51 protein-coding genes (1 of these 51 only partly in view) are annotated in these 56028 nt (G+C 71.3%); 25 read left to right on the top strand and 26 right to left on the bottom strand.

Going from position 1 to position 56028, the window contains the following annotated elements:
• Positions 1–16 carry the beginning of an endonuclease NucS gene (nucS, locus tag ACFYZE_RS09875; protein ID WP_388990690.1) on the bottom strand. It extends 656 nt beyond the left edge of the window, so 16 of the gene's 672 nt are visible here — the first part of the coding sequence; it begins with the start codon at positions 14–16; the stop codon falls past the left edge of the window.
• Positions 17–297: 281 nt separating this feature from the next.
• Here nucS and ACFYZE_RS09870 point away from each other — a divergent pair, with 281 nt between their 5' ends.
• Complete coding sequence (locus ACFYZE_RS09870; RefSeq protein ID WP_263232122.1) at positions 298–690, top strand: SCO5389 family protein; 393 nt, start codon at positions 298–300, stop codon at positions 688–690.
• A gap of 121 nt (positions 691–811) precedes the next feature.
• Here the strand turns inward: ACFYZE_RS09870 and ACFYZE_RS09865 are convergent, their stop codons facing one another.
• Entirely contained in the window at positions 812–1840 is a 1029-nt protein-coding gene (locus ACFYZE_RS09865; protein WP_388990688.1) for an LLM class flavin-dependent oxidoreductase, read from the bottom strand.
• A gap of 221 nt (positions 1841–2061) precedes the next feature.
• Between ACFYZE_RS09865 and ACFYZE_RS09860 the strand changes: the two genes are divergently transcribed.
• Positions 2062–2391, top strand: a complete 330-nt coding sequence (locus ACFYZE_RS09860; RefSeq protein WP_388990686.1) for an ATP/GTP-binding protein — start codon at positions 2062–2064, stop codon at positions 2389–2391.
• Between the two features lie 17 nt (positions 2392–2408).
• Here ACFYZE_RS09860 and ACFYZE_RS09855 read toward each other — a convergent pair whose 3' ends face one another.
• The 7 genes from ACFYZE_RS09855 to mce all read right to left on the bottom strand — a co-directional run bounded on the left by ACFYZE_RS09855 (position 2409) and on the right by mce (position 12093).
• Positions 2409–3278 (bottom strand): ABC transporter permease subunit, encoded by an 870-nt coding sequence (locus ACFYZE_RS09855; RefSeq protein WP_388990684.1) that lies wholly within the window; start codon positions 3276–3278, stop codon positions 2409–2411.
• Positions 3275–4513, bottom strand: coding sequence for an ABC transporter ATP-binding protein (locus ACFYZE_RS09850; protein ID WP_388990682.1), 1239 nt, complete (start codon positions 4511–4513; stop codon positions 3275–3277). Before ACFYZE_RS09850 ends, ACFYZE_RS09855 begins: the two co-directional genes overlap by 4 nt.
• A gap of 112 nt (positions 4514–4625) precedes the next feature.
• Positions 4626–5414 carry an ABC transporter permease subunit gene (locus ACFYZE_RS09845; RefSeq protein ID WP_388990680.1) on the bottom strand — a complete coding sequence of 263 codons (789 nt, stop codon included), beginning with the start codon at positions 5412–5414 and terminating at the stop codon, positions 4626–4628.
• 2 nt (positions 5415–5416) lie between these two features.
• The gene (locus ACFYZE_RS09840; RefSeq protein WP_388990678.1) at positions 5417–6367 is read right to left on the bottom strand and encodes an ABC transporter ATP-binding protein; all 951 of its coding nucleotides are present in this window, start codon (positions 6365–6367) and stop codon (positions 5417–5419) included.
• Between the two features lie 86 nt (positions 6368–6453).
• Complete coding sequence (locus tag ACFYZE_RS09835; protein WP_103838626.1) at positions 6454–7389, bottom strand: cellulose-binding protein; 936 nt, start codon at positions 7387–7389, stop codon at positions 6454–6456.
• 181 nt (positions 7390–7570) lie between these two features.
• The gene (gene scy / locus ACFYZE_RS09830) at positions 7571–11419 is read right to left on the bottom strand and encodes a polarized growth protein Scy (RefSeq protein ID WP_388990676.1); all 3849 of its coding nucleotides are present in this window, start codon (positions 11417–11419) and stop codon (positions 7571–7573) included.
• 233 nt (positions 11420–11652) lie between these two features.
• Entirely contained in the window at positions 11653–12093 is a 441-nt protein-coding gene (gene mce, locus ACFYZE_RS09825; protein ID WP_388990674.1) for a methylmalonyl-CoA epimerase, read from the bottom strand.
• A 148-nt stretch (positions 12094–12241) separates the two neighbouring features.
• Here mce and ACFYZE_RS09820 point away from each other — a divergent pair, with 148 nt between their 5' ends.
• From ACFYZE_RS09820 to ACFYZE_RS09810, 3 genes are all read left to right on the top strand, one after another.
• A complete protein-coding gene (locus ACFYZE_RS09820) occupies positions 12242–13444 on the top strand; it encodes an acetyl-CoA C-acetyltransferase (protein ID WP_388990672.1) in 1203 nt (400 codons plus the stop codon).
• Positions 13445–13491: 47 nt separating this feature from the next.
• Positions 13492–14448: a methylmalonyl Co-A mutase-associated GTPase MeaB gene (gene meaB, locus ACFYZE_RS09815; protein WP_103838630.1), complete on the top strand. Its 957-nt coding sequence runs from the start codon at positions 13492–13494 to the stop codon at positions 14446–14448.
• A gap of 221 nt (positions 14449–14669) precedes the next feature.
• The gene (locus tag ACFYZE_RS09810; RefSeq protein WP_388990670.1) at positions 14670–15962 is read left to right on the top strand and encodes an MFS transporter; all 1293 of its coding nucleotides are present in this window, start codon (positions 14670–14672) and stop codon (positions 15960–15962) included.
• A gap of 34 nt (positions 15963–15996) precedes the next feature.
• On the opposite strand, the gene ACFYZE_RS09805 is transcribed toward ACFYZE_RS09810, so the two are convergent.
• The 4 genes from ACFYZE_RS09805 to ACFYZE_RS09790 form a co-directional block, all read right to left on the bottom strand.
• Entirely contained in the window at positions 15997–16473 is a 477-nt protein-coding gene (locus tag ACFYZE_RS09805) for a MarR family winged helix-turn-helix transcriptional regulator (RefSeq protein ID WP_388990668.1), read from the bottom strand.
• Between the two features lie 92 nt (positions 16474–16565).
• Entirely contained in the window at positions 16566–17360 is a 795-nt protein-coding gene (locus tag ACFYZE_RS09800; protein ID WP_388990666.1) for an AIM24 family protein, read from the bottom strand.
• Positions 17357–18007, bottom strand: coding sequence for an AIM24 family protein (locus ACFYZE_RS09795; RefSeq protein WP_388990664.1), 651 nt, complete (start codon positions 18005–18007; stop codon positions 17357–17359). Before ACFYZE_RS09795 ends, ACFYZE_RS09800 begins: the two co-directional genes overlap by 4 nt.
• 1 nt (position 18008) lies before the next feature.
• Positions 18009–18641 (bottom strand): AIM24 family protein, encoded by a 633-nt coding sequence (locus ACFYZE_RS09790; protein WP_388991438.1) that lies wholly within the window; start codon positions 18639–18641, stop codon positions 18009–18011.
• Between the two features lie 265 nt (positions 18642–18906).
• Between ACFYZE_RS09790 and ACFYZE_RS09785 the strand changes: the two genes are divergently transcribed.
• The 5 genes from ACFYZE_RS09785 to ACFYZE_RS09765 all read left to right on the top strand — a co-directional run bounded on the left by ACFYZE_RS09785 (position 18907) and on the right by ACFYZE_RS09765 (position 21819).
• Positions 18907–19251, top strand: coding sequence for a DUF3817 domain-containing protein (locus ACFYZE_RS09785; protein WP_388990662.1), 345 nt, complete (start codon positions 18907–18909; stop codon positions 19249–19251).
• Positions 19248–19544 (top strand): MTH1187 family thiamine-binding protein, encoded by a 297-nt coding sequence (locus ACFYZE_RS09780; RefSeq protein ID WP_388990660.1) that lies wholly within the window; start codon positions 19248–19250, stop codon positions 19542–19544. Before ACFYZE_RS09785 ends, ACFYZE_RS09780 begins: the two co-directional genes overlap by 4 nt.
• A 162-nt stretch (positions 19545–19706) precedes the next feature.
• Positions 19707–20459 (top strand): hypothetical protein, encoded by a 753-nt coding sequence (locus tag ACFYZE_RS09775; RefSeq protein WP_388990658.1) that lies wholly within the window; start codon positions 19707–19709, stop codon positions 20457–20459.
• Positions 20456–21136, top strand: a complete 681-nt coding sequence (locus ACFYZE_RS09770; RefSeq protein ID WP_388990656.1) for a DUF4166 domain-containing protein — start codon at positions 20456–20458, stop codon at positions 21134–21136. Before ACFYZE_RS09775 ends, ACFYZE_RS09770 begins: the two co-directional genes overlap by 4 nt.
• Positions 21133–21819 (top strand): TetR/AcrR family transcriptional regulator, encoded by a 687-nt coding sequence (locus ACFYZE_RS09765; RefSeq protein ID WP_388990655.1) that lies wholly within the window; start codon positions 21133–21135, stop codon positions 21817–21819. The genes ACFYZE_RS09770 and ACFYZE_RS09765 overlap by 4 nt, the downstream gene beginning before the upstream one ends.
• Here the strand turns inward: ACFYZE_RS09765 and ACFYZE_RS09760 are convergent.
• A complete protein-coding gene (locus ACFYZE_RS09760; RefSeq protein ID WP_388990653.1) occupies positions 21791–22222 on the bottom strand; it encodes an SRPBCC family protein in 432 nt (143 codons plus the stop codon). The genes ACFYZE_RS09765 and ACFYZE_RS09760 overlap by 29 nt on opposite strands.
• Before the next feature lie 127 nt (positions 22223–22349).
• Here ACFYZE_RS09760 and ACFYZE_RS09755 point away from each other — a divergent pair, with 127 nt between their 5' ends.
• The 3 genes from ACFYZE_RS09755 (at position 22350) to ACFYZE_RS09745 (ending at position 25038) form a co-directional block, all read left to right on the top strand.
• Positions 22350–22859, top strand: a complete 510-nt coding sequence (locus ACFYZE_RS09755) for a MarR family winged helix-turn-helix transcriptional regulator (RefSeq protein ID WP_388990651.1) — start codon at positions 22350–22352, stop codon at positions 22857–22859.
• 65 nt (positions 22860–22924) lie between these two features.
• A complete protein-coding gene (locus ACFYZE_RS09750; protein WP_103838639.1) occupies positions 22925–23263 on the top strand; it encodes a DUF3817 domain-containing protein in 339 nt (112 codons plus the stop codon).
• A gap of 74 nt (positions 23264–23337) precedes the next feature.
• Positions 23338–25038, top strand: coding sequence for a methylmalonyl-CoA mutase (locus ACFYZE_RS09745; RefSeq protein ID WP_388990649.1), 1701 nt, complete (start codon positions 23338–23340; stop codon positions 25036–25038).
• A gap of 46 nt (positions 25039–25084) precedes the next feature.
• On the opposite strand, the gene ACFYZE_RS09740 is transcribed toward ACFYZE_RS09745, so the two are convergent.
• Positions 25085–25807 (bottom strand): TetR/AcrR family transcriptional regulator, encoded by a 723-nt coding sequence (locus ACFYZE_RS09740; protein WP_388990647.1) that lies wholly within the window; start codon positions 25805–25807, stop codon positions 25085–25087.
• A 279-nt stretch (positions 25808–26086) separates the two neighbouring features.
• On the opposite strand from ACFYZE_RS09740, the gene ACFYZE_RS09735 reads away from it, so the two are divergent.
• The 4 genes from ACFYZE_RS09735 to ACFYZE_RS09720 all read left to right on the top strand — a co-directional run bounded on the left by ACFYZE_RS09735 (position 26087) and on the right by ACFYZE_RS09720 (position 30327).
• A complete protein-coding gene (locus ACFYZE_RS09735) occupies positions 26087–27061 on the top strand; it encodes a tetratricopeptide repeat protein (protein ID WP_388990645.1) in 975 nt (324 codons plus the stop codon).
• Positions 27062–27681: 620 nt separating this feature from the next.
• Complete coding sequence (locus tag ACFYZE_RS09730) at positions 27682–28338, top strand: DUF6230 family protein (RefSeq protein ID WP_388990643.1); 657 nt, start codon at positions 27682–27684, stop codon at positions 28336–28338.
• Positions 28339–28466: 128 nt separating this feature from the next.
• Positions 28467–29003: a DUF6114 domain-containing protein gene (locus ACFYZE_RS09725; protein ID WP_388990641.1), complete on the top strand. Its 537-nt coding sequence runs from the start codon at positions 28467–28469 to the stop codon at positions 29001–29003.
• Entirely contained in the window at positions 28993–30327 is a 1335-nt protein-coding gene (locus ACFYZE_RS09720; protein ID WP_388990639.1) for a hypothetical protein, read from the top strand. The genes ACFYZE_RS09725 and ACFYZE_RS09720 overlap by 11 nt, the downstream gene beginning before the upstream one ends.
• 78 nt (positions 30328–30405) lie before the next feature.
• On the opposite strand, the gene pyk is transcribed toward ACFYZE_RS09720, so the two are convergent.
• The 3 genes from pyk to pta all read right to left on the bottom strand — a co-directional run bounded on the left by pyk (position 30406) and on the right by pta (position 35296).
• The gene (gene pyk / locus ACFYZE_RS09715; protein ID WP_388990637.1) at positions 30406–31836 is read right to left on the bottom strand and encodes a pyruvate kinase; all 1431 of its coding nucleotides are present in this window, start codon (positions 31834–31836) and stop codon (positions 30406–30408) included.
• A gap of 98 nt (positions 31837–31934) precedes the next feature.
• The gene (locus ACFYZE_RS09710) at positions 31935–33131 is read right to left on the bottom strand and encodes an acetate kinase (RefSeq protein ID WP_388991436.1); all 1197 of its coding nucleotides are present in this window, start codon (positions 33129–33131) and stop codon (positions 31935–31937) included.
• Positions 33132–33205: 74 nt separating this feature from the next.
• Positions 33206–35296, bottom strand: coding sequence for a phosphate acetyltransferase (pta, locus tag ACFYZE_RS09705; protein ID WP_388990635.1), 2091 nt, complete (start codon positions 35294–35296; stop codon positions 33206–33208).
• A gap of 253 nt (positions 35297–35549) precedes the next feature.
• Between pta and ACFYZE_RS09700 the strand changes: the two genes are divergently transcribed.
• On the top strand, positions 35550–36575 hold the full coding sequence (locus ACFYZE_RS09700) for an ATP-dependent 6-phosphofructokinase (RefSeq protein ID WP_388990633.1): 1026 nt from the start codon (positions 35550–35552) through the stop codon (positions 36573–36575).
• A gap of 16 nt (positions 36576–36591) precedes the next feature.
• Here the strand turns inward: ACFYZE_RS09700 and ACFYZE_RS09695 are convergent, their stop codons facing one another.
• From ACFYZE_RS09695 to ACFYZE_RS09685, 3 genes are read right to left on the bottom strand one after another with little or no spacing between them, the layout of a single operon-like run.
• Positions 36592–37356 (bottom strand): helix-turn-helix domain-containing protein, encoded by a 765-nt coding sequence (locus tag ACFYZE_RS09695; protein ID WP_388990631.1) that lies wholly within the window; start codon positions 37354–37356, stop codon positions 36592–36594.
• Positions 37357–37405: 49 nt separating this feature from the next.
• Positions 37406–38098 carry a response regulator gene (locus ACFYZE_RS09690; protein ID WP_388990629.1) on the bottom strand — a complete coding sequence of 231 codons (693 nt, stop codon included), beginning with the start codon at positions 38096–38098 and terminating at the stop codon, positions 37406–37408.
• Positions 38099–38135: 37 nt separating this feature from the next.
• A complete protein-coding gene (locus ACFYZE_RS09685; RefSeq protein ID WP_388990627.1) occupies positions 38136–39803 on the bottom strand; it encodes an ATP-binding protein in 1668 nt (555 codons plus the stop codon).
• A 230-nt stretch (positions 39804–40033) separates the two neighbouring features.
• Between ACFYZE_RS09685 and ACFYZE_RS09680 the strand changes: the two genes are divergently transcribed.
• The gene (locus tag ACFYZE_RS09680; protein WP_388990625.1) at positions 40034–41425 is read left to right on the top strand and encodes a cation:dicarboxylate symporter family transporter; all 1392 of its coding nucleotides are present in this window, start codon (positions 40034–40036) and stop codon (positions 41423–41425) included.
• Positions 41426–41579: 154 nt separating this feature from the next.
• Here the strand turns inward: ACFYZE_RS09680 and ACFYZE_RS09675 are convergent, their stop codons facing one another.
• A complete protein-coding gene (locus tag ACFYZE_RS09675) occupies positions 41580–42197 on the bottom strand; it encodes a TetR/AcrR family transcriptional regulator (RefSeq protein WP_388990624.1) in 618 nt (205 codons plus the stop codon).
• A 164-nt stretch (positions 42198–42361) separates the two neighbouring features.
• Between ACFYZE_RS09675 and ACFYZE_RS09670 the strand changes: the two genes are divergently transcribed.
• Both ACFYZE_RS09670 and ACFYZE_RS09665 read left to right on the top strand, forming a co-directional pair.
• The gene (locus ACFYZE_RS09670) at positions 42362–44053 is read left to right on the top strand and encodes an MFS transporter (RefSeq protein ID WP_388990622.1); all 1692 of its coding nucleotides are present in this window, start codon (positions 42362–42364) and stop codon (positions 44051–44053) included.
• 105 nt (positions 44054–44158) lie between these two features.
• The gene (locus ACFYZE_RS09665; RefSeq protein ID WP_388990620.1) at positions 44159–44929 is read left to right on the top strand and encodes a DUF2127 domain-containing protein; all 771 of its coding nucleotides are present in this window, start codon (positions 44159–44161) and stop codon (positions 44927–44929) included.
• A 52-nt stretch (positions 44930–44981) separates the two neighbouring features.
• On the opposite strand, the gene ACFYZE_RS09660 is transcribed toward ACFYZE_RS09665, so the two are convergent.
• Positions 44982–46133 carry a serine hydrolase domain-containing protein gene (locus ACFYZE_RS09660; protein ID WP_388990618.1) on the bottom strand — a complete coding sequence of 384 codons (1152 nt, stop codon included), beginning with the start codon at positions 46131–46133 and terminating at the stop codon, positions 44982–44984.
• Between the two features lie 180 nt (positions 46134–46313).
• On the opposite strand from ACFYZE_RS09660, the gene ACFYZE_RS09655 reads away from it, so the two are divergent.
• The 4 genes from ACFYZE_RS09655 to ACFYZE_RS09640 all read left to right on the top strand — a co-directional run bounded on the left by ACFYZE_RS09655 (position 46314) and on the right by ACFYZE_RS09640 (position 50990).
• Complete coding sequence (locus tag ACFYZE_RS09655) at positions 46314–46742, top strand: MerR family transcriptional regulator (protein ID WP_388990616.1); 429 nt, start codon at positions 46314–46316, stop codon at positions 46740–46742.
• Entirely contained in the window at positions 46739–47071 is a 333-nt protein-coding gene (locus ACFYZE_RS09650) for a thioredoxin domain-containing protein (RefSeq protein ID WP_366023459.1), read from the top strand. The genes ACFYZE_RS09655 and ACFYZE_RS09650 overlap by 4 nt, the downstream gene beginning before the upstream one ends.
• Positions 47072–47210: 139 nt before the next feature.
• Complete coding sequence (locus ACFYZE_RS09645; protein WP_388990614.1) at positions 47211–49526, top strand: HelD family protein; 2316 nt, start codon at positions 47211–47213, stop codon at positions 49524–49526.
• 54 nt (positions 49527–49580) lie between these two features.
• Positions 49581–50990, top strand: coding sequence for a cytochrome (locus ACFYZE_RS09640; protein ID WP_388990612.1), 1410 nt, complete (start codon positions 49581–49583; stop codon positions 50988–50990).
• A 324-nt stretch (positions 50991–51314) separates the two neighbouring features.
• Here the strand turns inward: ACFYZE_RS09640 and glgB are convergent, their stop codons facing one another.
• The 3 genes from glgB to ACFYZE_RS09625 all read right to left on the bottom strand — a co-directional run.
• Entirely contained in the window at positions 51315–54125 is a 2811-nt protein-coding gene (gene glgB / locus ACFYZE_RS09635; protein ID WP_388990610.1) for a 1,4-alpha-glucan branching enzyme, read from the bottom strand.
• A 31-nt stretch (positions 54126–54156) separates the two neighbouring features.
• Positions 54157–55557 (bottom strand): maltokinase, encoded by a 1401-nt coding sequence (locus ACFYZE_RS09630; protein ID WP_388990608.1) that lies wholly within the window; start codon positions 55555–55557, stop codon positions 54157–54159.
• A gap of 87 nt (positions 55558–55644) precedes the next feature.
• Positions 55645–56028: alpha-glucosidase C-terminal domain-containing protein (locus tag ACFYZE_RS09625; RefSeq protein WP_388990606.1), on the bottom strand; the 384-nt coding region annotated here is incomplete at its 5' end.

The raw sequence follows: 56028 nt of genomic DNA, 5'->3' as shown, positions 1-56028 counted from the left end.
CAATGACGAGACGCATGGTCGCCAACGCTACTCGACGCCCCCGTCCGCACGCGATTCGACCTTGAGCGAGCCGGTCCCAGGGGCTCCTCCGTTTTTCCCGAGATGCCCCCGTTCGGCATTGGCTGGTTGTGTGCCCAGTGGGATTTCGCTGTGTTCGCATTTTCCTGGTGCCGCCATCGGCGGTTGCCTACCGTAGTGAACGGGAGGTCGCGGGGTGTGTACTCAGCGTGTTCGATATCGCGAACTCCCTTACCTGTCCATCAACCCCTGTTGTCTCGGGGTGCGAGAGGAGAACCCATGTCGCTCGACGTCTCACCGGCCCTACTCGAACAGGCCGAGCGAGGCGAGGTCGACGAAGCGGACTTCGTCGACTGCGTCCGGACCTCCCTGCCCTACGCGTGGGAGATGATCAGCTCCCTGGTGGCCCAGCTGAAGGTGGACGGCGGTGACTTCGCCGACAACCAGACGCCCCCGCCGGACGAGCAGGCACGTGGACAGCTGCTGCGCGCGCTCGCGAGCGACGCGATACGCGGCGCGTTGCAGCGGCACTTCGGAGTGCGCCTGGCGTTCCAGAACTGCCACCGAGTGGCGGTGTTCCCGCTGGACTCCTCGGTGGACGACACGCTGGCCCGCTTCACCTCGGTCCGCAGTCAGCTCCTCAACCAGTCACCGGAGCTGCGCGACTGCTGAGACCCGCAGAGTCGTACGGCTTGCCGCTCCGTACGCGGGAAGTGCGTCGGGTTCGGAGCGGCAAGCTCCCGCGTGTGTGGCAAAGCGGCAAGCTCCCGCATCCTTGACCCGCCCGGTGGGTTCAGCGGAGGTGGGGGAGTACCTCGGCGCCCAGCCTGCGGACGTTCTCCACCGTCGCCGCAAGGTCGCCGGAGCCCTCGACGAGCAGCGCGAAGCGTGTGATGCCGGTCCGCTCGGAGGTCGCCGCGAGCCGGTCGGCGCACAGTCGCGGGGTGCCCACCGGGTGCAGCCCGCAGAGCAGTTCGGTGTACGCGAGCGGGTCCCGCATTGCGCGGGCCCGCCCGTCCACCGTCACATGCGCGTCGAGCCCCTGTTTCAGCCAGCCTGGCATCGCCTTCGTCAACGCCTCGACGGCGTCGGTTCGCCGGTCGGCGATCTGGCAGACACCGGCCGAGACATGGGCGGCGCCGGCGATCGCGTCGCCGTCGACTCCGGCCGCCTGCGCGTGACTTCGCCACAGGGCGACCATGTCCGCCTTCTCCTCGTCCCCCACGTGCATGCCGAGCAGCATCGGCAGACCCCGCTCGGCCGCCAGCCGTACGCTCGCCGGCGAGGTGCAGGCGACGACGACCTCCGGGCCCTCGGTGTCCGTGAGCGACTCCGACGGGCGCGGGACGACCGGGACCTCACGGAAGGTGAATCGTTCCCCCGCGGCGGCGACGGACGGTTCGCGCAGCCAGCGCACCAGCAGATCGAGTGATTCCGGGAACCCCGTCTCGTACGCCTTCAGCCCCGCGCCGAACACCTCCAGGTCCACCCACGGTCCGCCGCGCCCCACGCCGAGCGAGAACCGCCCGCCGGAGGTGATGTGCAGCAGTGCGGCCTGCTCGCCGAGTGCGACCGGGTGCGCGGTGGGCAGGACGCTGACCGCCGTGCCGACCCGGATCCGGCGGGTGCGGCCCAGCAGGAGGGCCGCGAGCGTGATCGCCGACGGGCAGGTCCCGTACGGCACGAAGTGGTGCTCGGCCAGCCACACCGCGTCCAGGCCCGCCTCCTCGGCGGCCTCGGCCGACCGCACCGCGCGGTGCAGCGCCTCCCCCTGGCCCTGTCCCGGAAACTGGGCCGCCAGTACAAAACTTCCAACGCGCATCGCACTTCCTGCTTTCCTGGCTCCGACGCGGAGCTCCCCCACGGGGCATAACTGCCTGACATGTGCCCAAGTCACGGGTTGGTGGAGAGATTTGCGGATTGTCTGCCGAATGGGCCGATGGGAGGGGGGACCCGTGCAGTCGATGAGGGACGCGTACCCCTGTCGGCGCCGCGTACGCTGGACAGGACCCGTGCTTCCTGTATAGCCCTGTGAGGTGTCCCGTGTCCCCGCGTCGCAACCGACCCAAGGGCCCAGGCTCGTCCGGCCGGAGCGCGGACGAGGACAGGGAGCGTTACGGCGGCTGGCAGTCCACCGAGAGCTGGCAGGGCGAGGAGTGGAACGTGCGCCATGTGGCGGGCGCGAGCGCCGAGGGCAAGACCTACCGGTGCCCCGGCTGCGACCAGGTGATCTCCTCCGGCGTCCCGCACGTGGTCGCCTGGCCCGAGTTCGCGGGGGTGGACGATCGCCGGCACTGGCACAAGTCCTGCTGGAACGCGAAGGACCGCCGCACCACGCGGGTGCAGCGGTCCCGTAACGCGCCGAAGTACTGAGGCCCGAGGCCCGGGGTCTACACGTCCCGCCGCTCCAGCAGCAGCCAGGCGCCGGCGAAGGCGACGGCCGCGAGGCCGAGGACGATCCACACCGGCTCCCAGCCCGTGGGGCCGGAGCCGCCCAGGGAGTCCCCGTACAGGGCGCTGAGCTGGCTCGGGATCGAGTACTCCAGCAGGAACCTCTGCAGGTCCCGCATCGACTCCGAGAACAGGAACATCGCGATGACCAGCGGGGCGAGCACCAGGCCGATCATGATGGTGATGGCACCCGCCGAGTGCCGGATGACGGAGCCCACGAACAGCGAGAGCAGGCCGAGCAGCGCCACGTACAGGCCGATGCCGACCGTTCCCTTCAGCCATTCCATGCCGGTGGGCTGCGCCAGGCCGTAGCTCTTCAGCATGGCGGTCTGGAGGATGCCGACGAGCAGTGCGGACACCGTCGTGATCACGAACGCCACGGCGAAGAAGACGATCGCCTTCGCCAGCAGCACCCTGGTCCGGCTCGGGCACGCGGTCATGGTCGTCCGGATCATCCCGGTGCCGTACTCGGAGGCGGTGGTCAGCACGCCGAGCGTGATGATGCAGATGCTGCCGGTCAGGACTCCGCCGATCCCGAGGCCCAGCGGTGAGTTGCCCTCGAGGCGGGCATCCGACGCGGCGGCGATGGCGGCGAACAGCGTCCCGATGCCGATCATGAGGACCAGGAAGACGCCCAGCGTCCACATCGTGGAGCGCACCGACCTGATCTTCGTCCACTCCGAGGCGATGGCGTGTCCGAGGTGGGTGCGCACGACCGGGATCGGCGAGGTGTAGGAGGGGTACGCGGATCCGGGCGCCGCCTGCCAGGTGGGCGCGGCCTGCGGCATGGAGGGCTGGGGCGTGCTCATCGGGCGTCCTCGGACTTGGTCGGGTCGGCAGCGGCGGTGGCGTCGGCGGCGGGCGCCTGTGCGGGCGGGGTGGCGGGGGCCGGTGCCTGGTCCTGGGGCGCCGGCTGCGCATAGGGGTTCGGCTGCTGCCCGGCAGGCGGTGCGGCCGGGGCGGTGTACGGCCCCGTGGGCGGCTGCCCGGGCTGTCCCGGCAGGGAGAACGGCTGCCCGCCCTGCTGCGGCGGCGGGGCGTACCAGCCCGGCTGGCCCTGGCCCGGCACCGGGACCGGCGGCTGGACGCCGGGCGGCAGCGGCTGCATCAGGCCCGCCTTCTGGTCGATGCTCGAGCGGTAGTCGACGGCTCCCTGCGTCATCCGCATGTACGCCTCCTCCAGCGAGGCCTGGTGCGGCGACAGTTCCCACAGGCGTACGTCGGTGTCGTGCGCGATGTCGCTGATGCGGGGCAGCGGCAGCCCGGTGACCCGCAGCGCGCCGTCCTGCTCGGGCAGCACGTGCCCGCCCGCCTCGGTGAGCGCGGCCGTGAGCTTCTCTCGCTGCTGCGGCTCGGTGTCGGGGGTGCGGACGCGGGCGAAGTCGGCGGAGTTGGCGGAGATGAAGTCCTTGACGCTCATGTCGGCGAGCAGCTGACCGCGCCCGATCACGATCAGGTGGTCGGCGGTGAGTGCCATCTCGCTCATCAGGTGCGAGGAGACGAAGACCGTACGGCCCTCGGCCGCGAGGGACTTCATCAGGTTGCGGACCCACAGGATGCCCTCGGGGTCGAGGCCGTTGACCGGTTCGTCGAACAGCAGCACCTGAGGGTCGCCGAGAAGCGCGGCGGCGATGCCGAGCCGCTGGCCCATGCCGAGCGAGAAGCCCTTGGACCGCTTCCCGGCCACCTCCTGCAGGCCCACGACGGCCAGTACCTCGTCCACGCGGCGGGCCGGGATGCCGGAGAGCTGGGCGAGGGACAGCAGGTGGTTGCGGGCGGCCCGGCCGCCGTGCACGGCCTTGGCGTCGAGCAGGGCGCCGACATGGCGGGGCGCGTTCGGCAGTTTGCGGTACGGGTGGCCGCCGATCGTCACCGTCCCCGAGGTCGGGTTGTCCAGGCCGAGGATCATCCGCATCGTCGTCGACTTGCCCGAGCCGTTCGGCCCGAGGAAGCCGGTGACGGCTCCCGGCCGCACCTGGAAGGAGAGGTTGTACACAGCGGTCTTGTCGCCGTAGCGCTTGGTCAGGCCGACTGCCTCGATCATGCTCCGCACCCATCGCAAGGTTCAGCACAGCGGGGCGCACGCCCCCCGTAAGGGTTAGGAGGATATCGGGGCGCTGACGGTTCCGCCCAAGGGCGGGTAAAACCACCCGCGGTCAGGCGTCGCGCCGTTTCAGCAGGACGTAGCCGCCGGCGAGGGCCGCGATCACCCACAGTGCCATGATCCCGAGACCGCCCCAGGGCCCGTACGGGGTGTCGTCGCCGGCTGTGGGTACGACCTGCAGGATTCTGCTGCCGGCCTGGTCCGGCAGGAAGCGGCCGATCTTCTTCGTCGCGGAGACATGGCCCAGGATGTTCGAGATCAGGAAGAAGAACGGCATCAGGATCCCGAGGGACAGCATCGGTGAGCGCAGCATCGTGGCGACGCCCATCGAGAACACCGCGATGAGCGTCATGTACAGCCCCGCGCCGATGACCGCGCGCAGCACCCCGGGGTCGCCGATCGACGCCCGGTGCGGGCCGAGCATCGCCTGGCCGAGGAAGAAGGCGGCGAAACCGGTGACCAGGCCGACGGCGAGGGCGAGCGCGGTCGCCACCGCGATCTTTCCGGACAGGAAGGTGCCACGCTGGGGGACCGCCGCCAGCGAGGTGCGGATCATGCCGGTGCTGTACTCGTTGGACACGACCAGCACCCCGAACACGATCATCGCGAGCTGACCGAGGCTCATCCCGGCGAAGCTGATGAACGTCGGGTCGAAGGCGAGCCGCTCCCGCGGGCTCATGCTGTCGAACTCGTTGCGCGTCAGCGCCGAGATCAGCATCCCGAGGGCGACGGTGACGACCAGCGCGACGGACAGCGTCCACAGCGTGGACGCCACCGACCGGATCTTGGTCCACTCGGACCTGAGGACCTGTACGCGGACCTGGACCTCGGTGGCCGCCATGGTCAGGCTCCCTTCTTCCAGCCGGCGCCCCACTCCCCGGCGGGCGCGTCCGCGCGGGCGTGGTACTCCACCGACGCGGCCGTCAGTTGCATGAACGCCTCCTCCAACGACGCCTGCTGGATGCTCAGCTCGTGCAGCACGATGTGGTGCCGAGCCGCCAGTTCGCCGATCAGCTCCGCCTTGCCGCCGTCCACCTCAAGCGCCCCGCTGCCCGTCTCGACCACCGTGACGCCCGCCTCGTGCAGGACGTCGAGCAGCCGCTCGCGCTGCGGGGAACGAATGCGCACATAAGTGCGCGAGTTGCGCCGGATGAAGTCGGCCATGGAGGTGTCGGCGAGCAGCCGGCCCTGGCCGATGACCACCAGATGGTCGGCGGTCAGCGCCATCTCGCTCATCAGGTGACTGGAGACGAACACCGTCCGTCCCTGCGCCGCCAGCGATTTCATCAGGGTCCGGATCCAGTGGATGCCCTCGGGGTCGAGACCGTTGACCGGCTCGTCGAACATCAGGATCCGCGGATCGCCGAGCAGCGCCGCCGCGATGCCGAGCCGCTGGGCCATGCCGAGCGAGAAGCCCTTGGCCTTCTTGCGGGCCACCGACGTCAGCCCCACGGTGTCCAGGACCTCGTGCACCCGGGAGGTGGGGATGCCGTTGCTCTGCGCCAGGCACAGCAGATGGTTCCAGGCGCTGCGCCCGCCGTGCACGGCCTTCGCGTCGAGCAGGGCGCCGATGGCCCGCAGGGGGTTCTTGAGCTGGTCGTAGTGCCTGCCGTCGATACGGACGTCCCCGGCGGTGGGGTGGTCGAGCCCGAGCACCATCCGCATGGTGGTGGACTTTCCGGCGCCGTTCGGACCGAGGAAGCCCGTGACGACACCCGGTCTGACGGTGAACGTGAGGCCGTCGACCGCCACTTTGTCGCCGTACCGCTTGGTCAGCCCCTCGAGCTCGATCATGCGGCCCACGCTAAAACGGCGCAAAGCCCCCCGCCACTTGAGTGGCGGAGGGCTTTGCGGATGTTCAGACGCCGTACGTCCCGGTGTTACCGGGACTGCTGCGCCGGGACCCCGCGCGAGATCGGCTCGTCCTCGGCCGGCGTGCCGGTCGCGGCGACCGCGGCGCCCGTGAGCGTCGCCAGCATCTCGCGGACGTTGGTGAGCTGGGCGTTGATGGAGTCGCGACGGTTCGTCAGCGCCGCGAGCTCGCGCTCGGATTCGGAGCGGATGCGGTCGGCCTTGGCGTTCGCGTCCGCGACGATGTCCTCGGCCTGGCGCTGGGCCGTCTCCACCGTCTGGCGGGCGCGGCGATCGGCGTCCGTGCGGAGCTTCTCCGCCTCCAGGCGAAGCTGCTCGGCGCGGTGCTCGATCTCCGCGAGGCGCTTCTCCGCCTTGGCCTGACGGGAGGCCAGGTCGCGCTCGGACTGCTCACGCCGCTTGGCGAGGTTCGTCTCGAAGTCGGCGGCGGCCTGAGCGGCCTTGGCGCGGGTCTCCTCGAAGAGGGCGTCCGCCTCCTCGCGCTTGGACTGGGCGTCCTTCTGCGCCTCGGCGCGCAGCTGGGCCGCGTCGCTCTTGGCCTTCTCGACGATCCGGAGGCCCTCGTCCTCCGCCTTCGCCTTGCGGTCCGCGGCGAACGACTCCGCGTCGTTGCGCACCTGCTGGGCGGCCGACTCGGCGAGTTCGCGGTGCTGCTCGGCGGCGCGACGGGCCTCCTCGCGCAGGTCCTTGGCCTCTTCCTCGGCGAGGCGGAGGATCTTCTCGACGCGCGCGCCGAGACCCGCGTAGGACGGCTCCGCGTCGCTGACGGCGGCCTGGGCGTTCTGCGTCTCGAGGTGGAGCTCCTCGATGCGCTTCTCCAGGGCGGTGATGCGGGCGAGAGCGCTGTCACGGTCGGAGACGAGCTTGGAGATTCGTTCGTCCACCTGAGCGCGGTCGTACCCACGCCGCACAAGCTCGAAGCCGTAGGGGGAAGTGTCGCTCATGGGGTTCCTGTCGAATGAGACCGGTGAGGTGATAGGGGAATCCTAGGGCGCAAAGCGGCGTGTCATCGAGCGGATGCGTGTTTGATCTGGAGAATGACACTCCTTTTGGGTGGCTGAGCTGCCGGGGGGCTTGCCAGGACCTGTACGAAGCGCCCCGGCAAGCATAGAACGGGGTTTCTGGCTAGCCTTCTGACGCCTTGCCACCCGAACGAGGTGCACCCACGGTGGCACCCGCCTTGACACCCGAGTCCTTGCCGGCGGACGGCGCCTCGAAGGACTCGAGCGCCTCCAGGACGTCCTGGACACGGGAGATCTCCGCGTTGATGTCCTCCCGCCGGCGCACCAGGATCTCCAGCTCCCGCTTGCCCTCCTCGACGGCCTTGCGGGCCTCGCGGATCGCCTCGGCCTTGATCTGCTCGGCCTCGGCGACCAGCGTGGCCTTCTTCTGCTCGGCCTCCTTCAGCAGCCCCTCGGCCTTCTTGACGGCGGCGATACGGACCTTGCCCGCCTCCGAGTTGGCCTCCGACAGCAGCTCCTTCGCCTGCGCCTTGGCCTTCTCCAGCTGCTCCTCGGCGGCCTTGACCAGGGCGTCGCACCGCTCGCCCGCCGATTTCATCGCCTCGGCCGACTCGCGCCGCGCCCGCTCGTGCAGCTCCTCGATCTCGGCGGTGATGCGCTCGCGCAGCTCCTCCGCGCGCTCCCGGATCTGGGTGGCGTCCCGGCGTGCGCCGACGAGGAGTTCGTCCGCGTCCGCCCGGGCCCGCTCCACCAGCGTGTTGCCCTCGACCGTCGCCTCGGCGACCAGACGGTCGGCCTCCGTGCGGGCGGCACCCACCATCGTGTCGGCCTGCGCCTCGGCGTCCGCCGTCGTCTTGCGGGCCGTCTGCTGGGCCTCCGTGAGGAGCTTGTCGGCTTCGGCGGCGGTCTCCGTGATGAGCTTGTCCACCTGCTCGGCCGCCTCGGAACGCCGCTTGTTGGCGTCCTTGCGGGCCTCGTCCAGGGTGCGCTCGGCCTCCTCGCGCGCCGCCGTCGTGATCCGCTCGGCCTCCGCCTCCGCGTCGGCCTTGACCCGCTCCGACTCGGTGCGGATCCGCTCGGCGTGCGCCTGCGCGGAGCCGACCGTCTCGGCGGCCTCGGCGCGCAGCCGCTCCGCCTCGTCGGTGGCGTCCGCGAGCAGTTTGTCCGCCTTGGCCACGGACTCCGCGCGCACCCGCTCGGCCTCGGCGGCGGTCTCCGTGGTGAGCCGCTCGGCCTCCGCGCGTGCCTCGGTGATGAGGGTGTCCGCCTGTGTGGCCGCGTCCGACCGGATCCGGTTGGCGTCCTCGCGCGCCTCCGCACGGGTGCGCGCCGCCGCCTGGTCGGCCTCGGCGAGCGTGTCCGACGCCTCGGTCCGCACGCGCTGTGCGTGCTCGGCGGCGTCCGTACGGAGCCGCTCCGCCTCGGCGATCGCGTCCGAGACCGTCCGCTCCGCCAGCGACTTGGCGGCCTCCGACTCCTCGGCGGCCTCCCGCCGGATGCGGTTCGCGTCCTCGGTGGCACGCTCGCGCTCCGCGTAGGCGTCGGAGCGGACCCGGTCGGCCTCCTCCTGCGCCTCGGTGCGCGTACGCTCCGCCGCGTGCTCGGCGGCCGAGCGCAGGCCGGTGATCTCCTCCTGCGCCTGCTCGTGCAGCCCGGCCACGGAGTCCCGCACCTGCTGGGCGTGCTGTTCGGCCGCCGACACCATCTCGGTGGCGCGCCGGTCGGCCTCCTCCACCAGCCGTACGGCCTCGGTCTGGGCCTCCTCGACCCGGGCGCGCGCGACTGCCAGCAGCTCCTCGCTCTGCTGCCGGGCGCGCTCGCGCTCCTGGTCGGCCTCCTGGCGGGCGGAGCCAAGGAGTTCCTCGGCCTCCCGGCGGCGCCGGACGGCCTCCTCCTGGGCGGCGGCCAGCGTCTCGGAGGCCTCCGTGCTCAGCCGCTCGGCCGCGGCCTGCGCCTCCGCGCGGACCCGGTCGGCGGTGTCCTGCGCCTCCGACTTCAGCCGCTCGGCCTCGGCCGCCGCCTCCGAGCGCAGGCGGACGGCGATGGCCTCGCCCTCCGCGCGCGAGGCCGACGCGTCCGAGGCGGCCTCGGTGCGCAGCCGCTCGGCCTCGGCCTCGGCCTGCGCCTGGAGCGTACGAATGCGCTCGGAGGCCTCCGTGCGCAGCCGGTCAGTCTCCTCCGCTGCCTCCCGGCGGATCCGCTCCGCCTCCGCACGGGCGTCGGAGAGGGCCTGCTCGGCCGAGGCGAGCCGCTGCTCGGCCTCCGACTGCAGGCGGGCCAGTTCCTCGGCGGCCTCCGCGCGGCGGGCCTCCACGGCCCGCTCGCTCTCCTCGCGCAGGGTGCGCGCGACCTTCTCGGCCTCCTCCTTGATCGCGTCCGCCAGCTCGACGGCCTCGGCGCGCTGGGTCTCGGCCTCCTTGCGGGTGCGCTCCAGGGCCTCCTCGGCCTGGCGGCGCAGCATCGAGGCGCGTTCGATCGCCTCGGTGCGGACCTTCTCGCTGTCGGCGGTGGCGGTGGTGCGCAGCTCGTCCGCGTCGGCCTTCGCCTTGGCGAGCAGCTCCTCGGCGGTCCTGGCCGCCTCCTCGATCTGCTGGACGGCCTCGCGGCGCGCCTCGGCGCGGATCTTCTCGCCCTCGGCCACCGCCTCGGCGCGCAGCTGCTCGGCCTCGCCGCGCAGCCGGCGGGCCTCCTCCTGCAGCTCGACCGTCTTGGCGCGGTACTCCTTGGTGTCGTCCTTGGCGGCGCCCTTGAGCTGCTCGGCGATGTCGTGCGCCTCGGCGCGCAGCCGGTCCGCCTCGGCCTCGGCCTCCTTGCGGATCCGGTCGGCCTCCTCGGCGGCGGCCTTGGTGGTCGCCGCGGCGTCCTGGGACGCCTTGTTGAGGACCTCCTCGGCCGTACGGGCCGCCTTGCCGAGCTGGGAGGCGGTCTCCTCGGCCGTGATCGTGCGGGCCTTCTCGGCGGCCTCCGCGACGATCTTCTCGGCCTCGGCGCGCGCGTCCGCGACGACCTGCTCGGCCTCGGCCTTGGTGGCCTCGGCCTCCTTGGTGGCCTCGCTGACCAGCCGGGCGACCTGCTCCTTGGCGGTACGGGTGCGCTGCTCGCCCTCCGTCTCGGCGCTCGAAAGGGCCTTGGCGGCGGCCTCCTTGGCCTCCGCGACGACCTTGTCGGCCTGGGCGCGGGCCTCGCGCAGCGCGGCCTCCGCCTCGGCCATCCGCTGCTCGGCGGCCCGGCTCAGCTCGGACGCCTGCCGGCGGGCGGCCTCCGACTCGGTGGCGGAGCTGGAGCGCAGCTGCTCGGCGTGGTCGGTGGCCTCCTGGGCCTGGGTGGAGGCGGCGTTCAGCAGCCGCTCGGCGTCCGCGCGGGCGCGGCGCAGGATCTGGTCCGCCTCCGCACGGGCGGACTCGGCGTCGTTCTGCAGCCGCTGCCGGGCCTCGGCGACCAGCCGCTCGGCCTCGACGCGGGCGGCGGCGAGGGCCTGCTCGGCCTCGGCGCGGGACTCCTCGACCAGGCGGCGGGCCTGGGCCTCGGAGCGGGCGCGCAGCTGCTCCGCCCAGGCCACGTTCTCGTTGACGTGCGACTCGACGGTCGCCCGGCGCTCGGCCAGCTCCTGGTCGAGCTGCTGGCGGCGGGCGACCGCCTCCGCGTGCAGCTCCGCCTGGAGGCGGGCGGCCTGCTCGGCGTGCTCCTGGAGGATGCGCTGGGTCTGTGCGCGGGCCTGGCTCAGCTCGCGCTCGGCCTCAGCCCGCAGCTGGTCCGCCTGCATCTGGGCGGTGCGCAGCATCTGCTCGGCCTGGTAGCCGATGTCGGCCCCGTCGTACGCGGGACGGGACATGAGGGTGCGGCGCGCCTCGTGCAGCTTGGCGCGCAGCACCTCGACCTGGTAGCCGAGGTCCTCGGCGTGCTGGATCGCCTTTTCCCGCTCGGTCTTCAGCCGCTCCATCTCGGCCTCGAACCGAGAGAGGTGGTCGACGTCAGCCGCCGGCTCTCGCTCCTGGCGTTCGTAGCCCCGCACTGCGCGGTCCCATCCGTCCCCTGGTCGCAAGTCTCTCCAAACGAGCTCCGTCCATCCGCCGAACGGGGCCCCCGGGGAATGGTGTCAGATCAACGGCGGAGCATGGGCTGCTGCCCCGGCGCTCGTCCCCCGAAACCCGGACCCCGGCACGTCCCGCCGGTGTCACGGCGGGACCCGGTCGCCCTGGTGGAGCGGCGACCGCCCCCAACCCTACCGGCCCCTATGTACGGGAGTCAGTGCTCAGGTGTCTCAACGGCCGCCGATGTGACCAGTTCTGTGAGAACGCCGTGGCAGTCCTTGGGGTGCAGGAAGGTGATCCGCGAGCCCATGGAGCCGCGCCGCGGCTCGTCGTACAGCACCCGCACGCCCTTGTCCTTGATCTCGGCGGAGTCACCGTCCACGTCCGCCGTGCCGAAGGCGATGTGGTGCACGCCCTCGCCGTTCTTCGCGAGCCACTTGGCGACGGTGGAGTCCTCGCGGATGGGTTCCAGCAACTGCAGGTAGGAGGCCCCGCCGTCGTCCGTGTTGTTGATCTTGAGCATGGCCTCGCGGACACCCTGTTCCTCGTTGACCTCGGTGTGGAACACGGAGAATCCGTACGTCGAGGTGTAGAACTCGACGGTCTTCTCGAGGTCGAAACAGGCGATTCCGATGTGGTCGATTCGCGTCAGCATGGAATCAGTGCAGCGCTCCCGCGGTGGTTACGCAACGTGCGCGCGATCACACTGACAGCCCGGTGACGGTTTGCCCTACCGCTCAGTACATTCGAAGTAAACCCTCGTTCACTCCTCGGCTGTGCAGGCCGGAAGGGGATCGCAGCTCATGTCTGGAACGAACAGCACGACCAGCGTCATCGTCGCGGGTGCGCGCACCCCGATGGGGCGGCTGCTCGGCTCGCTGAAGTCCTTCTCCGGAGCCGACCTCGGCGGCTTCGCGATCAAGGCCGCCCTCGACCGTGCGGGGATCGGTGGCGACCAGGTGCAGTACGTCATCATGGGCCAGGTGCTCCAGGCCGGGGCCGGGCAGATCCCGGCACGTCAGGCCGCGGTCAAGGCGGGCATCCCGATGAGCGTCCCGGCCCTGACGATCAACAAGGTGTGTCTGTCGGGCCTCGACGCGATCGCGCTCGCGGACCAGCTGATCCGTGCGGGTGAGTTCGACGTGATCGTCGCGGGCGGCCAGGAGTCCATGACCAACGCCCCCCACCTGCTGCCGAAGTCCCGGGAGGGCTTCAAGTACGGCGCGGTCCAGATGCTGGACGCGATGGCGTACGACGGGCTGACCGACTCCTTCGAGGGCATCGCCATGGGCGAGTCCACCGAGAAGCACAACACCCGCCTCGGCATCGGCCGCCAGGAGCAGGACGAGATCGCCGCCCTGTCCCACCAGCGGGCCGCCGCCGCCCAGAAGAACGGCGTCTTCGAGGCGGAGATCACTCCGGTGGAGATCCCGCAGCGCAAGGGCGAGCCGGTCGTCTTCGCCAAGGACGAGGGCATCCGCGGCGACACGACGGTGGAGTCGCTCGGCAAGCTGCGGCCGGCGTTCAGCAGGGACGGCACGATCACGGCCGGTTCCTCCTCGCAGATCTCGGACGGTGCGGCGGCCGTGGTCGTGATGAGCAAGGCCAAGGCGCAGGAGCTGGGCCTGGACTGGATCGCGGAGATCGGGGCCCACGGCAATGTGGCGGGACCGGACAACTCCCTGCAGTCGCAGCCGTCGAACGCGATCCTGCACGCCCTGAAGAAGGAGGGCCTGGAGGTCGCCGACCTCGACCTGATCGAGATCAACGAGGCCTTCGCGGCGGTCGCCGTGCAGTCAATGAAGGACCTTGGCGTTTCCACCGAAAAGGTGAATGTCAATGGCGGTGCCATTGCCCTGGGTCACCCGATCGGGATGTCCGGCGCCCGGCTCGTCCTGCACCTCGCCCTGGAGCTGAAGCGGCGCGGTGGCGGCGTGGGCGCGGCGGCGCTGTGCGGGGGCGGCGGCCAGGGTGACGCGCTGATCGTGCGGGTACCCAAGGCCTGAGCACCCTCGAACCGACCTCTTTGCGTGAACACGTGAACGGAGCTGTGATGCAGGACGTCTCCTCGCTGGTGGCCCAGGCCAGGGAAGGCCGGCCGCGGGCCGTGGCCCGGCTGATCTCCCTGGTGGAGGGGGCGTCCCCGCAGCTCAGGGAGGTCATGGCGGCGCTGGCCCCGCTGACGGGCAACGCATACGTGGTGGGCCTCACGGGCTCGCCGGGCGTCGGCAAGTCCACCTCCACGTCGGCGCTCGTGACCGCGTACCGCAAGCAGGGCAAGCGGGTCGGCGTGCTCGCCGTCGACCCGTCCTCGCCCTTCTCCGGCGGCGCGCTGCTCGGCGACCGGGTGCGGATGTCGGAGCACGCGTCCGACCCCGGCGTCTACATCCGCTCGATGGCCACGCGCGGTCACCTGGGCGGCCTGGCCTGGGCGGCTCCGCAGGCGATCCGGGTCCTGGACGCGGCGGGCTGCGACGTGATCCTGGTGGAGACGGTCGGCGTCGGCCAGTCGGAGGTCGAGATCGCCTCCCAGGCGGACACCTCGGTCGTTCTGCTGGCTCCCGGCATGGGCGACGGCATCCAGGCGGCGAAGGCGGGCATCCTCGAGATCGGTGACGTGTACGTCGTCAACAAGGCCGACCGGGACGGCGCGGACGCCACCGCGCGTGAGCTGAACCACATGCTGGGCCTGGGCGAGTCGCGGGCTCCCGGCGACTGGCGTCCGCCGATCGTGAAGACGGTCGCGGCCCGTGCCGAGGGCGTCGACGAGGTCGTGGAGGCGCTGGAGAAGCACCGGGCGTGGATGGAGGAGCGGGGCGTCCTGGCGGAGCGCCGGCTCTCCCGCGCGGCCCACGAGGTCGAGACGATCGCCGTGACGGCCCTGAGGGAACGCATCGGCGACCTCCACGGCGACCGCCGCCTGAGCGCCCTGGCGGAACGGATCGTGGCGGGGGAGCTGGACCCCTATCGGGCGGCGGACGAACTGGTGGCCGGTCTGACGCAGGGCTGACGAAGAGCGGACGGTCGGGCGCGGGCCTGACGGAAAAGTGCGTGGTCGACGCCCCGGTGCGTTGGTAGCGTGATCCACATGTTCCTCCTCTTGGCCTAGGGCTCGCCCAGGACCGCGATCGACGAGCAGCAGTGGCTGTGGTCGTCGCGGCACTCCGGCGTCCGCCCCATCGCCTCCAGCCGAGGAACCTCCGCGTGTCCGCGCCTTCTTCCGTTTCTTGCGTGCGGCCCTCCTATGCCGCCGTCCTCCGTGTCCCGCACGTCCGCCGTACCTTCGCCGCCGCCCTGGTCGCGCGACTGTCGTACGGGACGGTCTCCCTCTCCCTGATGCTCGCCGTGACCCGGGCGACCGGGTCGTACGCCGTGGCAGGCATGGTCATGGCGCTGTTCGGGGCCACGACCGTCCTGCTGTCGCCGCTGCGGGCGGCGTTCGTCGACCGGTACGGGCCACGGCGGGCGCTCGTGCCGATGGCCCTGCTGCACGCGGCGTTCCTGTGCCTGCTGGCCGCGACGACCTGGCGGCCCGGTGTGCCGGCGCTGCTGCCGGCCGCCCTGGCCACCGCCGCCGGGGCGTTTCCACCACCGCTCGGGCCCACCGTACGGGCCGTGTGGGGTGGCCTCTTCGACGACCGGCGGCTGGTGCAGCGGGCGTACGGGTTGGACTCCGTGGTCGAGGAGCTGGCGTTCGTATCGGGCCCGCTGTTGGTCGGTGCGGTGGTCCGGTACGCGCCACCGGCGGCCGGGGTGGCCCTGAGCGCGCTGCTGCTGACGGCCGGGACGATCGCCTTCGTCACCTCCCCGGCGGTGACCGGAGTACGGCCGCCCGCGGGGAAGCCGCCGCGCCCGTCAGGGCGGCTGCGGGGTGCCCGCGCTCTGGTGCAGCCGGTGCTCGTGGCCGGAGGCGTGGGACTGGCCGTGGGCGCGCTGGACCTCCTGGTCATGGCCTTCGCCGAGCAGCGCCGGTACGGCGACGACGTGGTGGCCTGGGTGCTCGCGGCGCTGTCCGCGGGCAGCGCGGTCGGAGGGCTGCTGTACGGGGCGATCGAGTGGCGGGGGAGCGCACGGGTGCGTCTGCCGCTGCCGGCGGCGGGTCTGGGCCTGGCCATGGCGGCGGCCGGGCTCGCTCCGGGCATCGGCGTCCTGACCGTGACCGTGGTCTGCGCGGGCCTGTGCATCGCCCCGGCCCTGACGACGTCGTACCTGGTCGCTGACGAGTCGGCCATGCCGGGCTTCCGCACTCAGGCGGGTGCCTGGGTGAACATGGCCGTGAACGGCGGCATCTCGGCCGGCTCGGCAGCGGTAGGCGGGTTGTTGGGGCACCTGCCGCTGGGGTGGTGCTTCGCGGTGCCGGGGGCGGTCGCAGTGGCTGCTGCGGGCTTGGCCGGATGCCTGGGGCCCACGGACGGAAAACGTCACGGTGGCCGTGCCCGCGCCCGAAGGGGCGCGGGAGGTGGCATCACGCGGCTCCGCCGCAGGGGCGCGACCAGCCGCAGCGGGCCCGCAGACGAGCACTGACCCGTGCCCCCTGCGGCTCGGCCCCCGGCGTCCGCTACGGCTTGCCCCGCTGTCCGCGCAGATGTTCCGCGATGGGTCGCAGGGACTTGTGGAGGTGTTCCAGGTCGTCCGGGGGCAGCAGGTCGATGAAGTGCCGCCGCACGGACGCCACATGGTGTGGCGCGACCTTCTTCATCGTCTCCATGCCGTGGTCCGTCAGGACCGCGTACAGACCCCGGCGGTCGGACTCGCAGTTCTCCCGGCGGACCAGGTCCGCGTTCTCCATACGGGTGATCTGGTGCGAGAGGCGGCTCTTGGACTGGAGGGTGGCGGCCGCGAGGTCGCTCATCCGCATTCGCATGCCCTCCGACTCCGAGAGGTTCACCAGGATCTCGTAGTCGTTCATCGTCAGGCCGAACGGCTGCAGATCCCTTTCCAGCTGGTAGGTCAGCAGCTTGTTGACCTCCAGGTGGGTGCGCCAGGCGCACTGTTCCGCATCCGTCAGCCAGCGCGTGGCCGTCTCGATCTCCATGAATGAAGTCTACCTAAAAAGTTGAAAGGCGAACTAGTGAGGGTGGTGTGACTGTGCGCACGCGTTCGACGTCACACTCCGCAGACTACCGCTCACAGCCCGAAGCGACGCTGGAGGTCCCCCAGCTGTCCGGGAAGACGCGGTGTCCCCGGCTGCCCCTGGTGGCCGGGTACCCCACCGCCGCCGGGTACGCCGGGCTCCTGCGGGACCACCCCCGTGTCCTGCTCGGCCATCAACGTCTCCGAGGACTGCAGCAGCACCGTGCCCGCTCCGACGAACTCGAACTGGTGCTCCTCCCCGGAGGCCCCGCCGATCCCCGTCATCGCACGTAGACCGCCCCATAGGCCCCTCAGATACCCATGGTCGTAGTGGTGGCACGGCGACGGGCAGTCGGCCCAGCCGACCAGGGCCTGCGGGTCCACCCGGATCGGGGGTTCCATGAACACCACCGGACCGTTGGACGCGGCCACGAACTTCCCGGTTCCGATGAGTGTGAGGAAGCCGGGAATGATCGACTGCTTCAGCGACAGACTTGGCTGAAAAGCGAGCAGGTTGCCCGAGCGAATGGTCAGATTGCCGTCCTCGAGGTCGTAGGAGTTCACGTCGAAGGCCCGGTCGGCGAGCAGCATCTTGCCCGAGCCCTCCGCCACCACCCAGTCGCTCGCGTGCAGTGGCGAATGGAACGACGTACGGACGAGACGGTCCAGACGGCCGTGCCCGACGCCGTTGAACTCCATCGAGCCGTAGTAGGCGATCATCTTGCCCTTCTGCAGGAACCACTGGCTCCCCTTGAGCTCCACGCAGAAGGTGTACTTGTTGACGTTGTCGTCGGCCGGCAGCGTCATCGGGTCGTACACGACGGGCCCCGCGCCCGGGTAGGTGGTCACAGCTTCTCCTCCGACGCCTGCACGTACACCACACCACTGCCGCTCAGCTCCAGCTGGAACGCCTCGCCGGAGCCGCGGCCCACCATGTCGCGCCAGCCGAGCGCCGTGGACAGCTTGTTGCGCACGTCGCCGTGGTGGGCGACATACGCCTGGGGGTCGACGTGGACCGGGCGCTGCGGGGTGATCGGCACCTCGAAGACGCCGCCGTGCGCCATGACGGCGACCGCGCCGTGCCCCGTCAGGGTCGTCGTGAACAGGCCCTGGCCGGTGACCTGGCCCCGGACCAGTCCCATGACGCCGCCCTGGGAGCCCATGAACATCGTGCCCTGCTGGAGGGTGCCCTCGAAGGCGAGCAGCCGGTCCGCCTCGACGTACAGCGTGTCGCCGGTCAGGTCGATCACCTGGATGTGGTGGCCGCCGTGCCCGAACAGCACCGTGCCGCTGCCCTCGACCGTCATCAGCGGCGTCGCCTCGCCTGCGACGCGGCGGCCGATCATCGACATGACCCCGCCCTGGCCGCCCTGGATGTTGGGGGTGAAGGAGACGTCGCCCTTGTAGGCGAGCATCGCGCCCCGCTGGCTGAACAGCCGCTGCCCGGGGACCACCGTCGCTTCGATCATCTTGGAGTTCACTTCGCGGAAGGCCATGTCAGAGGTCCCCCGCGATCGTGTTGCGCTCGCTGGGCTGCACGTACACCAGTCCGTCCCCCTCGAAGCGGATCTGGAAGGCCTCGCCGCCGCCCTCGCCGAGGAGTGTGCGGAACGTCACGCCCGACTGGAACGACTGCCGCAGGTTCCCCTGGTGCGCCACGTACGCGCCCGGGTCGACGGTCAGCGGGTACTGCGCGCTGACCCGCAGCACCACCGCCGGGCCGTCCGACATGATCGCCGCCTGGCCGTGCCCCTCGACCGTCGTCGTGAACAGGCCGTTGCCCTGCGAGGCGCCGCGCAGGCCGGTGAACGTCGTGCCCGTGCGCAGGCCGGCGTCCGTCGCGAGGAGGTTGCTCGACTCGACGAACAGCTTGTCGCCCTGGAGGCTGACGAGGTTGATCTCGGAGGCCCGGTCCGCGAACCAGCACGTCCCGTGCCCCTTCACCTCCATCACGGTCATCTGCTCGCCGGTGAGCCGCCGGGTCACCATCCCCCGGATGCCCTCACCGCCGCCGGTGAGCTTCTTGAAGGTCATCTGGCCGTCGTACGCGACCATGGAGCCGTTCTTCGCCTTCACGCCGTCCCCGGTCATGTCGACGGCCAGCACCTTGCTGTCTTGGAGTCGGAACATCGCCACGGAGCGAAGGTAACGGCCGGGTGGGTGGAGCGGACAGAGCCCGAAGGTGGATCCGCACCCTGAGCCCACCCCTAGGGGCTTCCAGCGGTCGGGTAACGGGCTTCCAGCGGTCGGGTAAGGGATGAGTCGGCGTGTCGCCGACACCCCGTACCCCCGTGCCCGGCCCGCCGCGTCCCGGATGTCACAATGGGCGGGCGCTTGTGCGTGCGTTCACAAAGCGCTCGCCCCTTCCGGACGAACCTCCCACCGAAGGTGACCCGTGGACATAAAGACCGCCACCGCCCTCCGCCGGCTCCGCCTGGTCTCGGCCCCCGAGGCCGTCTCCTTCCTGCTGCTGCTCGTCTGCTCGGTACTGAAGCGCACCACCGACTTCAACGCCGTGCCCGTGATGGGCTCGATCCACGGCGTCCTGTTCATCCTGTACGTGATCTTCTGGGCGGACGCCTGGAACCGCGCCAAGTGGCCGCTGAGGACCGCCGCCGTCTACTTCGTCCTCTCGGTGCTGCCCACCGGCGGCTTCTTCGCCGAGCGCAAGCTGCGCCGGGAGGCCGAGGACGCCGTCATCGCGGCCCGCGCCCGCAAGGAAGGGATCGTGAACGCGTGATCGTCGCTTTCTCCGTGACGCCGCTGGGCGTCGGCGAGGACGTGGGGGAGTACGTCGCCGACGCCGTCCGGGTCGTACGGGAATCCGGTCTGCCGAACCGCACCGACGCCATGTTCACCTCGATCGAGGGGGAGTGGGACGAGGTGATGGACGTGGTGAAGCGTGCCGTCGCGGTGGTCGAGGAGCGGGCGCCGCGCGTCTCCCTGGTCCTCAAGGCGGACATCCGTCCGGGCGTGAAGGACGGCCTCACCTCCAAGGTGGAGACGGTGGAGCGGCATCTGGCCGGCGGGTGAGGCAGCCCGTTCTGCTCCGCGACGGACGACCCCGGCCCCAGGGCCGGGGTTTTCTCCGCTCCGGCCTTTGAGCGATCGCTCAAATCTCCTGTAGTCTCACGGCAACCCGCTTGAGCGACTGCTCAAAAAGGGGCGCCTACCAGGGGATCAGGGGGATCCATCATGGGGCTCTACGTTGAGGCACACATACGGGCCGACCTCGACGAGCTGTGGGAACGCACTCAGGACCCCGCGCAGCACAGGCGCTGGGACCTCCGTTTCACCGAGATCGACCACCTGCCGCACGCGGAGGGCGAACCCCAGCGCTTCCGGTACGCGACGCGCGTCCTGCCCTTCCTGACGGTGTCCGGCACCGGCGTGTCGGCGGGGGAGAAGACGCGACCGGACGGCACCCGCATCTCCGCGCTGCGGTTCTCCTCACCCCACCCGCTGTCCCTGATCGCCGAGGGCAGCGGCTACTGGCGCTACCTCCCCGACGACGACGGCGTCCGCTTCCTGACCGGGTACGACTACCGGCCGCGCTGGGGTGCCTTCGGCTCCCTCGCCGACCGCCTGGTCTTCCGGCCCCTGATGGGCTGGGCGACGGCCTGGTCCTTCGACCGCCTGCGCCTGTGGTTGGAGCGAGGGGTCGCACCGCAGCGCGCGCTCGTGACCTGGCTGGCGGAGCTGGCCGCCCGTGCCCTGATCATCACCGCCGGCTGCACGGGCCTCGCCCTGGACCCCGTTCCCCGCCTCTTCGGCCCCTTCGCGGCGGTGATGGCCTACCCGTGCCCGCTGCTGCTGGTGGTCGCCGTCTCGCTGGCCCTGTTCAAGGCACCCCTGCCCAGCACCCCGGCCGCCCGCCGCTGTCTGCGCACCCCGCCCACGCGCGTCGGCGCACCCCGTCTCCTCACCACCCTGGAGCGGCCGTCATGACCTCCATCTTCCGGACGGCGATGGGTGCGGACTTCGAGCGGCTGCACCCCGAGCTGCGGCGCCGCTTCTCCGTGGGGCTGGCGGGCGGCGAGGCGTGCACGGGGCGCGGTGTGATGGACCGCGTCTGGCACGGCCGGGGGCTGGTGAAGCCGTTCCTCGTCCTGGGCGGCACCCGGAACATCCTCCTCCCGCGCCAGGGACGGAACGTCCCCTTCGTCATCGAGAACGTCCCGTACGCCGACACCTTCGGCCGTGAGACGGTGACGTTCGTGCGTACCTTCGACCTCTCCGGCCGGGTCCGCCGCTTCGATGCGCAGATGGTGCTGAGCCCGAAGGGCGACCGCATTCTGGACTACCTCGGCACCCACCAGCACCTGGCGAGCGAGCTGCGGTTCTCGGCGGAGCCGGACGGGTCGCTGCTGATCCGCTCCGGTGAGCACCGCTTCCGCGAGGGACCGGTCGACGTGCGCGTGCCGGAGGCCATCGGCGGGCAGGCGGAGGTCCGGGAGTCGTTCGACGAGTCGACGGGACGGTTCCGGATCCGGGTGCGGGTGGTGAACCGGTACGTCGGCCCGTTGTTCGGCTATGAAGGGTCGTTCACGGTGTCGTACTCGGATGCCGGTGTGCGCGGGGTCCGCCCCGGGCTGCGGCCGGTGCGGGAGGAGGCGCGGGCGTGAGCGAGGCGACGAAGATCAAGCTGCTTCGGGGGGCGCTGAGCGCGCTCACCGAGCAGGGGATCGCCAAGACGTCCGCGCGGACGATCGCGGCGGCCGCCGGGGTCAACCAGGCGCTCGTCTTCTATCACTTCGGCTCGGTGGACGAACTGCTGGCGGCCGCGTGCCGGTACGGGACACAGCAGCGGGTGGCGCACTACCGGGAACGGCTCGACACGATCGGCTCGCTCGGTGAGCTCCTCGTGTTCGCCCGGGAGATGCACGAGGAGGAGAAGGCGGCCGGGCATGTGGCGGTGCTGGGCCAGCTGCTGGCGGGCGCGCAGACGCATCCCCGCCTCGCGCCGGCGACGGCCGCGGGACTCGACCTGTGGATCGTGGAGATCGAGCGGGTCCTGGAACGGGTGCTCGCGGCGACGCCGCTCGGGGAGTTCGCCGACGCCGGGGGGCTCGCGCGCGCCGTGTCGGCGTCTTTCGTGGGGATCGAGCTGTACGAGGGCGTGGACCCGGAGGGAGCGGGCGCGGCGCTCGGCGCCCTGGACCAGCTGGCCCTTGTCGTGGCGGCGCTGGACGATCTGGGCCCGGTGGCTCAGCGGGCGGTCCGCCACACGCTGCGCCGGGCGTCGCGCGCCCGGGGGTCCCGCCCCGAGGGGCCCTCGCTCAGCTCCCCTGCTCCACGTACTCCTTGAAATGCTCCAGATCGCTGCGCACCAGCCTTTCGATGGCGCTCGCCTGGGCGAAGCCCCTCGGGCCGCCGAACGTCTCCCTGACCGCACCCGGGTCGTATGCGAGCCGCGCCTGCACCCGGGTGTGGTCCCTGTCGATCGACTGCAGTGAGAAGGAGCACTTCAGCTCGGGCTCGCCCGTGGTACGCCACTCCATCACACGTTCCCCGCCGCGGTCGGAGACCTCCGCCTCGATCTCCCGGGCCCGGCCGCCCGCCTCGACGTCCAGATGCGCCCGGCCGCCCGCCTCCGTGCGTGCGTCCCGCAGCCCGTCCACGAACCGCGGATAGTTCTCCACCCGGTGCAGGCTCTCCCAGGCCGTGTCGATCGGGACTCCGACATCCACGTGTTCCTCGAGGGTGCTCATGGCTGACCTCCGCGTTGGGTCGTCCCCCCTTCTGCCTTCTGCTTCCAGTGTGCGCCCGGCGACAGCCCGTGGACCGAAAAGCGAGACGGGGCTGACCAGCATGTGACCGGCCGGTAAGGTCGATGGCGTGCCGAAGCCCCTCAGCCTGTCCTTCGATCCCATCGCCCGCGCCGACGAGCACTGGAAGCAGCGGTGGGGAAACGTGCCGTCCATGGCGGCGATCACCTCGATCATGCGGGCGCAGCAGATCCTGCTCGCGGAGGTCGACGCGGTGGTGAAACCGTACGGACTGACCTTCGCACGGTACGAGGCGCTGGTACTGCTCACCTTCTCCAAGGCGGGCGAGCTGCCCATGTCCAAGATCGGCGAGCGGCTCATGGTGCACCCCACGTCGGTCACCAACACCGTGGACCGCCTGGTCAGGTCCGGCCTGGTCGCCAAGCGGCCCAACCCCAACGACGGCCGCGGCACCCTCGCCTCCATCACCGACAAGGGCCGCGAGGTCTGCGACGCGGCCACCCGGGACCTGATGGCGATGGACTTCGGGCTCGGCTGCTACGACGCGGAGGAGTGCGCCGAGATCTTCGCGATGCTGCGTCCGCTGCGCATCTCCGCGGGGGACTTCAAGGAGGGCTGACCGGTGCTCGCGCGGCGCCGGGGGTGCCGGAAGATCGACGCAAACCGGCCGTTACGCTCGTAGCCATGAAAAAGAGCGTGCTGACCCGCTACCGCGTGATGGCCTACGTCACCGGTGTGCTGCTGGTCCTGCTGACCCTCGGTGTCATCGCCAAGTACATCCTCGACGTGAACGGCGCCGCCGACTTCACCCGTGTCATCGGCATCGCCCACGGCTGGCTGTACGTCATCTACCTGGTCTTCGCCTTCGACCTGGGTTCGAAGGCGAAGTGGCCGGTGGGCAAGCAGCTGTGGGTCCTGCTCGCGGGGACGATCCCGACGGCCGCCTTCTTCGTGGAGCGCAAGGTCACCCACGAGCTCGAGTCGAAGATCGCGGAGGACGCTCCCGCGGTCGCGAAGGCGTAGCGGACACCGCCGTACGAAGCCGTACGGCGGTCTGCCGTCGACATTTACTTGGACGTCCTAGTAAATTCGGGGGTATGGACGCTGACGCCATCGAGGAGGGCCGCCGACGCTGGCAGGCCCGGTACGACGCCTCACGCAAGCGCGAGGCCGATTTCACGACGCTCTCCGGCGATCCCGTGGAGCCCGTGTACGGGCCCCGGTCCGGAGACACCTATGAGGGTTTCGAGCGGATCGGCTGGCCCGGTGAGTACCCCTTCACCCGCGGCCTGTACCCGACCGGCTACCGGGGGCGGACGTGGACCATCCGCCAGTTCGCCGGGTTCGGCAACGCCGAACAGACGAACGAGCGCTACAAGATGATCCTGGACGCCGGTGGCGGAGGCCTGAGCGTCGCCTTCGACATGCCGACCCTCATGGGCCGCGACTCCGACGACCCGCGTTCGCTCGGCGAGGTCGGGCACTGCGGCGTCGCGATCGACTCGGCCGCGGACATGGAGGTCCTGTTCAAGGACATCCCCCTCGGCGACGTCACCACCTCGATGACGATCAGCGGGCCGGCGGTCCCCGTCTTCTGCATGTACCTGGTCGCCGCCGAGCGACAGGGCGTGGACCCCTCCGTGCTCAACGGCACCCTCCAGACCGACATCTTCAAGGAGTACATCGCCCAGAAGGAGTGGCTCTTCCAGCCCGAGCCGCATCTGCGCCTCATCGGCGACCTGATGGAGCACTGCGCGTCCCGCATCCCCGCCTACAAGCCGCTGTCCGTCTCCGGCTACCACATCCGGGAGGCGGGCGCCACGGCCGCGCAGGAGCTGGCGTACACGCTCGCCGACGGGTTCGGGTACGTGGAGCTGGGGCTCAGCCGCGGGCTCGATGTGAACGTGTTCGCGCCGGGCCTGTCCTTCTTCTTCGACGCGCACGTCGATTTCTTCGAGGAGATCGCCAAGTTCCGCGCGGCGCGGCGCATCTGGGCGCGCTGGATGCGGGACGTGTACGGGGCGACGAGCGAGAAGGCGCAGTGGCTGCGCTTCCACACGCAGACGGCCGGGGTCTCCCTGACCGCGCAGCAGCCGTACAACAACGTGGTGCGCACGGCGGTGGAGGCGCTGGCGGCGGTGCTCGGCGGCACCAACTCGCTGCACACCAACGCCCTGGACGAGACGCTCGCGCTGCCGTCCGAGCAGGCGGCGGAGATCGCGCTGCGGACCCAGCAGGTGCTGATGGAGGAGACCGGGGTCGCCAACGTGGCCGATCCGCTGGGCGGTTCGTGGTACGTGGAGCAGCTGACGGACCGGATCGAGGCGGACGCGGAGAAGATCTTCGAGCAGATCAAGGAGCGGGGGCTGCGGGCGCACCCCGACGGGCAGCACCCGATCGGGCCGATGACGTCCGGGATCCTGCGGGGCATCGAGGACGGGTGGTTCACCGGGGAGATCGCGGAGTCCGCGTTCCGGTACCAGAAGGCGCTGGAGAAGGGCGACAAGAAGGTGGTGGGCGTGAACGTCCACACCGGGTCGGTCACCGGGGACCTGGAGATCCTGCGGGTCAGCCATGAGGTGGAGCGGGAGCAGGTGCGGGTGCTGGGCGCCCGGCGGGCGGCGCGGGACGAGGCGGCGGTTCGCTCCGCTCTGGACGGGATGCTGGCTGCGGCGCGCGACGGCTCCAACATGATCGAGCCGATGCTGAACGCCGTACGCGCGGAGGCGACGCTCGGCGAGATCTGCGGGGCGCTGCGGGAGGAGTGGGGGGTGTACACGGAGCCGGCCGGGTTCTAGGCGCGGCTGGGCGGGGGGTGGCGTCTGCCTGGTTTCGCCCGCCGCCCTACCCTTCCCGTCCCCGGGGGCTCCGCCCCGGGGCTCCCGTATCGGCCTGGACGGCCTCGTCCTCGCACTCCCCCGGGCTCTTCGCGCCGGGGGGACCCCCGGACGGGCTGTTGGCGGTAAGCCCCAGCAACAGGACTCGGGTGAAGCTGTGCACCCACTCCTCGTCCGCCGGGCGGGCGCTCACCAGGGTGCGGTGGACCACCGCGCCCGCCACCATGTCGAAGATCAGGTCGGCCGTGCGGGCCGTCTCCTCCGGGTCGGTCTCGGGGGGCAGCTCGCCGCGGGCCGTCGCGCGGGCGCGGCCCGCCAGGACCAGGCGTTTCTGGCGGTCGACGATGGAGGCGCGGATCCGTTCGCGCAGGGCGTCGTCCCGGGTGGACTCCGCCACCACCGCCATCAGGCCGCTCTTGGCCTCCGGGCGGTCCAGGATCGCCGCGAACTGCAGCACCACGCCCTCGATGTCCGCGGCCAGGCTGCCCCGGTCCGGCAGCTCGAGCTCGTCGAAGAGTTCGGCCACCGCGTCGACCACGAGTTCGTTCTTGCCCGCCCAGCGGCGGTAGAGGGTCGTCTTCGCGACCCCCGCACGTGTCGCCACATCCCCCAGCGTGAGCTTCGACCAGCCGAGTTCGACCAGCGCCTCGCGCGTCGCCTCCAGGATCGCGGCGTCCGCGGCGGCGCTGCGCGGGCGCCCCGGACGGGCGGCGGACGGGCTGCTCTGCATGTCAATGACGATATCCGGCCCCCTCGGTGGCGATATCCGAGCGTCGTGTGAAGTGGTGAGGGAGATCACCGGCGGACTGGTCACAGACACCCCCGGGGACAGTTACGCTACGACTCGTAGCGAAAGCGTGCGCGCGTCCCGCGCGTGCCGTGTTCGCGAGCGACGACCACTGGCGCCGGGTGGGGACCCGGCCACGGAGCACGACCCGCCGGGCACGGTAACGGGCACGGCTTTCACCACGCTTTTCACAGCGGCGCAGGGAAGGGGGAGGATGTACTCATGCAGCCACGGAACATGTCCATGAGCGGAGTCGTCGACCTCGCCGCGGTGAAGGCAGCCCAGGAGGCGAAGGCGAAGGCGGAGCAGGCGCGCGCCGAAGCGGCCCGGCAGGGCGGGGGAGGGGCGGTCTCCCCGGCCGACCTCGTCATCGACGTCGACGAGGCCGGGTTCGAGCGCGACGTCCTGCAGCGGTCCACCGAGGTGCCCGTCGTCATCGACTTCTGGGCCGAGTGGTGCCAGCCCTGCAAGCAGCTGAGCCCGGTCCTGGAGCGGCTGGCCGTCGAGTACAACGGCCGGTTCGTGCTCGCCAAGATCGACGTCGACGCCAACCAGATGCTGATGCAGCAGTTCGGCATCCAGGGGATCCCGGCCGTCTTCGCGGTCGTCGCCGGGCAGGCGCTGCCCCTCTTCCAGGGCGCCGCCCCCGAACAGCAGATCCGCGCGACCCTCGACCAGCTCGTCCAGGTCGCCGAGCAGCGCTTCGGCCTGACCGGTCTGACCGTCGACTCCGACGCCGAGCCGGACGGCGCGCAGCAGGCCCCTCAGGCCCCGATGGGCCCTTACGACGCCGCGCTCGAAGCGGCCGTGGAGGCGCTGGACGCGGGCGACTTGGGCGGCGCGATCCAGGCGTACAAGAACGTGCTGAGCGACGACCCGGGCAACACGGAGGCCAAACTGGGCCTCGCCCAGGCCGAGTTGCTGCAGCGGGTGCAGGGGGCCGACCCGCAGCAGGTGCGCAAGGAGGCCGCGGAGAAGCCCGGTGACGTGGCGGCGCAGATCGCCGCGGCCGACCTGGATCTGGTGGGCGGACACGTGGAGGACGCATTCGGGCGGCTGATCGAGACGGTGCGGCGCACGGCGGGTGACGACCGGGACGCCGCACGGCTGCGGCTGCTGGAACTCTTCGAGGTGGTGGGCGCCGACGACCCGCGGGTGGCGGCGGCGCGGAGGGCGCTCGCGAGGGCCTTGTTCTGACCAGTCGCTAAACGCCCGGGGTTGTGATGCCCGGGTGAAAGATTTGCCGACAGAGGTTGACGGCGGTCGCGCTTTACCAAATCTTGGTAATCGCGGCCGCTGTTACTGCGAGTAAGGCGAGCCCGTTGTTCTGTCGGGTTCTGTCCGCTCTTCAATCGTTTCGCCATCTCCCTTTGCGCCACGAAGAGTTGCCGGGCGATGCCGGGCGGTCGTCGGGCGGTTATCCGGCCGTTACTAGTGAGTAACGAACCCCCTTGCGGGGGCGGCGAGAATGCACCACGATCGGCCACGCTCGGTCCATCGCCGTACCCGACACCCAGCCGGGGCAACGGATTTTCGTGGGTCCCCACCGAGCAGGAGCCGGCGGCAGTGGCGTCGGCTCCTGGACAGGGGGGTCTCCGCCGCGGCGGAGCCTGTCCGGAGGTTGTGCGTGATGCGTGTCAGGCGCGACCAGTGGTTGTCGCTCGGGGGTGATCGCCGGTGATTGGGGCGCATATCGCGCCTCCGAGCGCGGGCGCTCTCCTTCCCGAGGACGTAGCACTTCTCCCATCCCTGCCCGGCCGAGCCGCCGACCGGCAGCTGGCCCGGATCAGGAGATGTACGTCCGAGAAGGAGGAAATATGGAGTCCCAGGTGCGTGGCGGGACCAGATGGAAGCGGTTCGCTGTGGTCATGGTGCCCAGCGTCGCCGCGACAGCAGCAATAGGTGTCGCCCTCGCGCAGGGCGCTCTCGCCGCGTCGTTCAGCGTGTCGGGGCAGGATTTCAAGGTGACCGCGGGCCAGTTGGTCGGCACCGGCTTCACCCAGTACGGCGCGATGGACACCGGCAAGGGCCTCGACGGCAAGGACCAGGCGCACCCGGTGGCGGTCTCGGCGTTCAACCACGCCACCATCACCAAGATGTGCCAGTCCGTGGTCACCCCGATCCCGTTCCTGAACAAGAACGTCACCTTCAAGCTGACCGCGGGTGACAAGGGCAAGGACGTCGAGGCGGAGCAGCTCTTCATCGACGTCGCCGACCTCGACTCGACCCAGGCCGAGTTCAGCAACATCGACATCGGCGTCGCGGCCGGGAGCGTCACCAAGGGCCCGAAGCCCAAGGCCGACGAAATCCAGCAGCAGAAGACGAGCCCCTACGGGTTCGCCCAGCAGGCCGACAAGGCCGTGCTGACCGATGTGAAGCAGACGGCGTGGGCGACCACCGCCGGCACCTTCAAGCTCGCCAACCTGCACATGGGACTGCAGTGGGGCAGCGGCGAGGGAATCGAGTGCTACTAGGCACTCGGTGACGGGCGAGGGAGCCACCGGTCTCCCCGCCCGTCCTCTCTCTGCCTTCATCGGCCGACCCACCCCCCCCACCGCAGCACCCCCCTCACCACAGCAACACCGCTCCAGGGAGCTATTCGATGAACGCCGAGTCGCCCGCGCAGAACGAGCACTATCTCCGCGTCTTCCGGCAGCGCTTCCGCGACTGGCGGGGCGCCCGTCCGTTCTGGGCCGGACTCTTCGTCCTGTTCGGCGGCTTCCCGATCATGTACTTCCCGTACGCGCACATAAAGATCGGTGCGCTCACGGTGGCGATGGCGACCACCGCGGGAGCCGGGTCCCTGATCATCGGCGTGCTCCTCGTCGTCCTGGGCTTGACCCTGTGGTTCCAGCAGCACGTACGGGTCTTCGCGGGTGTCGCGGCGATCCTGCTGGCGCTGGTGTCCATCCCGGTGTCCAACTTCGGCGGCTTCGTCGTCGGCTTCCTGTTCGCCCTCATCGGCGGGGCGATGGCCGTGGCGTGGGCGCCGGGCCTGCCGCCCGCGCCGCAGGCGGCGCAGGAGGCAGGCAAGGGGGAGGGGGGCGCCCCCGGGGCCGTGGACGGTGCGGGTCTGCCGAACGATCTGTCAGGAACGAGCCCGGCCAACGGGGCGAACGGGAGGCACAGTGCCGGCTGACGAGGTTACTCACGGGGCTGACGCGGACGCGTCCCGTGTGAGAACCGGGCCGCGTCACGCGGCCCCCAGGAAGCCGCTGTTCACCAGGTTCCACATGCCGGCCGGAAAGGCGATAGCCCTGGCGGCGATGCCGACGGCGGTCCTCATGGGGATGGGGCTCACGCCGACGCTCGCCCGTGCCGCCGACCACACGCCGTCGTCCAAGAACCTGACGGTCGACGAGTACCAGAAGTGCGTGGAGGCCCTGGACGGCTCCAAGGACGCCTCGTCCTCGCCGTCGCCGTCGTCATCCGCGTCGGCGAGCCCCTCGAAGTCCGCCGACACGCCGGAGCCGACGTCCTCGGCGTCCCCTGCGCGCAGTTCGGGGAAGGCGTCGGACACCACGTCGGGCAAGACCTCTTCGTCGGATTCAGGTTCCGACGACAAGGCCGGGCCCACGCCGTCGAAGAGCACGGCGGGTACCTCCTCGGGCAGCGGTGCGTCCACGCCGAGCCCGTCGGCCTCCGCGAGCGGCGGGAACCTGCTGGAGACGATCGGCGACGCCATCACGGGCGTCCTCACCGGCGGCTCCGGATCCGGTTCCGGCACGTCCGCGAGCCCCTCCGCCACTCCGTCCCCCTCGGCCTCGGCGTCCGCCACGAAGGGCACCGACGCGCCGAAGGACCTGTCGGGCACCGTCAAGGACACGACCGGGAAGGTCACCGGCACGGTCGAGGGCACCGTGAAGGGCGCGACGGACACGGCGTCGAAGGCGGCCTCCGAGGCGGCCAAGGCGGCGGGCGACACCGTCAAGGCGGCCGAGTCCGCGGCCGCGAGCCCGTCCCCGAGCTCCAGCACGTCCGCCGTGGACTGCCCGGCGGCGACCGGCGAAGAGGGCGGCGTCGAGAAGATCCTGTCCCTGCCCGACAAGCCGTGGCACCTGCAAGCCAGCTCGCTGCTGCTCAAGGGCGCCGACTACCAGGGCGTCGTCAAGGTGCGCACCGCGAACGGCACCGTCAAGAGGGTCCTGAAGTACGTCATCTCCGACGGCACCGACATCGGCGACCTGCACCAGCTGGTCGACGGGCCCAACGGAGTGACGTACCACGTCCAGGCCGCCAAGGGCTCGACGTCGACCATCCGGGACGGCAAGACGGTGATGTACACGGAGAGCATCTCCGGCAACCTGCTCGGCCTGATCCCGGTCACGTTCAGCCCGGACAACCCGCCGCCGCTGAACATCCCGCTGATCTACTTCACCAACGTGAAGGTGACCCAGGCCGGCCAGTTCGGTGGAACGCTGACCGTCCCGGGTATGCGTCAGTACGTCACCGGCGCGAACTGAGCGCGCCTCAGGACCAGTTCGGGAGCCGCACACAGAGGGCGCCCCCCGCCGTGCGGCAGGGGGCGCCCTCGGCGTGTGTCAGTTGCGTCCGCCCTCGCCCAGGTGGTGGACTCGGACCATGTTGGTGGTGCCGGGGACGCCGGGCGGGGAGCCGGCGGTGATGACCACGATGTCGCCCTCGTTGAACCGGTTGAGCTTGACCATCTCCTGGTCGACCAGCTCCACCATCGCGTCGGTGCTGTTCACGAACGGCACGACGTGCGACTCCACGCCCCAGCTGAGCGACAGCTGGTTGCGGGTGGACTCGTCCGTGGTGAACGCCAGGATCGGCTGGGCCGCGCGGTAGCGGGACAGCCGGCGGGCGGTGTCACCGGACTGGGTGAAGGCCACCAGGCCCTTGCCGCCGAGGAAGTCCGCGATCTCGGCCGCCGCGCGCGCCACCGAACCGCCCTGCGTGCGCGGCTTCTTGCCCGGGACGAGCGGCTGAAGGCCCTTGGAGAGCAGCTCCTCCTCGGCCGCCTGGACGATCTTCGACATCGTCTTGACCGTCTCGATCGGGTACGCGCCCACGCTGGACTCGGCGGAGAGCATGACCGCGTCGGCGCCGTCCAGGATGGCGTTGGCGACGTCGGAGGCCTCGGCGCGGGTCGGGCGGGAGTTGGTGATCATCGACTCCATCATCTGGGTCGCCACGATCACCGGCTTGGCGTTGCGGCGGCACAGCTCGATGAGCCGCTTCTGCACCATCGGGACCTTCTCGAGCGGGTACTCGACGGCCAGGTCGCCGCGGGCGACCATCACGCCGTCGAAGGCCATCACGACGTCCTCCATGTTCGCCACCGCCTGCGGCTTCTCCACCTTGGCGATGACCGGGACGCGGCGGCCCTCCTCGTCCATGACGCGGTGGACGTCCTTGACGTCGTTGGCGTCCCGCACGAAGGACAGCGCGACCATGTCGCAGCCCATGCGCAGCGCGAACCGCAGGTCCTCGATGTCCTTCTCGGACAGCGCCGGCACGTTCACCGCGGCACCGGGCAGGTTGATGCCCTTGTGGTCGGAGATGACGCCGCCCTCGATGACGATCGTCCTGACCCGGGGGCCCTCGACGTCCAGGACCTTCAGCTCGACGTTGCCGTCGTTGATCAGGATCTGGTCGCCCTTGGAGACGTCCCCCGGCAGGCCCTTGTACGTCGTGCCGCAGATCGACTTGTCGCCCGGCACGTCCTCGGTGGTGATGGTGAACTCGTCACCGCGCACCAGCTCGACCGGACCCTCGGCGAAGGTCTCCAGGCGGATCTTCGGGCCCTGCAGGTCGGCGAGGACACCGATGGCCTTGCCGGTCTCGGCGGACGCGGCACGGACCCGGACGTACCGGCCCTCGTGCTCTTCGTGCGTGCCGTGGCTGAAGTTGAAGCGGGCCACGTTCATGCCGGCTTCGATCAGCGAGACGAGCATCTCGTGGGAGTCGACCGCGGGGCCGAGAGTACAGACGATTTTCGAACGGCGCATGGGGGCGATCCTATCGGTTTGTTTCGCTACGGAATATTCCGTCTGGCGGAAAATACAAATGGGCGGGTTCGCGCTCAGGCGAGAGCCGTCGAATTTCTTCAGTTGCCCTTTCCGGTGCCCTTGCCGACCAGTGCGTAGGTCTGCGTGGCGATCTCCAGTTCCTCGTCGGTCGGCACCACCGCGACCGCCACCCGCGCCGACGCGGGCGAGATCAGCCGCGGCTGGTCGCCGCGCACGGCGTTCAGCTCGCCGTCCACCGCCAGGCCCAGCCCCTCCAGGCCCGCGACGGCGGCCTCGCGCACAGCTGCTGCGTTCTCGCCCACACCCGCCGTGAAGGCGATCGCGTCCACCCGGCCGAGTACCGCGTAATAGGCGCCGATGTACTTCCTCAGCCGATGGATGTAGATGTCGAAGGCGAGCCGCGCCTCCTCGTCGCCCTCGTCGATCCGCCGGCCGATCTCCCGCATGTCGTTGTCGCCGCACAGACCGAACAGACCGCTCCTCTTGTTGAGAAGAGTGTCGATCTCGTCCATGGACATTCCGCCAACACGCTGCAAATGGAAGATGACGGCCGGGTCCAGGTCACCGGAGCGCGTCCCCATCACCAGACCCTCGAGAGGGGTGAGCCCCATCGAGGTGTCCACGCACTTCCCGGCCCTGACCGCCGAGGCGGACGCCCCGTTGCCCAGGTGCAGCACGATGACGTTGACGTCCTCCGGTGCCTTGCCCAGCAGCTTCGCGGTCGCCCGGGACACATACGCGTGCGAGGTCCCGTGGAACCCGTACCGCCGGATCCGGTACCGGTCCGCGATCTTGGGGTCGATCGCGTAGCGCGCGGCGGACTCCGGCATCGTCGTGTGGAACGCCGTGTCGAAGACGGCGACCTGCGGCAGGTCGGGGCGCAGCGCCATGGCCGTGCGGATGCCGGTGAGGTTGGCCGGGTTGTGCAGCGGCGCGACCGGGATCAGGCGCTCGATCTCGGTGAGCACGGCGTCGTCGATGACGGTGGGCTCGGTGAAGAACATGCCGCCGTGCACCACCCGGTGGCCGATGGCGGCCAGGTCGGGCGAGTCGACGCCCAGCCCGTCCCTGCCCAGCTCCTCGGCGACCGCCTTCAGGGCTGCTTCGTGGTCGGCGATCGGCCCGTTCTGCTCCCGGGTGCCGCCCGTGGTGAGCGCCGTGTGCTTGATCCGCGAGGTCTGCTCGCCGATGCGCTCGACGAGGCCCACGGCCAGCCGGCTGCCGTCGCGCATGTCCAGCAACTGGTACTTCAGCGAGGAGGAGCCGGAGTTCAGGACGAGGACTCGAGTCGGGGGGGCCGAGCGAAGCTCGTCGGACCGGGCGGTGGTGGGAGACGGGCGGGCGGGGCTCACTGGGCGGTTGCCTTCTGCTCGGGGGTCTGGGCCTGGATCGCCGTGATGGCGACGGTGTTGACGATGTCGGAGACGAGGGCGCCCCGGGACAGGTCGTTGACGGGCTTGCGCAGGCCCTGCAGGACCGGGCCGACGGCGATCGCGCCGGCCGAGCGCTGCACGGCCTTGTACGTGTTGTTGCCGGTGTTCAGGTCCGGGAAGATCAGCACCGACGCCTGCCCGGCGACCTCCGAGCCCGGCAGCTTGGTGGCCGCGACGCTCGGCTCGACGGCGGCGTCGTACTGGATCGGCCCCTCGATCTTCAGATCGCCGCGGCGCTGCCGCACCAGCTCGGTGGCCTCGCGCACCTTGTCGACGTCGGCGCCGAAGCCGGAGCTGCCCGTGGAGTACGACAGCATCGCGATGCGCGGCTCCACGCCGAACTGCTCGGCGGTGGCGGCCGACTGGATGGCGATGTCGGCGAGCTGCTCGGCGTTCGGGTCCGGGTTCACGGCGCAGTCGCCGTAGACGAGGACCTTGTCGGCCAGGCACATGAAGAAGACCGAGCTGACGATCTTCGCGTCCGGCTTGGTCTTGATGATCTCGAAGGCGGGCCGGATGGTGGCCGCCGTGGAGTGCACGGACCCGGACACCATGCCGTCGGCGAGCCCCTCCTGGACCATCAGGGTGCCGAAGTAGTTCACGTCGGAGACGACGTCGTACGCCAGCTCCACCGTGACCCCCTTGTGGGCGCGCAGCGCCGCGTACTTCTCGGCGAAGGCGTCGCGCAGCTCCGAGGTGGCCGGGTCGATCAACTGGGAGTCGCCGAGGTCGACGCCGAGGTCGGCGGCCTTCTTGCGGATCTGGTCGACGGGCCCGAGCAGCGTGAGGTCGCACACCCCGCGGCGCAGGAGCACCTCGGCGGCGTGCAGCACCCGCTCCTCGGTTCCCTCCGGGAGCACCACCCGGCGCTTGTCGGTGCGCGCCTGCTCCAGCAGCTTGTGCTCGAACATCATCGGGGTGAGCCGGTCGCTGCTCGGCGCGGACACCCGCTTGTTCAGATCCACGGTGTCGACGTACCGCTCGAAGAGCCCGAGCGCCCGCTCCGCCTTGCGCGGGGTGGCCGCGTTGAGCTTCCCCTCCATGGAGAAGAGCTGCTCGGCGGTGGGGAAGCTGGTGCCGGACACCGACAGCACGGGAGTGCCCGGGGCGAGGCGCCCGGCGAGCGCGAGGATCTCCTCGCGCGGCACCTCGTTCAGCGTCAGCAGCACGCCCGCGATCGACGGGGTCCCGGCGCTGTGCGCGGCCAGCGACCCCACGACGAGGTCGGCGCGGTCGCCCGGGGTGACCACCAGGCAGCCCGGGGTCAGGGCGGCGAGGAAGTTCGGCAGCATGGCGCCGCCGAAGACGAAGTCGAGGGCGTCGCGCGCGAGGCCCGAGTCGTCGCCGAGCAGCACCTTGGCGTCGAGGGCGTGGGCGATCTGGGCGACGGTCGGCGCCGAGAGGGCGGGCTCGTCGGGGAGCACGTAACAGGGGACCGGGAGCCGGGAGTCGAGCCCTTCGGCGATCTCGTCGCGGTCCTCGCGGGCCACCCGGTTGACGACCATGGCGAGAACGTCGCAGCCCAGCCCCTCGTAGGCGCGGTAGGCGTTGGCCGTCTCGGCGCGCACCGACTCCGCGGTCTGCCGGCGCCCGCCCACGACCGGGATCACCGACGCCCCGAACTCGTTGGCGAGCCGGGCGTTCAGGGACAACTCGTCCGGGACCTGGGTGTCGGCGAAGTCGGTGCCGAGGACGAGGACGACCTCGTACTCGCGGGCCACCGCGTGGAACCGGTCGACCAGCGTGGACACCAGCTCGTCCGTGCCGCGCTCGGCCTGGAGCGCGGACGCCTCCTGGTAGCCCATTCCGTACACGGTCGCCGGGTCCTGGGCCAGCCGGTACCGGGCGCGCAGCAGCTCGAAGAGGCGGTCGGGGCCGTCGTGGACGAGCGGACGGAAGACGCCGACCCGGTCGACCTGCCGGGTCAGGAGCTCCATGACTCCCAGCTCGACGACCTGACGGCCGTCGCCGCGGTCGATCCCGGTCACGTACACGCAGCGCGTCACGCGTGCTCTCCGTTTCGTCTCTCGAGGGAGGATGGTCCTGACCGTTTACGAATGCTTTTGTGGGGTTCTGCGGGGGCTGAAAATCCTCCACGCGGGTGAGCAGAACCCCCTTGACAATACCCCCGGGCGCGGATAAGGCGCCCATCAGGTACCAGGGATCAGGGGCCGACATGCGCGATCGGCACCGGCCTGTGAGCCGTGAAACAATCGGACTGGCTCACCGGTATCGACAGCGAGCAGGAGACACAGCACGATGCGCATCGGAGTACTCACCGCAGGCGGCGACTGCCCGGGCCTGAACGCAGTGATCCGGTCGGTCGTGCACCGAGCGGTAGCACAGTACGGCGACGAGGTCATCGGCTTCGAGGACGGCTACCGGGGCCTGCTGGACGGTCACTACCGCACCCTCGACCTCGACGCCGTGAGCGGCATCCTCGCCCGGGGCGGCACCATTCTCGGCTCCTCCCGGCTGGAGCGCGACCGGCTGCGCGAGGCCTGCGAGAACGCCTCGGACATGATCCGCGACTTCGGCATCGACGCCCTGATCCCGATCGGCGGCGAGGGCACCCTGACGGCGGCGCGCATGCTCTCGGACGCGGGCCTGCCGGTCGTCGGCGTGCCCAAGACGATCGACAACGACATCTCCTCCACGGACCGCACCTTCGGCTTCGACACCGCGGTCACCGTGGCCACCGAGGCCATGGACCGCCTGAAGACGACGGCCGAGTCCCACCAGCGGGTGATGATCGTGGAGGTCATGGGCCGCCACGCAGGCTGGATCGCCCTGGAGTCGGGCATGGCGGCCGGCGCGCACGGCATCTGCCTGCCGGAGCGCCCCTTCGATCCGGCCGACCTGGTCAAGATGGTCGAGGAGCGCTTCGCCCGCGGCAAGAAGTTCGCGGTGATCTGCGTCGCCGAGGGCGCCCACCCGGGCGAGGGCACCATGGACTACGGCAAGGGCGAGATCGACCAGTACGGCCACGAACGCTTCCAGGGCATCGGCACGGCCCTCGCGTACGAACTGGAGCGGCGGCTCGGCAAGGAGGCCAAGCCGGTCATCCTCGGCCACGTCCAGCGCGGTGGCGTACCGACCGCCTACGACCGGGTGCTCGCCACCCGCTTCGGCTGGCACGCGGTCGAGGCGGCGCACCGCGGCGAGTTCGGCAGGATGACGGCGCTGCGCGGCACCGACGTGGTGATGGTGCCGCTGGCGGAGGCGGTGACCGAGCTGAAGACGGTGCCGAAGGACCGGATGGACGAGGCGGAGTCGGTGTTCTAGAACACCGGGTTCGCTGCTAGGAGTTCCTCTCGACCGTCTCCCAGAAGATCTCCACCACGTGGTCGAGGTAGTCGCGGCCGGCCTCGCCGGTGTCGGCCGCGGCGGACCCCGCACCCCAGTTCGATGTGGCGGTCGTCCGTCCCTGGTAGTCGGCGTGCATCTCCTCGAGGACGTCCTCGACGAGCGGCCGCTCCAGGGGCAGCAGTTTGCCGACCTGGCGGACGTACGCCTGCCAGCGGGCGGTGACCGCGCCGCGCAGCAGCTGGGCGAGCCGGCCCTCGCGCCCGGTCACGATGACGAAGTCGGGCAGGGACAGCCGCAGCACCTCGGCGAGGGTGGCGGACTGCCGGTCGCTGCCTCGCCAGGCGTCCGCCTCCTCCATCCGCACGTAGGCGAGGAGTTCGAGGCCGACGGCGTGCGCCACGTCCTCCTGCGCGAGCCCGCGTGCGAGGCGGTGCTCGCGCAGGGTGCGGGGCGCGCCGACGAGTTCGCCGGGAGCACACCACAGCACGCCCGCGAGAGCGGTCAGTTCGTGCGGCCTCGGAGTGGCGGCCCCGGCCTCCCAGGCGATCACGAGGCCGGGCGTGGCGTGGGGGAGCCCGTACGAGGAACGCAGGGTGTGGGCGACGTGCTCGGGTTCCATGCCGAGGGCCACCCGGAGGCGGCGGGCGGCGGCGGCGTCGAAGGGCGGAGTGGGCGTGGGCGGTTGCTGGGCCTGCGGTGGGTGCACGGGCACAAGGTAGGGCGCCGGGGCTCGTATGACTACGGACTGTTCAGCCATACTCACGCATCGTAGGAACGTACGGTCCCTCCGCTGCCCGGCGGAGAAGCTACCGCCCCCGCTCCACCGACGACACCCACCGGTACACCAACTCGGGCCGCCCCACCTGCCCGTACAACGGACTCCGCCCCGCCCGCCCCGCGTCCACCAGGTGCTCCAGATACCGTCGGGCCGTGATCCGCGAGATCCCCACGGCTTCGGCGACCCCCGCCGCCGTGAGCCCCTCCTCCGCGTCCCGCAGCACCCCCGTCACCCGCTCCAGTGTCGGCGCGCTGAGCCCCTTGGGCAGCGCCGCCGGGCCCGGCGCCCGCAGGGTGGCCAGGGCGCGGTCCACCTCGTCCTGGCCGCTCGCCTCGCCCACCGCCTTCCGGAACTCCGCGTACCGCACCAGCCGGTCGCGGAGTGTCGCGAATGTGAACGGCTTCAGTACGTACTGCACGACCCCCAGGGAGACGCCCTCCCGCACCACCGCCAGGTCCCGCGCCGAGGTCACCGCGATGACGTCCGCGTGGTACCCGGCCGCCCGCAGGGAGCGCGCCAGTTGCAGGCCGTGCACGTCGGGCAGGTGCAGGTCCAGCAGGAGGAGGTCCACCTGCGTGCGCTCCAGGGCGCGGCGCGCCTCCGCGCCCGTGGCCGCCTTGCCGACCGCCGTGAAGCCCGGCACCCGGCCCACGTACATCACGTGCGCGTCGGCGGCGACCGGGTCGTCCTCCACGACCAGGACGCGGATGGGCTCGGTCATGCGTCACCTCCTGACGCGGGCGCGGTGCGGGCGCGTCTCATGCGTCACCTCCGGGCAGCGCGGCCTCGGCGCCCGATGACGTCCGCGGAGCCGCAATGGCGGCCCCCACGGTAGGCAACGGCACCCGGGCCTCGAACTCCGCCCCGCCTCCAGGCGCCTCCGACACCGTGAGGGTGCCGTCGTGGCGGCGTACCGTCTGGCGGACCAGGGCGAGGCCCAGGCCGCGTCCGCCGGGGGCGGTGGCGGGCTTCGTCGACCAACCGCGTTCGAACACCGCCTCCGTGTGCGCGGGATCCACCCCGTCCCCGGTGTCCGACACCCGCAGGACCAGGTCCGGGCCCTCCGTGTACGCGGTCACCGTCACCCGGGCGCCCACCGAGCCCTGGGCCGCGTCCACCGCGTTGTCGATCAGGTTGCCCAGGATCGTCACCAGGTCCCGGGAGGGGAGGGAGGGCGGCAGCAGACCGTCGTCGATGCTGCTGTCGTCGGACACCACCAGCTCCACGCCCCGCTCGTTCGCCTGTGCCGCCTTGCCGAGGAGCAGTGCCGCCAGCACCGGCTCGTCGACCGCGGCGACCACCTGGTCCGTGAGGGCCTGCGCCAGTTCCAGCTCGGCCGTGGCGAAGTCGGCCGCCTCCTGCGCGCGGCCCAGCTCGATCAGCGAGACCACCGTGTGCAGCCGGTTCGCCGCCTCGTGCGCCTGTGAGCGCAGCGCCTGGGTGAAGCCGCGCTCCGAGTTCAGCTCGCCCGTCAGCGCCTGCAGCTCGGTCACGTCGCGCAGGGTGACGACGGTGCCCCGGCGTTCGCCGCCGGAGACCGGGGAGGTGTTCACCACCAGGACCCGGGCCGCCGTCAGGTGCACCTCGTCGACCCGGGGCTCGGAGGACAGCAGTGTGCCCGTCAGCGAGGCCGGCAGTCCGAGGTCCGCCACCGAGCGGCCCACCACCTCGCCGCTCACCCCGAGCAGCTCCCGGCCGCCGTCGTTGATCAGCGCCACCCGGAACTGGCCGTCCAGCATCAGCAGGCCCTCGCGCACGGCGTGCAGGGCGGCCTGGTGGTAGTCGTGCATACGGCTCAGCTCGGTGGCGTTCATGCCGTGGGTGGAGCGGCGCAGCCGGGCGTTGATCACGTAGGTGCCGATGCCGCCCAGGACCAGTGCGCCGACCGCGACGCCGGCCATGGCGGTCACCTGGTCCTGGACCCGGGCCGTGACCGTCTCGATCTTGATCCCCGCGCTCACCAGGCCGACGATGCGGCCGCCGTCCCAGATGGGGGTGACCGCGCGCTCGGACGGGCCGAGCGTGCCGGTGTACCTCTCGGTGAAGGTCTCGCCCTTCAGCGCGCGCTCGATGTGGCCGCGGAAGTGCTCACCGATGCGCTCGGGATGGGGGTGGGTCCAGCGGATGCCCTGCGGGTTCATGATCGTGACGAAGTCCACGCCCGTGTGCCGCTGTACCTGGAGCGCGTAGGGCTGGAGCGACACAGTCGGGTCGGGGGTGCGGATCGCCGCCCGGACCGAGGGGGAGTCCGCGACCGAGCGCGCCACCGCCGTTGCCTGCCGGTCGGCCGCCTGGCGGGCCTGGCTGTGGTCGCTGACGTAGGTGAAGAGCGCGTACCCGGCGACGAGCACCGCGATCAGCACGGCCTGCATGGCGAAGAGCTGACCTGCGAGGCTGCGGGGTCTCGGTATGTGGGGCACGCGCATGGGTTCAGTCTGCCTCGCCGTTCCGGCTCTCCGTATAAGCGCGAACTAAATGAACGGAAGGGTGACCGCCCTCACACGGGCGGGAGATAGTCACCGCATCCCCCGGGAGCGTTCGCCGCCTCCCGGACCCCGGGAGTACGCCTCCCGGACCCCGGGAGTACGCCTCCCGCCATCCCCCGGACGTGAGCCGCACGCCGGATCAACCGACGACGTCGTCGAGGAGGGCAGCCGTGGCCACCACAGCCCGAACGGCACCTGCCGCGCCCGCAGCCAAGCGGGACCGCACCCACTATCTGTACATCGCCGTGATCGTCGCGGTGGCGCTCGGCATCGCCGTGGGCCTGGCCGCCCCCGATGCCGCGGTCCAGCTCAAGCCCCTCGGCACGGGCTTCGTGAACCTGATCAAGATGATGATCTCGCCGATCATCTTCTGCACGATCGTGCTGGGCATCGGTTCGGTACGGAAGGCCGCCAAGGTCGGGGCCGTGGGCGGCATAGCCCTCGGATACTTCCTGGTGATGTCCCTGGTGGCGCTCACCATCGGCCTGGTGGTGGGGAACGTCCTGCACCCGGGCGAGGGCCTGCACCTGACGAACGCGATCAAGCAGGCGGGCCACGCGCAGGTGTCGTCCGACGCGCTGCCGCCGGTCGACTTCGCGCTCTCGATCATCCCGACGACCTTCGTCTCCGCCTTCACCGAGGGCCAGGTCCTGCAGACCCTGCTCGTCGCGCTCCTCGCCGGGTTCGCGCTGCAGGCGATGGGCCCGGTCGGCACGCCGGTGCTGCGCGGCATCGAGCACGTCCAGCGGCTCGTCTTCCGCATCCTCGCCATGGTGATGTGGGCCGCGCCGATCGGTGCCTTCGGCGCGATCGCGGCCGTCGTCGGCTCCGCCGGCCTGGACGCGCTCAAGAGCCTCGCCGTGCTGATGCTCGGCTTCTACGTGACCTGCGTCCTGTTCGTCTTCGTCGTGCTCGGGGCAGTGCTGCGGATCGTCTCGGGCCTGAACATCTTCTCGCTGCTGAAGTACCTGGGCCGTGAGTTCCTGCTGATCCTGTCCACGTCCTCCTCCGAGTCCGCCTTTCCGCGGCTCATCGCGAAGATGGAGCACCTCGGCGTCAGCAAGCCGGTGGTCGGCATCACCGTCCCGACCGGCTACTCCTTCAACCTCGACGGCACCATGATCTACATGACCATGGCGTCGCTCTACATCGCCGACGCGCTGGGCACGCCGATGTCCGTCGGCGAGCAGATCCCGCTGCTGCTGTTCCTTCTCGTCGCCTCCAAGGGCGCGGCGGGTGTCAGCGGCGCCGGCCTCGCCACGCTGGCCGGCGGTCTGCAGTCGCACAAGCCCGCGCTGGTCGACGGCGTCGGCCTGATCGTCGGCATCGACCGGTTCATGAGCGAGGCCCGTGCCCTGACGAACTTCGCGGGCAACGCCGTGGCCACCGTCCTGATCGGCACCTGGACGAAGGAGATCGACAAGGAGCGGGTCCGGCAGGTGCTCGCCGGACAGCTGCCCTTCGACGAGACCACGCTGCTGGACGAGGGCCGCTCGGGGGTCCCGGGCGACGACGCCGAGGTGGCAGGTCAGGGCGGCGACAAGGAGCTGGCCAAGGCGTAAGCGCTCCGCTGGTGAGGCGGTCCAGCATCTGCGGGCCGTCCCTGGCCGGTCGCGCGGTTCCCCGCGCCCCTTACGGGGCGCCACTCACCCCGAGCGGTCGAGCCTCCCCCCGTGGGCTCGGCCGCTCGGCCCTTTTCGGTTTCCGGGGCGGTCTTCAGCCGCTCAGCTTCGCCACCAACTCGCCGGCCCGCGCTGCGGGCACCCCCGCCGCGCTCAGCAGCGTGACCGCGGCCACGCCACCTGCCTCCCGCGCTGCCAGCAGGCCGTCGTTCACCGCCTCCATCAGTGCGAACAGCATCTGCTCGTGCACATACGCCAGTGCCTGCGGCGGCAGCGGCGATGCGAAAACGCCCTGCTCCAGACCGCGCGCCAGGATCTCCGCACACGCCTTGCGGACCGGCGCCAGCCGGTCGCGGATGCCCTGCACGGTGACGCTGCGCTGGGCCAGCGCCACCAGGATCCGGTAGCGGTCGGCGACCTCCCACACCGCGAGCGCCGACCGGGCCAGGGCCTCGGCCGGGTCCGCGACGCCCTCGCGGCCCGCCGCGTGCGCCGCCGCCACCGCCTCCACCGCGCCGTCGACCAGGGTGCTGATCAGCGCCTCACGGCTCGGGAAGTGCCCGTACACCGTGCGCCGTACGACGCCCGCGGCCCGGGCGATCTGGTCCATGGACGCATCCGGGTCGCGCAGCAGCTCGGCCAGCGCGACATCCAGGATGCGGCGGCGGTTCACATCGGCCCGGCTGGCGTTACCCGTGGTCATGGCTGCCATTGTGCACGGCCCTGCGGGGCGCCCGTACGCCTCCACTGGGCCTCCACCTCCTCTATTTGCACAGCGCTGTGCAATGCCGTACCTTGCACAGTGTTGTGCAGTTGCACGGTGATGTGCAAGTCGCTGTGCACGTCATGGGCGATGGAGAAGGAAGGCCCGCACTCATGCGTCTCGTCATGAACGAACCGGTCGAGAGGACGGACCGGCCCTACCCCCGGCGCTGGTGGGCGCTGCTCGTGCTCTGCCTGAGCCTGCTGATCATCGTGATGGCGAACACCGCCCTCACCGTCGCCGCCCCCGACATGACCCGCGACCTCGGCCTCTCCAGCGCCGACCTGCAGTGGGTCATCGACGGCTACACCGTCCCGTACGCGGCGCTGATGCTGCTGCTCGGCGCGATCGGCGACAAGTACAGCCGACGCGGGGCGCTGGCCCTCGGGCTCGTGGTCTTCGGCGGCGGCGCCGTCTTCGGCTACCTCGCAGACAGCGCCGCCACCGTGATCGCGGCGCGCGCCGTGATGGGCGTCGGCGCGGCGCTGATCATGCCCGCCACGCTCTCCCTGCTCGCCGCGACCTTCCCGCGCGCCGAACGCGCCAAGGCGATCACCCTGTGGACCGCCACCGCGGGGCTCGCCATCGCGGCCGGGCCGGTCGTCGCCGGAGCGCTGCTCAAGGACCACGGCTGGTCCTCGACCTTCCTGATCAACGTGCCGATCGCCGCCGTCGCCCTGGTCGCCGCCTTCGTCCTGGTCCCGCCGTCCAAGGCCGCCCACCACGACCGGATCGACGTCGTCGGCGGACTGCTGTCGGTGGTCTGGATCGGCTCGCTCGTCTACATGATCATCGAGGGGCCGCACTTCGGCTGGGGCACCAAGGCCGTCACGGCCGCCGTGGTCGCGGGCGTCGGACTCGTGCTGTTCGTCGCCTGGGAGCTGCGCCACCTGCGCCCGGTCCTGGACGTCCGCCGCTTCGCCCACCGCCGCTTCGCCGGCTCCAACCTCGCCGTCGCGCTGTTCTTCCTGGCCGTCTTCGGCGCCTTCTACTACCTCACCCAGCACCTGCAGTTCGTCCTCGGCTACGACGCCCTGCAGACCGGTGTGCGCATGCTGCCGCTCGCCGGAGCCGTGTTCGTGGGCTCGGCGCTGACCGGGTTCCTCACCCCGCGCGTCGGCATGAGGATCACCGTCACCGCGGGCATGGTCGGCGGCACGGCGGCGCTCGCGCTGCTCACCCGCGTCGACGCCGGATCGACCTACGGCGACTTCGTGCTGCCCCTGGTGATCCTGGGCCTGGCGATCGGCCTGGCGCTCTCCCCCTGCACCGACGCGATCATGGGGTCGTTCCCGGAGGCCGAGCTGGGCGTCGGGGGCGCGGTGAACGACACCTCCATCGAACTCGGCGGCTCGCTCGGCATCGCCCTCCTCGGCTCGGTGCTCGCCAACTCCTACTCCTCGCACCTGGCCGACGCCACCGCGGGCAGCCGGCTCCCGGCGAACACGCTGGACACCGCGCAGGACTCCGTCGGCGCCGGATACGCGGTGGCCCAGGGCATCGGCGACAAGGCCCGGCAGCTCGCCGAGCAGGCCGCGCACGCGGGCAGCCCCCAGCAGGCCGCACAGCTCAAGGCACAGGCAGGCCAGCTCGCGGACGGCGCCCGGCAGATGGCCGACGCGGTCGGATCGTCCTTCGCGGACGCGGTCGCCCACACCAGCCTGGTCGGCGCGGTGGTCCTCGGGGTCGGCACCGTCCTGGTCGCCGCGCTGCTGCCGCGCAAGGGCCGCCCCGGGCAGCCTGCCGAGGAGCAGGCCGAGGGGCAGGCCGAGGAGCGGGACCTCGTCACTGCCGAACGCCACTGACCTCGACGGGAACCCCGCGCCCTGCCCCTACGTCTCGTAGGACATGCACTACCGTGCCGTGCCGGAACGACCGGCACGGCACCGTCATGTGGGAGGCACGGGGGCATGAAGATCGACTGGGACCGGCGCACCTGCGCGCGCCGCGGGCATGTGACCTACGCGCCGGACGACCCCCGGCTGCGGATCCGGCTGCACGCCCAGACCGCGCTCGGGGACGTGTGGCGCTGCCTGCGGTGCGGCGACTTCGTACTCGGCGAGCCGCACGGCTCGGGGCCGGCCGGCGACGCCCCGCTCGTGCCGCGCGGCAAGGTGCTGCGCGACCTGTTCATCCTGCGCTTCCTGGCCGTCGAGCGGGCCGTTCGCGGGGTGTTCATCGTGCTGGTCGCGGTGGCGGTGTGGAGGTTCAGCAACAGCCAGGACGCGGTGCGGCGGCTGTTCAACGAATACCTGGAGGTCTTCCGGCCGGTCTTCCGGCACTTCCACTACGACCTCGACCACTCGCCCGTGGTCGGCACCATCCAGAAGTCCTTCGGCTACCGGCACTCCACGCTGATCCTGGTGGCCGGGCTGCTGCTGGCCTACGCGCTGATCGAGCTGGTCGAGGCGGTCGGCCTGTGGTACGCCAAGCGCTGGGCGGAGTACCTGACGGTCGTCGCCACCGCGGCCTTCCTGCCGCTGGAGGTGTACGAACTCACCGAGCACATCAGCGGCCTGAAGATCGCCACCCTGATCCTCAACATCCTCGCGGTCCTCTACATCGCGTTCGCCAAGCGCCTGTTCGGGCTGCGCGGCGGCCGCAAGGCGTTCGAGGAGGAGCGGCGGAGCGCCTCCCTGCTGGAGGTGGAGGAGTCGGCGGGGATCCTGCTCACGCCCTGAACCGTCGCGGTCGCTCCGGGCGTCCCGCCGCCCTCGGCCCTGCCCCGGCACCTCATGACGTCCCGGCCGCGTACCGCCAGAAGTCGCGCATCAGGGCGGGCGGGGTCGGGCTCTCCATCGTGCGCTGGGTGAGCAGGATCGCGACCGTCCCGGTGGCCGGGACGAGGTGGGCGCTGGTGCCGGTGCCGCCGATCCAGCCGTAGCGGCCGGGGACGGTCCATGGATCGGAGGCCGCGATGTCCACCGAGCCGCCGTAGCCCCACCCCTGTCCCTCGAGGAACAGGGCGGCCGTCGCGCGCTGCGCCGGGGTGAGATGGTCGGTGGTCATCCGGCGCACCGACTCCGCGGCGAGGACACGGCGGCCGTCGGGCGTGGTCCCGCCGGCCAGCAGCATGCGGGCGAAGGCCAGCCAGTCGGCGGCCGTACCGACGAGTCCGCCCCCGCCGGACGGGAACGCGGGCAGGGTGCTCCAGGCGCCGTCCGGGGTGTCGATGACCTTCAGGCCGCCCGTGCCGTCGGGGCGGTAGGCGGTGGTGAGGCGGTCGCGCTTGCTGGCCGGCACCTCGAAGGCGGTGTCGGTCATGCCCAGCGGCTCGAGGATCCGCTCGGCCAGCACCTCGGGCAGTGGACGGCCGGTCGCCCGGGCGATCAGCACGCCCTGGAGGTCGGAGCAGGTGTGGTACAGCCAGGCCTCGCCCGGCTGGTACAGCAGCGGCAGGCGGGCCAGCTCCGCGACCCAGGTGTCCGGGTCGGGGAGCGCGCGCGGATCCGCGCCGGGCTTCTGCACCTCGAACAGGGCTTTGACCTGGGGCAGGGAGAAGTCCGACGGGAAGCCGTACCCCGCGCGGAAGGTCAGCAGGTCCTGGACGGTGATCTGCCGGGAGGCGGGCACCACGTCGTCGATCGGACCGGCGGGGGTGCGCACCACGGTGGGGTGGGCCAGCTCCGGGATCCAGACGGCGACCGGGGCGTCGAGGGCGAGGGTGCCGTCCTCCACGAGGGTCATCACGGCGGCGGCCACGAGGGGCTTGGTGATCGAGGCGAGACGGAAGATCGCATCGGGCGCCATCGGCTGCGCGCCGGTGGCGTCGAGGGAGCCGACCGCCGCGGTCTCCGTACGGCCGTGCCGCTCCACCAGGGCCACGGCGCCCGGCGCCCAGTCCTTGTCGATGTACGTCTTCAGGAGGTGGTGCAGGGTGGTCATGGGTCCGTCCGTCCGCCGTCGCCGGTCCTGTCACAGATGAGACTGCCGGGCCGGGCCGGACTCATCGGTGCGCGCCGGGGGAGTGGCGGGATTTTTTCCCGGGATCCGCGTGACCGCCGGCGGCGTTGCCCTGCCCGCGGCCTTGCCCTGACGTCGGCGTCAAGGATTACCGTCGCGGACATGCGAATCGGCGAGCTGGCGGCGCGGGCCGGGACCACCACGCGGACCCTGCGGTACTACGAGTCGCGGGGGCTGCTGCCCGCGCGGCGCAGCGGCAACGGATACCGCACCTACGACGAGCGCGACCTGCGGCTGCTCCAGCAGATCCGCACCCTGCAGGACTTCGGGTTCGACCTGGAGGAGACACGGCCCTTCGTGGAGTGTCTGCGGGCCGGGCACCCGGAGGGCGACTCGTGCCCGGCGTCGCTCGCGGTCTACCGGCGCAAGCTGGACGAACTGGACGCGTTGATCGGGGAGCTGCGGTCGGTGCGGGAGAAGGTCGCCGGACAGCTGGCGCGCGCCGAGCAGGCCCGCGACGGACTGGCCGCCGAGGCGCTGGTTCCGGGAGGTCCGGAACCGCTGTGCGAGCTGGGAGGGCAGGAGCGGTGATCAAGGCGAATGGTGTGGCCGAGGTGACGGACGCGGATTTCGGGGCGGAGGTGCTCGCATCCGATCTGCCGGTGCTGGTGGAGTTCACCGCCGACTGGTGCCCGCCGTGCCGGCAGATGGGGCCGGTGCTCAGCTCCCTGGCTTTCGAGGAGGGCGACCGGCTCAAGGTGGTCCAACTGGATGTGGACACCAATCCGGAGACGACGAACGCCTACAAGGTGCTGTCGATGCCGACCTTCATGGTCTTCCGGAACGGTGAGCCCGTGAAGGCGATGGTGGGGGCGCGGCCCAAGCGGCGCCTGCTGGAGGAGCTGTCCGACGTGCTGTGACGTTGTGCCCGCATAGCCGAAATCCCCCGAGTAATTGCGCTCGGGGGATTTCTGTGCGTATATTCAGGGGTTCGCGACTTCCAATGAACAGGGTCGCGGAGAAGTTCAGTGAGCACAGTATATCCGGGCGGGAGCTGAATTGTCAAACACCGAATTTCCGGACGATGAATTGCGGCACGAGCAGGAATTCATCGACGGGTTGTACGCACGCGTGGACGTGCTGCGCGGCGACACCGAGGTCTCCGTCGGGGACGCCCTCGCCCAGGGCGACAAGCCCATGCAGGCCCGCCTGGAACGGGACATCCTCGTCGCCGAACGCTCGGGCCTGCTGGCCGCGCTGAACGCCGTGGACGGCTCGCTGTGCTTCGGCCGTATCGACCTCACCTCCGGGACGAGCCACCACATCGGCCGTATCGGGCTGCGCGCCGACGACGCCGAGCGCACGCCGATCCTGATCGACTGGCGGGCCGAGGTCGCCCGCCCCTTCTACCTGGCCACCGGGCACACCCCGATGGGCCTGCGCCGACGCCGTCACATCTCCACCGAGGGCCGCCGGGTCACGGCCCTGCACGACGAGCACCTCGACGTCGCCGACCGCGAGCGCACCGGGCACGAGGACCCCGCCGGGGACGACGTGCTGCTCGCCGCGCTCAACGCGGCCCGCACCGGCCGGATGAGCGACATCGTCCGGACCATCCAGGCCGACCAGGACCGCATCATCCGCGCACCCCACCGGGGCGTGCTGGTGGTGGAGGGCGGCCCGGGCACCGGCAAGACGGCCGTCGCGCTGCACCGCGCGGCCTACCTCCTCTACGAGCACCGGGAACTGCTCGCCCGCCGCGCCGTCCTCATCGTCGGCCCGAACCCGGCGTTCCTCGGCTACATCGGCGAGGTGCTGCCCTCCCTCGGCGAGACCGGCGTACTGCTCGCCACGGTGGGCGAGCTGTTCCCCGGCGTGAAGGCCACCGCCACCGACAGGCCCGAGGCGGCCGCCGTGAAGGGCCGCGCCGAGATGGCCGACGTGCTCGCACGGGTCGTCGCGGACCGGCAGGCGCTGCCCGACCCGGTCATCGCCATCGAGCACGACCGGGACGTCCTGCTGCTCGACGACGGGCTCGTGAACGTGGCCCGCGAACGCACCCGCGTCGCGAAGCTGCCGCACAACGCGGCGCGCGAGCACTTCGAGGGCCACATCCTCAACACGCTGACGGACATGGTCGCCGAACGGATCGGCACCGACCCGTACGACGGCTCGAACCTCCTCGACGCGAGCGACATCACCCAGATCCGCGACGAACTGGCCGAGAACCCGGAGGTCTGGTCCGCGATCGACCAGTTGTGGCCGCGCCTGACCCCGCAGCGACTGGTCGCCGACTTCCTCGCCGACCCGGAGGGCCACGTGTCCGACGAGGACGCGGCCGTCATCCGCCGCCCGGTCACCCGCGCCTGGACGACGGCCGACATCCCGCTGCTCGACGAGGCGGCCGAACTCCTCGGCGAGGACGACCGGTCGGCCCGCGCCCGCGCCGAACGCGAGCGCGAGGCGCAGGTGTCGTACGCGCAGGGCGTGCTGGACGTGTCGTACGCCTCCCGGACGTACGAGTTCGAGGACAAGGAGGACAGTGACCCGGAAGCGTCGGAAGTCCTGTCCGCGCACGACATCATCGACGCCGAACGGTTCGCCGAGCGGCAGGAGGAGGCCGACCACCGCAGCGCCGCCGAGCGCGCCGCGGCCGACCGCACCTGGGCTTTCGGGCACATCATCGTCGACGAGGCGCAGGAACTGTCGCCGATGGCCTGGCGGCTGCTGATGCGGCGCTGCCCGACCCGCTCGATGACCCTGGTCGGGGACCCGGCGCAGACGTCCGAGGCCGGCGGGGTCGGCTCCTGGTCCAAGATCCTCGCGCCCTACGTCGAGGACCGCTGGGAGCACACCCGGCTCGGCGTCAACTACCGCACGCCCGCCGAGATCATGGAAGTCGCGGCGGCCGTGGTCCGGGCGGAGCACCCCGGCTTCGAACCGCCGAGCTCGGTCCGTTCCACGGGCGTACGGCCGTGGGCGCGCCGCGCGGAGGACGACCTGCCCGGCACGGTGGCGAAGGCGGTCGCCGAACTCACCCCCGCCGAGGGCCGGCTTGCGGTGATCGCCCCGCGCGAGCTGCACCGGGCGCTGGCCGCGCGGTTCGACGGGGTGACCGCGGGCGGCGAACCGGACCTGACCCGGACCGTGGTCCTGCTCGACCCGCGCCAGGCCAAGGGCCTGGAGTTCGACTCCGTCCTGGTGGTGGAGCCGGGGCGTTACGGCACGAGCGACCTCTATGTGGCGCTCACGCGGGCGACGCAGCGGCTGGGCGTGGTGCACAGCGGTGAGCTGCCGAAGCCACTGGCGGCGGCACTGCAGGACGCGGACGACGCGCGACCGAACGCAACGGAAACGGAGATCACCGGGGCGTAACAGTTCATGTTGTGATCACCGACTGTGCACGTCCGGTGCGGTATGCGTGTCGGTATGGACGCCCAACCGTACGCGACCGCGCCGGCCGACAGCCCGTCGCTCGCCTCGCTGCCGGTACCACCGCTGCTCACCTCGGAGTTCGACGCCGACCCCGAGGGCGTGTACGAGCGGTTGCGGCGCACCTACGGCCCGGTCGCGCCGGTCGGGCTGATGGGGGTGCCCGTGTGGCTGGTGCTCGGCTACCGCGAGGTCCTTCAGGTGCTGCGGGACGAGAGCGTGTGGCGGCGGGACGTACGGTACTGGCGGGCCCGGGCGCAGGGGTGGCTCCCGGCGGACTGGCCGCTGCTCGCGGGCTACGAGGTGCGGCAGACGATGTTCATGGACGACGACGAACACGGGGCGGCCCGCCGCACCCACCACTCGGCGCTGCGCCCCTTCCAGGACGGGCACACGCCGCAGGGCTGGGAGCTGCGGGCCGCCGTCGCCCGCTACGCCGACGAACTGATCGGCCTGCTGGCCGCCGAGTCGGGGCCGACGGGGTTCGCGGACCTCGGGGCGCAGTACACACGGCCGTTGCTGCTGATGGTGACGACGCGGCTGTTCGGCTGCCCGGTGGAGCTGGGCGACGAACTGGTCATGGACCTGTGGCGGATGCTGGACGGAGGGCCGGCCGCGGGGGCGGCGACGGGCAGGGCGCTCACGGCCATGACCCGACTGGCGGCGCAGCGCCGGGCGCGGCCCGGCGACGACCTGACCTCGTACATGCTGCTGGCCGATCCCGACCTGTCGGACGAACAGCTGGGCCGGGAGCTGTTCATGAACGCGGTCTACCTCAACGACGTCACCGGGAACATGGTGCTGAACACGCTCCTGGAGGTGCTGCGGGGCAACGCCACCGTGCGGCACGGTCTGTCGGCCGGGCATCTGGGGGAGACGGTGAACCGGGCGGCGCTGGTCAATCCGCCGGTGGCCAACATGTGCTTCCGCTTCGCGGCGAGGGACGTGCGGCTGGGCAACTTCTGGATCCGCGCGGGCGACGCGGTGTCGCCGTCGGCGGCGGCCGCGCACCGGGACCTGCTGGCGCTCGACTCGTCCTCGTCGGTGGACTCGACGATCAGTACGCGGGCGCATCTGGGGTGGGGGGCGGGGCAGCACCAGTGCCCCAGTGCGGCACGGGAGCTGGGCGGGATGATCGTGACTACGGCGGTGGGGCGGGTCTTCGAGCACTTCGCCCAGGCGGAGCTGACGTTGCCGCCCGATCAGTTGCCGTGGCGGTCGGGTCCGGTCGTGCGGGGGCTGCGGCTGCTGCCGATCCGCTACGAGTTGCACGGGGAGGTGCCGCTGCCGGGTGCGCGTGGCTCTTCCGGAGGCCCCTCGGAACCCCCGGAGAAGCCGCGCGCTGTGGAGCGGGAGGCGAGGGGGTTGCTGGCGGGGCTGCGGAGGTTGATGTCCGGCAGCCGCTGAGCCGACGGGGAGGGTGTCTCAGCCCCCGCCGCCCCTGCCCTTCCCGTCCCTGGGGGCTGCGCCCCCAGACCCCCGCTGTCGGCCTACGGCCTCGTCCTCACACGACGGGCGGGCTGGAATTCAGCCTCTGGCGGGTGAGGAGCGGGGTCCAGGGGGGGGCGGCCCCGGACAGGGTCTCGGGCTCCGCCCCAGCGGAGTGCGGGGACGGAGCACCGCGAAGGGGTGCACGGGACGTGGTCCCCGCCGGGGCCGCGGGCGGAGCCCCGGTGAGGTGAAGGGGGAGCCCCCGGAGGCGGGACGGGTAAGGGCGGCGGGGGCGAGAACCTAGGCCGGGCGGAGCCAGAGCGTTGCCAGGGGCGGCAGCGTCAGGCGCAGGCTGGCCGCACGGCCGTGCCACGGCGTGGGTTCCGGCTTCACGGGGCCCGGGTTGCGTACGTCGCTGCCGCCGTACGCCGCCGCGTCCGTGTTCAGCACCTCGTGCCAGGCCGGGACGTCGTCGGGCACGCCCAGGCGGTAGTCGTGGCGGACCACGGGGGAGAAGTTGGAAACCGCCAGCAGCGGGCTCCCCTCCGCGTCGTGGCGCAGGAAGGCCACCACGTTGTCGTCCGCCGCATCGCCCACCACCCAGCTGAAGCCGGACGGTTCGGTGTCCCGCTCCCACAGCGCCGGCGTGCCGCGGTACACGGTGTTGAGGTCGCGGACCAGGTCCCGCACGCCCCGGTGGTCCGCCTCCGCCCCGTACTCCGGGTCCAGCAGCCACCAGTCCGGTCCGTGCGCCTCCGACCACTCCGCTCCCTGCGCGAACTCCTGTCCCATGAAGAGGAGTTGCTTGCCGGGGTGGGCCCACATGAAGCCCAGATACGCACGGAGGTTCGCCCGCTGCTGCCACCAGTCCCCCGGCATCTTCGACACCAGTGACCGCTTCCCGTGCACCACCTCGTCGTGGGAGATCGGCAGGACGTAGTTCTCGCTGTAGGCGTACACCATCGAGAACGTCATCTCGTTGTGGTGGTACGTGCGGTGGATCGGGTCGTGGGCCATGTACTCCAGCGAGTCGTGCATCCAGCCCATGTTCCACTTCAGCCCGAAGCCGAGTCCGCCGAAGCCGCTGGGCCCCCGGTGGTGTGTCGCCCGGGTCACGCCGTCCCAGGCGGTGGACTCCTCGGCGATCGTGACCACGCCGGGGCAGCGGCGGTAGACGGTCGCGTTCATCTCCTGCAGGAACGCGACCGCGTCGAGGTTCTCCCGGCCGCCGTGCTCGTTCGGGGTCCACTGGCCGGGCTCGCGGGAGTAGTCGAGGTAGAGCATGGAGGCGACCGCGTCCACGCGCAGGCCGTCGATGTGGAACTCCTCGCACCAGTACACGGCGTTGGCGACCAGGAAGTTGCGCACCTCGCGCCGCCCGTAGTCGAACTCCAGGGTCCCCCAGTCGGGGTGGGCCGCGCGCAGCGGGTCCTGGTGCTCGTACAGCGGGCGTCCGTCGAACTCGGCCAGCGCCCAGTCGTCGCGAGGGAAGTGGGCCGGTACCCAGTCCATCAGGACGCCGATGCCGGCCTGGTGGAGGGCGTCGACGAGGTACTTGAAGTCGTCGGGGGTGCCCAGGCGGGCGGTGGGCGCGTAGAAGCCGGTGACCTGGTAGCCCCAGGACCCGCCGAAGGGGTGCTCGGCGATCGGCATCAGCTCGACGTGGGTGAAGCCCAGCTCCTTGACGTACCCCGGCAAGTGCTCGGCCAGTTGCCGGTACGTAAGCCCCGGCCGCCAGGACGGCAGGTGCACCTCGTACACCGAGAACGGCGCCTCGTGCACCGGCCGCTCACCCCGCCCGGCCATCCACTGCGAGTCCCCCCACGTGTGGTGCGAGGCGCACACGACCGAGGACGTGTTCGGCGGGGCCTCCGTGCGGCGGGCCAGCGGGTCGGCGCGCAGCGTCCTGGATCCGTCGGGGCGGGTGATCTCGAACTTGTACAGCTCGCCCTCGCCGATACCGGGCACGAACAGCTCCCACACCCCGGTCGAGCCGAGCGAGCGCATCGGGAAGCCGGTGCCGTCGAAGAAGTTGAAGCTGCCGGCCACGCGCACGCCCCGTGCGTTCGGCGCCCACACCGTGAAGCGGGTGCCGGTCACGCCCTGGTGGGTCATGGGGTGGGCCCCGAGGGCCTTCCACAGTTCCTCGTGGCGTCCCTCGCCGATCAGGTGCAGGTCGAGGTCGCCCAGCGTGGGCAGGAAACGGTACGCGTCCTCGGTGTCCTGGACCGTTCCCTCGTACTCGACCAGCAGCCGGTACTCGGGCACGTCCGGCAGCGGCAGAAGTCCGGAGAAGAAGCCGTCCCCGTCGTCGTGCAGCTCGGTCCGCACATCCCCGGCGACGACCGTCACGGACAGCGCGTACGGCCGGAAGGCACGCAAGGCGACACCGCCCGGCACGAGGTGCGCGCCGAGGACGGAGTGCGGGTCGTGGTGGGTGCCGGCGAGCAGCCGCTCACGGTCCCCGGCCGCGAGTGCGGGAGACCCGGCCACGGCGGCCAAGGGGTCCGCCGCAGCGACCTTCTGCGCGGTCACGTTCTCCGCGGCGACTTCCTTCACGGCCGTCTTCCCGGCTGCCGTCTTCTTGGTCGCCGTCTTCCTGGCGGGTGCCTTCGCCACCGTCGCCTTGGCCGCCTTGGTCGCCGTCTTCTTGGCCGGCGCCTTCTTCGCCGGCGCTGTGCCGGCCGGTGCCTTCTCAGCCACCGCCTTGTCGGCGACCAGCTCGGCCGCCGTCGTCTTCTCGGCCACCTTCTTCGCGGCGACCTTCTTCGCCACAGTCTTCCCGGCTGCCGTCTTCTTCGTCGCCGTCTTCCTGGCGGGTGCCTTCTTCGCCGGCGCTGTGCCGGCCGGTGCCTTCTTCGCCGCCGTGCTCCCGCTGTCGGCGGCGGTCTCCTTCAGCTCCGCGACCGGTGTCTTCGCGACGGCCTTCTTCGCGACCGCCTTCTTCGCCGTGGCCTTCTTCGCCCCGGTCGCCGCCTTCTTCGCCACCGCCTTCTTCTTCCCGGCCGTCGGCGGCTCTGAGGCAGCCGCTGTCGCCTTCTGCGCAGCGGCCGTCGGCCGGCCCTCGGCGCTCTTCTTCGTGCTGTCGTCGGACGGAGGACGGGGGGTCACGGACGGGGCCTCCTCGGCAGGCGATGGTGGGTCATGGTGTGGGGTCGGCGGACAGGCGGCGTATCGCCGCCATCGGGACCGGAAGCCAGTCGGGCCGGTGGCGGGCCTCGTACACGACTTCGTAGACGGCCTTGTCCGTCTCGAACGCGCGCAGCAGTACCGGTTCGGTGCGCGGATCGCGCCCGGCGACCTCCGCGTAACCGGAGCAGTAGGCGGCCCGGCACTCCGTGGCCCACTCCGGGTCCGCCGGGACGGCCGAGTATGCCGCGTAGTCGAAGGAGCGCAGCATTCCGGCGATGTCCCGCGCCACCGGCTGCGGCATCCGGCGCTCGGCGAGCGGCTTCGAGGGCTCTCCCTCGAAGTCGATCAGTGACCAGTCCCCGGACGGCGAGCGCAGGCACTGCCCCAGGTGCAGGTCGCCGTGCACGCGCTGGGCGGTCCACACCCGCCCCTCGGCCGCGAGGTCGCCCAGTGCCTCGAACGCGGAGCGCAGCCGGGGCGTGTACGGCCGCAGCGCGGGCACCGCCTGGGCCGCCGCCTCCAGCCGCTCGGTCATGCCGTCGACCAGCAGCCCTGTCTGGGTGTGGCCGAGGGTGACCGTGGGCAGGGCGCGGGCCAGCGCCGTGTGCACCTCGGCGGTCGCCCGCCCGAGCGCCCGCGCCTCGGCGGTGAAGTCCTCCCCCTTGGCCAGCTCGCGCAGCGCCAGCTCCCAGCCGTCCGTCGCGCCCCGCACATACGGCTGCAGCACGGCCAGGACGTACGGGTCCTCGAGGTCGTCCAGGTCGGCGAGCAGCCAGCCGGCCGGGGCGGGCACCCGGGGGCAGCCCTCGCGCGCTAGGGCCAGCGGGAGTTCTAGGTCGGGGTTGACGCCCGGCAGAACGCGACGCAGGAGCTTGAGGATGAACGTATCTCCGTAGACGATCGAGGAGTTCGACTGCTCGGAGGTGACCAGCCGCGGGGCGAGCCCCTCCCGTATCTCCTGGCGGGTGTCCCCCTCGAAGCGCAGCGGGCCGACGTGGGCGCGGCTGCGGATCGCCTCCAGGAGCACGGTGGCGGCCCGCGGGTCGTACAGCGCCTCGTAGACGGTCCGTCCTGCCAGCGGGCCGTCCTCCAGATGCCCGACGAGCGCGGGTGCGAGGTGCGGGGGCAGCGCCTCACGGACGCCTATCAGCAGCTGGTAGCAGTCCCCGGGGCGGGGCAGGGCGCCGGGCGCCGGGGTGTCCGGCTGGTGCGCCCGCACGAGCAGGTGGACCAGGCCCAGCGGGCCGCCGGGGGGCAGCAGGTCGGTGGCCGCCACCAGGGAGAACCCGGTGACCGGCCGTCCCTTGCCCGCGAACCAGCGCTGCCGCGGCAACCACTCCCGCAGCAGCGGATCGAGGGAGGCGAGCAGGCCGGGGTGGGTCGCGGTGGGACGGATGACGGCTTCCGGCATGGCGTGCGTCCTTTCCCCGGGGACGGTCGGGGGGTTACTTGCCTGCGTGCCCCGGTCGGGGCGGTGGAAACCGCCCCGACCGGACGACTAGGCGACGTCCTTGCGGAGGCGGAACCAGTAGAAGCCGTGGCCTGCGAGGGTGAGCAGGTAGGGCAGTTCTCCGATGGCGGGGAAGCGGACCCCGCCGATCAGTTCCACCGGGTGCCGGGCTTCGAACTGGCGCAGGTCCAGTTCGGTGGGCTGCGCGAACCGGGAGAAGTTGTGCACGCACATCACCAGGTCGTCCTTGTACTCCCGCAGGAAGGCGAGCACGGCCGGGTTCGAGGACGACAACTCGGTGTAGGAGCCCAGGCCGAAGGCCGGGTTCTGCTTGCGAATCTCGATCATGCGCCGGGTCCAGTGCAGCAGCGAGGACGGCGACGACATCGACGCCTCCACGTTGGTGACCTGGTAGCCGTAGACCGGGTCCAT

It is taken from the genome of Streptomyces sp. NPDC001796 (genome assembly GCF_042892355.1).
In the GTDB taxonomy this organism is placed as follows: Bacteria; Actinomycetota; Actinomycetes; order Streptomycetales; family Streptomycetaceae; genus Streptomyces.
This window is presented reverse-complemented; position numbering and strand designations above follow the sequence as displayed.

Bases quoted from the DNA above. Each gene is read 5' to 3' on its own strand.
- ACFYZE_RS09870 (WP_263232122.1), top strand. From the start codon at position 298: ATGTCGCTCGACGTCTCACCGGCCCTACTCGAACAGGCCGAGCGAGGC.
- ACFYZE_RS09865 (WP_388990688.1), bottom strand. From the start codon at position 1,840: ATGCGCGTTGGAAGTTTTGTACTGGCGGCCCAGTTTCCGGGACAGGGC.
- ACFYZE_RS09855 (WP_388990684.1), bottom strand. From the start codon at position 3,278: ATGAGCACGCCCCAGCCCTCCATGCCGCAGGCCGCGCCCACCTGGCAG.
- ACFYZE_RS09850 (WP_388990682.1), bottom strand. From the start codon at position 4,513: ATGATCGAGGCAGTCGGCCTGACCAAGCGCTACGGCGACAAGACCGCT.
- ACFYZE_RS09845 (WP_388990680.1), bottom strand. From the start codon at position 5,414: ATGGCGGCCACCGAGGTCCAGGTCCGCGTACAGGTCCTCAGGTCCGAG.
- ACFYZE_RS09840 (WP_388990678.1), bottom strand. From the start codon at position 6,367: ATGATCGAGCTCGAGGGGCTGACCAAGCGGTACGGCGACAAAGTGGCG.
- ACFYZE_RS09835 (WP_103838626.1), bottom strand. From the start codon at position 7,389: ATGAGCGACACTTCCCCCTACGGCTTCGAGCTTGTGCGGCGTGGGTAC.
- mce (WP_388990674.1), bottom strand. From the start codon at position 12,093: ATGCTGACGCGAATCGACCACATCGGAATCGCCTGTTTCGACCTCGAG.
- ACFYZE_RS09820 (WP_388990672.1), top strand. From the start codon at position 12,242: ATGTCTGGAACGAACAGCACGACCAGCGTCATCGTCGCGGGTGCGCGC.
- meaB (WP_103838630.1), top strand. From the start codon at position 13,492: ATGCAGGACGTCTCCTCGCTGGTGGCCCAGGCCAGGGAAGGCCGGCCG.
- ACFYZE_RS09805 (WP_388990668.1), bottom strand. From the start codon at position 16,473: ATGGAGATCGAGACGGCCACGCGCTGGCTGACGGATGCGGAACAGTGC.
- ACFYZE_RS09795 (WP_388990664.1), bottom strand. From the start codon at position 18,007: ATGGCCTTCCGCGAAGTGAACTCCAAGATGATCGAAGCGACGGTGGTC.
- ACFYZE_RS09790 (WP_388991438.1), bottom strand. From the start codon at position 18,641: ATGTTCCGACTCCAAGACAGCAAGGTGCTGGCCGTCGACATGACCGGG.
- ACFYZE_RS09775 (WP_388990658.1), top strand. From the start codon at position 19,707: ATGGGGCTCTACGTTGAGGCACACATACGGGCCGACCTCGACGAGCTG.
- ACFYZE_RS09770 (WP_388990656.1), top strand. From the start codon at position 20,456: ATGACCTCCATCTTCCGGACGGCGATGGGTGCGGACTTCGAGCGGCTG.
- ACFYZE_RS09760 (WP_388990653.1), bottom strand. From the start codon at position 22,222: ATGAGCACCCTCGAGGAACACGTGGATGTCGGAGTCCCGATCGACACG.
- ACFYZE_RS09750 (WP_103838639.1), top strand. From the start codon at position 22,925: ATGAAAAAGAGCGTGCTGACCCGCTACCGCGTGATGGCCTACGTCACC.
- ACFYZE_RS09745 (WP_388990649.1), top strand. From the start codon at position 23,338: ATGGACGCTGACGCCATCGAGGAGGGCCGCCGACGCTGGCAGGCCCGG.
- ACFYZE_RS09740 (WP_388990647.1), bottom strand. From the start codon at position 25,807: ATGCAGAGCAGCCCGTCCGCCGCCCGTCCGGGGCGCCCGCGCAGCGCC.
- ACFYZE_RS09735 (WP_388990645.1), top strand. From the start codon at position 26,087: ATGCAGCCACGGAACATGTCCATGAGCGGAGTCGTCGACCTCGCCGCG.
- ACFYZE_RS09730 (WP_388990643.1), top strand. From the start codon at position 27,682: ATGGAGTCCCAGGTGCGTGGCGGGACCAGATGGAAGCGGTTCGCTGTG.
- ACFYZE_RS09725 (WP_388990641.1), top strand. From the start codon at position 28,467: ATGAACGCCGAGTCGCCCGCGCAGAACGAGCACTATCTCCGCGTCTTC.
- pyk (WP_388990637.1), bottom strand. From the start codon at position 31,836: ATGCGCCGTTCGAAAATCGTCTGTACTCTCGGCCCCGCGGTCGACTCC.
- ACFYZE_RS09700 (WP_388990633.1), top strand. From the start codon at position 35,550: ATGCGCATCGGAGTACTCACCGCAGGCGGCGACTGCCCGGGCCTGAAC.
- ACFYZE_RS09695 (WP_388990631.1), bottom strand. From the start codon at position 37,356: ATGGCTGAACAGTCCGTAGTCATACGAGCCCCGGCGCCCTACCTTGTG.
- ACFYZE_RS09690 (WP_388990629.1), bottom strand. From the start codon at position 38,098: ATGACCGAGCCCATCCGCGTCCTGGTCGTGGAGGACGACCCGGTCGCC.
- ACFYZE_RS09685 (WP_388990627.1), bottom strand. From the start codon at position 39,803: ATGCGCGTGCCCCACATACCGAGACCCCGCAGCCTCGCAGGTCAGCTC.
- ACFYZE_RS09675 (WP_388990624.1), bottom strand. From the start codon at position 42,197: ATGGCAGCCATGACCACGGGTAACGCCAGCCGGGCCGATGTGAACCGC.
- ACFYZE_RS09670 (WP_388990622.1), top strand. From the start codon at position 42,362: ATGCGTCTCGTCATGAACGAACCGGTCGAGAGGACGGACCGGCCCTAC.
- ACFYZE_RS09665 (WP_388990620.1), top strand. From the start codon at position 44,159: ATGAAGATCGACTGGGACCGGCGCACCTGCGCGCGCCGCGGGCATGTG.
- ACFYZE_RS09660 (WP_388990618.1), bottom strand. From the start codon at position 46,133: ATGACCACCCTGCACCACCTCCTGAAGACGTACATCGACAAGGACTGG.
- ACFYZE_RS09655 (WP_388990616.1), top strand. From the start codon at position 46,314: ATGCGAATCGGCGAGCTGGCGGCGCGGGCCGGGACCACCACGCGGACC.
- ACFYZE_RS09640 (WP_388990612.1), top strand. From the start codon at position 49,581: ATGGACGCCCAACCGTACGCGACCGCGCCGGCCGACAGCCCGTCGCTC.
- ACFYZE_RS09630 (WP_388990608.1), bottom strand. From the start codon at position 55,557: ATGCCGGAAGCCGTCATCCGTCCCACCGCGACCCACCCCGGCCTGCTC.